Consider the following 57,543-nt stretch of genomic DNA (forward strand, 5'->3'; position numbering starts at 1 on the left):
ATTTCCTTGACACTGACAAAGCCCAATCAACTATGATTGATGAAGCTGATGAGAGGGTCTTTTTAAACACTGTCTACTTGACAGGGATATGTCCAGGAATGACCGAAGCGCTTTTTTTATTGGTCGCGAAGACGAATGGCTTTTTCAGGAAAATCGGTAAATATTCCATCGACGCCGTCCGCAAACATTTTTTTCATTTGCTCCTCTTTATTGATCGTAAACGGTCTGACAGAAAGCTGATGCCGATGGGCCATCTCGACAAAATAGCGATCAACCGTCGGATGATACGGATGAAGTGCCGAAGCGTGCAACGTTTTAGCATATTGCCAAGGTTTATGCAGTTTTTCCATATACAATAACGCCGTTTCGATCGCCGGTGCCAACTGATGACACGTTGCCATACTTTCATGATTAAACGATGAGAAAATAACGCGATCCTCCATACCGAAAAAACGAACAAGTTCAATGGTTTTTTCTTCTAATCCTTCATAAAAAATTAAGCTGTTTTTTAGTTCAATGTTAAACAACAGCGATGTTTCTTTTCCCCACTCCAGCACTTCTTCTAGCGTTGGAATCGGACAAGAGCCGTATTGTTTAAATTTATAGTTGGCATTTAAACGACGGAGTTGCCGATACGTAAAATCTTTTACCCATCCTTTCCCATCTGTCGTTCGATCAACCGTTTCATCGTGAATGACGACAACCGTGCCATCTTTCGTCAATTGCACATCTAGCTCAATGCCATCCGCGCCAACATGCGTAGCTTCCTTAAACGAAATCATTGTATTTTCAGGATACGTTCCTGCCGAACCACGATGGGCAAAAATTTTTGTCATCGTTTTCTCTCCCTTAAAAATTTTGTATACTATTATCATCGAAAGGAGATGATCGCTTGCGCCCGTTACAAATCTCACTCGAAACGGCCCAAAAATTATCAAAAGCATTAAATGTACCTATTGAACAAATTATGCATATGCCGCAACATATATTAATACAAAAATTGTTAGAGCTTGAACAAAACGAAAAAGAAAAACGGTAGTCCGCAAAAAGCGTGACTACCGTTCTTTTTCAACTCGCCTTATGTTCCAATCTCAACTTATCCGCCACTATCGCGATGAATTCTCTGTTATTTGCTTTTTACCATCTAAAAAAGCCCCTGGAGTAAGGGGCTTTCTATACATGAGCAGAATCTGGTGCTTTTACGTGAAGCGGTGGAGGAATTAACCAGCCTTTTTCTTTGTTTATTCGTAATAATCGTACACCATACTGTGCTTTTGTAACATGGAATTGACCAAACATCATACCAATGTCTTCTCTAATGGACTGCCCCATAATTTGACTACATGCAACTAGTCCAGCAGCAATATCTTTAGAAACAGAAGCAGCAATTTCAGGATCACTAAATCTAGCCCCAACAGGAATACTTTCTAATGCGGCTGTTGGTCTGTCAGGTGGGGTAGGTGGTAATCCAACTCCATTAACTTTTAACAATTTTTCAACTTGTTCAATTTCTTGCTTCATGGCTTGAATAATGTCTTCAAGGAACTTTTTTAGATCCTCATCACCAGTGTGATTGATTAATGTTTGGTACCCAGCTAAATAACCTTTTGTACCTGCAAGATAACTCCAAACACCAAACACTTCACCATAATGCATTGGTTCATTTTGCGGATTATCGCTTAAGATTCCCATAATTGTCCTCCCTAATTGAAAAATATTCATTGCGGAACCCCTTTTCTTAGTGGTTTTAACCACATTTTTATAATCTCTAAAAAAAACGTCGCTATTCGTTAACTAATAAAATAGATATTAAAGGTATATATTCCAGTTATAAACCAAGTGGTTTTACATCCTTAACGAATAGAATCTAATAAAACTGGAGACATTACTTAATTGATGAAAGGAGGGAAACCATGAAGAAAAAATTATCCTTTATACTGTGTACTTTGGCTTTAACTGTAATGTCTCTAGGCATGTCTGTCCATGCTGAAGATAATAGACCAATGACTCGAAATGTCACTACAGCAACAGACACCAATGATAACGATACCAATTGGGAATGGATCGGTTTATTAGGGTTAGCAGGTCTGTTTGGTCTTAGAGGAAGAAGAGAAAGAGAAGCTCGTTAATACAAAGTTGGAACAGTAATTTAAGCTAAATAGCCGTTACCTTAAGTTAAAAATCTAAATAAAAAGCAAGCGTTAAAACCATATAACTAAGGCTCTATTCATTAATTTCTTCCTTGACCCTTGAAACTTTATGTTTTAAGGGTTTTTCATATAGAGATACGGACAACATGTTAATTAACATAAGGTTGGTGAAATTCCTTTTTTAAAATTATTCACTTTCTGAACACACTTCTATAGGAGTAACATGGCAAAGTAAAATACTCTCCAAAAACTACAAAGTATTTTTCGCAGATCTATATAGATTCAAGTTGAGTCTCCGACATATCTCATCATGAATAGAAGACCGCTTTTCTGCCATAGGCGGCAAGATTTTTCTTGCCGCCCCGGCATGCTAGAAGCATGCCGATTCCGAACGTAAAACGCATGACAGACAAATTCATTTATCTGATGGCGTTTTCGTTCGGAGAAGTGGCAGAAAAGCTTGTTTATGTCGGAAAATTAAGCTTATCATATATAGTTTTGGATATGTTGACGGTATAGCCGAATAGAGAAGAAATAGATTCGATGTTTCCGCTCTTATCTCTTATATATAAAACGGATATTAAAACATAAAATTAATTTAGGCTGTGAATAAGCTTCATATCAGAACCTTACAACATACTAATAAATTGGGTATTTATTTAAGATAAGGGGGCGATCTTTGAATGTATAATCAGCCACTGTACGTTCCATATATGAATTATAATCAGCAACCATATTATCATTTACAAAATTCTGGTTACGAAATAAGAGATGTTGATGATGAAGTGTATCGACCTGATGATGCTGAGGATGCTCCAACAGCACCACCGCCAGCACAAACACCAACATTACCAGCAACGTTTTCTGCTACTGCACAACCTGATCAAATGAGGACGTGGATGTGCAATTGTTTAGGTAAATGGGGATTTTTAGGGTTAAGACTGCCAGGACCTCTCGGAAGAAATTTTTGGTTTTATCCAACTGAAGTTAGAAAAAATGGCGTATCCGGATATACATGGCAAGCAGGGCGTCGCCGAAAAGTAAGCTACAGATATTCGCAAATAAGAAACTTTATGTGTTTCGCCTAAAGTATTAAAAGAAGAAGAGCATCTGCACATAACCCTGTCAAGCAGACAATGAAAAAAGAGTAAATGATGCTGCGGTCTTTTCTCGATATTCAATTGGGGAAAGGCCGTTCAATTTTTTTGAAAACGACTGTGGTTGTTATATTCTTGAATAGCCTGATAAGCCTGTTCGGTCGCTTTTGGGCGCACTATCGCTTAATTTCATGATTTAACCCTCATCTCAATAAAAAGAAACACCCAATAAATCCAAATGATTTATTGGGTGAGATGGAAAAAGTTTATTGGTTTAAAACCCGATTTATTGGCTTTTTATAAATGAATGTAAAATAATTCCTTACCTTTCAACCCCTTAATATTAGCGCTTTCAACTCGCCTTATGCTCCAGTCTTAATTTATCCGCCACCATAGCGATGAACTCAGAGTTCGTTGGTTTAGCTTTGGACATGCTGACGGTGTAACCGAATAAGGAAGAAATGGATTCGATGTTTCCGCGGCTCCACGCCACTTCGATCGCATGACGAATCGCTCGCTCGACACGGCTAGCGGTTGTGTTATATTTTTTCGCGATATCCGGGTAAAGCACTTTTGTAATCGAGCCAAGCAGCTCAATATCGTTATAAACCATCGAAATTGCTTCGCGTAAATACAAATATCCTTTAATATGGGCAGGGACGCCAATTTCGTGAATGATATTGGTAATGCTTGCATCTAAATTTTTTGGCTTGCTTTCGCGCATCGACGAAATGAGGGACTTTTTCACCATTGTTGTCTTCTTTCCAGAGACTTGTCGAATGTGATTGACTAAATTTTCGATATCAAACGGCTTTAAAATGAAGTAAGAAGCTCCTAACTCAACAGCCTTTTTTGTCACGTCTTCTTGTCCAAATGCCGTAAGCATGATAACGTTCGGCTGCTTTTCCTTCATCCCTCTTAATTTTTCCAACACAGCCAATCCGTCTAAATGAGGCATAATGATATCAAGAACGAGAATATCTGGATTATTTTCCCGAAGCATTTGTAAACAGTCTTGACCATTATAAGCGACACCGATTACTTCCATATCATCCTGGCTCGAAATATATTCTTCAAGCAATTGCACTAATTCTCGATTATCATCAACAATGCAAACTTTAATTGTGCTCACTAAACTCTTCCTCCCTAACACGATAATCTCTGTTTATTGTTTATTCGAAATGAATAATTCGACATAACCGTGTAAAATCCTCTAACTTTTCAAAAAATAGTAAAATAATTTGTATTTTTCATAAAATTATACAACAGAATGGTTTCTTTCGTTATTATTTTATACCACATTTTTACGCAATTCCATGCAAAATTATGACTATCATTGTTGAGATAAGTGAAAAATTGAAAAAGCGAGCTGAAAATTAGCTCGCTTTTTGCTCTTTTCTTTCATAAATGTTGATTCCTGCTTCATTTAACATCCATTCGATATGAACACCATAACCAGACGTTGGGTCATTGACAAATACATGGGTCACCGCACCGACTAATTTTCCGTCTTGAATGATTGGGCTCCCGCTCATCCCTTGAACAATTCCACCTGTCTTTTCTAACAAGCGCGGATCCGTAATTTTAATAATCATTCCTTTCGTTGCCGGAAACTTTTGAGGCACTGTGCTCACAATTTCGATATCGAATGCTTCCACCTGATCCTTATCGACTACAGTTAAAATTTTCGCTGGCCCTTTTTTTACTTGATTGGAGAGCGCAATTGGGAGGGGCTCATCAAAAATACCGTTTCGAATCGGCTTGGATAGCTTGCCAAAAATGCCGAATGGACTGTTGGTTGTAATATTTCCGATAATCTCCCTATCGCTTGAAAATTTCGCTAATTTTTCTCCCGGGCTTCCATTTCTTCCTTTATCAATGGACGTGACCGTTGATTTTACAATGGTTCCGTTTTGAACGATGATTGGCTTTTTCGTATCCATATCGGAAATCACATGACCAAGCGCCCCATACTTTTTCGATTTAGGATGGAAAAAGGTCATCGTTCCAATTCCTGCCGCAGAGTCGCGAATGTATAGCCCGATGCGGTAAGCATGATCGTGCTTATCTTTTAATGGGAATAGCTTCGTTTCAAACTGATGGCGATCGCGATGAACAGTTAATTTCAATGGTTTTCCCGTCTTTCCTGCTTCTTCAATAAACGGGGAAACATCGCTCATTTTTTCAATTTTCTTTCCGTTAATGCTCGTAATCGTATCTCCTACTTGAATGCCTGCCATTTCTCCCGGTGACTGTTTTCCATTCTCCGTTTCAACGAGATGGTGTCCGACAACAAGAACACCGAGCGTATTGAGTTTGACACCGATCGATTGACCGCCGGGAACTACTTTAAAATCAGGCAATACTTTCACGTTCACTTGTTTTACTGGAAAACCAGCCATTTGCAAAACAAGATCGCTTTCTCCGATCGTTTTCCCGTCAATGGAAAGCGTGTTTTCTTTTTTCGCTACATCAATGCTGTTTTCATTTGTTGCTGCAGCCTGCACCGGTAACGAAGCAGGGAAACGAAACGTTTCGCCTTGAAATAAAACAATTTGTTTCGGAATGTTTACATATTCTTTAAACGGCTTTGCCATACTGAGCACGACAAAAGAAACAAGGAGAAATGCACCAATAATTTTTCTCATTTTTTCCAAATCCAAACTTTTTCACTCTCCTCGCTCCTACGTACACACCTTAAAAGTCTCGCTACAGTTTTAATTTTGCCTTAAATGCTGCGAATATAATCGCTGAAAAAATAAAAAAGGTATCCATACTTGGATCAAATCCATAAAAAAATGAGGATCTTTCATGACGATCCTCCTTTGATTTTGGCTGCTAACTGCAATAATTCACGCGCGTGTTCTTTTGTCAGCTCGGTAATTTCCACTCCCGAAATCATTCGACTAATTTCTTTAATTTTCTCCTCTTCTGACAACGTTTGAACAGTTGTTTTCGTTCGACCATCAATCGTTTCTTTCGCGATAAATAAGTGCGTATCGGCCATCGCTGCCACCTGCGGCAAGTGTGAAATACATAAAACTTGTGAATGTTGGGCGATACGGTAAATTTTTTCAGCAATCGCTTGAGCGACACGTCCGCTCACGCCTGTATCGACTTCGTCAAAAATGATGGATGTCACACCTTGATGCTTGGCAAAAATGCTTTTGAGCGCGAGCATCATGCGCGAAAGTTCTCCACCGGATGCCACTTTTGCTAACGGTTTCAATGGCTCGCCTGGGTTTGTCGAAATGTAAAATTCCACTTCATCTATGCCATTGGAATGAATTTTTACAGGCACCCCGTCCAACAGCGGATCATCAAAAGAACCTTCTCTTTTTGTAAACATGACATCAAATTTCGTTTTATCCATGTATAGTTCTTTCAGTTCTTGATGAATGCTATCAATAAGCTTCTTCGCATATTTTGCACGCAAATCGCTCAAATTTTTCGCTTCAAGCAACAAATCCGCCGTGATGGAGTTAAGCTCGTTTTGTAATTTATGGATATGATCGTCCCGGTGTTGAATCGTTTCAATTTCTTCTTCAATTTTTGCGGCATATTCCAAAATATCAGCAACCGTTTTTCCGTATTTTCGTTTCAAATGGTTGATCTCATTTAGGCGGCTTTCAATCCAATCGAGACGTTCCGGATCATATTCCAGCTTGTCCAACTGTTCGCGCAGCTGATAAGCGACTTCTTCCAATAAATAATAGCTGTTTGAAATCGTTTCATGCGCTTCTTTTAACGATGAATCAATGTCGGCCACACCGTCTAGGTGACTCATCGCCAATCCGATCCAGTCTAATCCGCGCTGTTCGCCGTACAGCGCATCATAACTGCTTTGAAGCGCTTGATAAATCTTTTGGAAATTCACGATTTTTCTTCGCTCTTCCATCAATTCTTCATCTTCGTTCGGTTCCAGTTGCGCCTTTTGGATTTCATCGAGTTGAAACGTTAACAAATCCAATCGATGCGCCATTTGCTGCTCGTTTTCGTTTAATTTTTGCAACTGGCGTTTAAGCTGCTCATACTTCGCATAAACCGCTGTATATTCCGCAAGAGCAGCCGCTATTTCTTCACCGCCGTATTGATCCAATAGCATCAAATGCTTGCTTTCATCCAACAGCTCTTGATGTTCATGCTGACCGTGAATATCGACTAACGTCGCCCCGATCTCGCGCAATGTTGAGATCGTGACCAATTTTCCATTCACTCGACACACACTTTTCCCGTTTACAGTAATTTCACGACGAAGAACGATCATCCCATCGCTAATGTCAATTCCCAATTCCGCGCATTTGGCATAGCACGGATGATCTTCATCTTCAAGAAGAAAAAGCCCTTCAATTTCGGCTTTCGTTTCCCCATAACGAACAAATTCCGCTGAACCGCGCCCGCCGATGAGCAAATGGATGGCGTCAATAATAATCGATTTTCCTGCACCGGTTTCTCCCGTTAAAACGGTTAATCCTTTTTCAAATGAAAGCGATAACGACTCAATGATCGCAAAGTTTTTAATCGATAACTCCGCTAGCAACGTTCGATCACACCTTTATCTTTCGAATTTTAAAGCATCTCTAACAGCCGTTTCGAAATAATTTCTGTATCTTCCGGTGTGCGACATATGATCAGACACGTATCATCTCCGCAAATCGTTCCAATGATTTCTTCCCAATCTAAATTATCAAGCAAAACACCAATCGCATGGGCGTTTCCAGGCAATGTTTTCATAACAAGCAAATGCCCGGCTCCATCAAGTTTTACAAACGCATCCATTAATGCTCTTTTTAGCTTTTGCAACGGATTGAAGCGTTGATCTGCTGGAAGGCTGTATTTATAGCGACCGTCCATCATTGGCACTTTTACTAAATGAAGTTCTTTAATGTCACGCGAAACAGTTGCTTGCGTTACATTAAACCCTTCTTTGCGCAGCATATCAACCAATTCATCTTGCGTCTCAATATCGTGATTTGAAATAATTTCTCGAATTTTAATATGACGTTGTCCTTTATTCAAATTAAACACCTCTCATATCATGAGATTAAGCAAAAAGTTGCATATTTATACTTCTATGTTAACGAACGGTCTATTCACAAACAAGAGGGAATAACGTTTTGTTATTCCCCTTCTGCTTGCCTATTTCCTTTTAACTGCGCATGTGCTTCATCAACGACCAACTGCGGCGAAACCGTTAGACGGTTTTCTCCGGTTGTTTTTCCGCTCCAATGCAGATGGAGTAAAAATTCAATATTTCCATCTCCCCCCGTAATCGGAGAGTACGTTAAATCAACGACATCATATCCTTCTTGAAGCGAAAAAGAAATGATCGAATCAAGCACTTGATGATGAACGCGACGGTCGCGAACAATCCCTTTTTTCCCAACGAATTCCTTTCCTGCTTCAAACTGTGGCTTGACTAAAGCAACGACATCGCTATGTGGCACCAAAATGGTTTTTAGTACAGGCAAAATTAGTTTTAGTGAAATAAACGACACATCGATCGTAGCAAATTCAGGCAAACCTTGTTGAAAATCGCTCGGGGTGACATAGCGAAAATTGGTTCGCTCCATCACAACAACGCGTTCATCTTGACGAAGTTTCCATGCTAATTGGTTATAACCAACATCAAGCGCATAAGAAAGCTTTACACCGTTTTGCAACGCACAGTCGGTAAATCCTCCCGTGGATGCACCGATATCGACCATAATTTTATCCTTTATGTTCAGTTGAAACGTCCGCAACGCTTTTTCAAGCTTTAAACCACCTCTGCTGACGTATGGAAGAACTTCCCCTTTAATCGTCAACGGAATATCCACGGGAACTTTTTCACCAGGCTTGTCTAATCGCATTTCATTTGAATACACAAGCCCTGCCATAATCGTTCGTTTTGCTTTCTCGCGCGATTCAACTAAACCACGCTCTACGAGTAATACATCTAATCGTTCTTTTTTCCCTTTCATACCTCATGCCCTTTTTTGTTTTCTTGGAATTAATGTAGAAATTCGTTCAACGACATTCGCCGTCGTCAATCCAATCTCTTGAAGCAATTGGTTGACGCTGCCGTGTTCAATAAAGCGGTCCGGAATGCCCATGCGCTCAATAACGGCACCATAATATCCATGATCATGAGCAAATTCGAGGACAGCGCTGCCAAAACCGCCTTGCAGAACCGCCTCCTCAATCGTCAAAATCGGCATATTCGCTTGCAGCAGCTCATGCAACATCGCCTCATCCATCGGCTTAATAAAGCGCGCATTCACCACTTTGACCGAAATGTGTTCCTTCGCGAGTTGGTCTGCTGCTTCAAGCGCCATTGGAATCGTCGTCCCGAACGTTAAAATAGCGACATCTTTTCCTTCGCGCAAAACTTCCCATGTGCCAATTGGAATTTGTTTTAACTCGTCATCAAGCGGAACACCTAACCCGTTTCCGCGCGGGAAGCGTAAAGCAATCGGACCGTCATCATATTTTAACGCCGTATAAACCATATGTTGTCCTTCATTTTCATCTTTTGGCATCATTAAGACGATGTTTGGAATATGTCGCAAAAAGGCGATGTCAAACACGCCTTGATGCGTTTCTCCATCCGCACCAACTAATCCGGCACGATCAATGCCAAGAAAGACGTTTAAATTTTGGCGACAAATATCATGAACGATTTGGTCATATGCTCGCTGCAAAAACGTTGAGTAAATCGCTAAAAACGGCTTCATTCCTTGCGTCGCTAAACCAGCAGCCATCGTTGCAGCGTGTTGTTCAGCGATGCCGACATCGTACATACGATCAGGAAATTCGCTTGCGAATCCTTCCAACTTCGAACCGACTGGCATCGCTGGCGTAATCGCAACAATCCGCTCATCTTCGCGCGCCAGTTTTCGCACCGTTTCGCTCACCAATTTACTCCAAGACGGTCCCGCTTGTTTCGTTTGAATGAAATCGCCTGTTTCAATTTTATACGGTCCCGTTCCATGCCACGTCCCTACTTTATCGTTTTCCGCTGGATGATATCCTTTTCCTTTTTTCGTAATGACATGAACGAGAACAGGCCCCTTCGTTTTCTTCGCATACTGTAAATTCTCAAATAAATCATCAAAATTATGACCATCAACCGGCCCAAAATACGTAAATCCTAACTCTTCAAAAAAGACGCCTGACACGAGCAAATATTTAATGCTATCCTTTAGCCGTTCTGCCGTTGCTGCCAGCTTTCCGCCGACCGCCGGGATTTTTTTCAGCAACATCTCTAATTCATCTTTGACCCAGCGATATTTTCCTGCCGTGCGCAAGCGTCCAAGAATGTTATGAAGCGCACCGACGTTCGGAGCAATCGACATCTCATTATCGTTTAAAATAACAATGATATCCTTTTTCTCATGTCCGATATGGTTGAGCGCTTCCAGCGCCATGCCGCCAGTGAGCGCACCATCGCCAATGATCGGCACGATGTACTCATCCGTCCCTTTTAAATCGCGAGCAATCGCCATTCCCATCGCCGCTGAAAGCGATGTTGAACTATGCCCCGTTTCCCATACATCATGCTCGCTTTCGCTGCGTTTCGGAAACCCGCATAACCCTTTATACTGCCGCAACGTATCAAACTGACAGGCACGCCCTGTCAAAATTTTATGCACATACGACTGATGTCCGACATCCCATATGAGTTTATCTTTCGGGCTATCGAACATTTTATGAAGAGCAATCGTTAATTCAACCACGCCTAAATTGGGACCAATATGTCCGCCTGTTTTCGATAATTTTTCGATGAGAAATTGACGAATGTCTTTGCTTAATTGCACAAGCTGTTCGTTGGACATATTTTTTAAAAACTGCGGATTTTGGATTGCTGTTAGATCCAACGGGATCACTCACTTTCGTATAGACTATCACACTGCTATAGTACAGTTTTACGTCATATTCATATTATACATGGAAAATAACGAAAACAGAAATGTTTGTATGCAAAAAAGAGCCGCTTACACAAATGTGTGAACGGCCGAAAAATTCCTTCCCCACTATATCACATTCTTTTCGTTTCCTCAACGCTCTTAATGATCACGCGTTTCAACTAACTCGCAAATGTATTCAAGAAGGTGAGCGTTCAATTTTGTTTGCTGAAGAAGCGTTTTCGCTTGTTCAATATGATGACGAAGCTTTTCTTTTGCTCCCGCCATTGTCAATAGCGATGGGTACGTCACTTTTTTGTTTTCCACATCGCTGCCGACTTTTTTGCCAATCTTTCTTTCGTCTCCTTCAATATCTAAAATATCATCGCGAATTTGAAACGCTAAACCGAGATGAAGCGCAAATTCAGCAAGCTTCTTTAACTGTTGCTCGTTTGCATTCGCTAAAATAGCGCCTGCCAACACACTGTATTGCAACAGTTTTCCTGTTTTGTTTCGATGAATATATTCGAGTTCCTCTAACGTTAATTGTTTTCCTTCTCCTTGCATATCCGCCACTTGTCCAGCCACCATTCCTTCTGGACCTGCCGCTTTGGCGAGTTCGGCAATTAATCGCACTTTCACCTCATCGCTAATCGATGGGGGCTCGGCAATGACTCGAAAGCTATGCGTTAAAAGAGCATCTCCAGCTAAAATGGCAATCGCTTCGCCAAACACTTTATGATTGGTCGGTTTTCCACGGCGCAAATCATCGTTGTCCATGCTTGGCAAGTCGTCATGAATGAGCGAATACGTATGCAGCATTTCGAGCGCACAAGCGACAGGCAAGCCGATCTCCACATCTTTTTCAAACGCATGCAATGTCGCTAAAACAAGAAGCGGACGAATGCGCTTCCCTCCTGCTTGAAGCGAATATAACATCGCCTCTTTCATAATGCTTGGAGCTTGCAGATTTGAAATATACGCCGGTAACTGTTCTTCGACTCGCTGCTTATAGCTTTGCAATAATTGTTCGATTTCCGCCCGTTTCAATGCGTCATTCATCCTCCTGGATCGTGAACGGTTCCAACTGCCCATCTTCACGTAAAATCAAATCCATCTGCTTTTCAACTTGTTGCAATTTATCGTGACAAAGCTTTGACAATTTCATGCCTTCTTGAAAAAAATGAATCGCTTCTTCTAATGGCACATCTCCTTCTTCAAGCTTTTGCACAATTTCCTCTAGCTTTGCCATTGCCTCTTCAAACGTCATGTTTCTCCCTCCTCCAATTGCGAAACGACACAATCTGCCTGTCCGTCTTGAAAGCGAATGCGCACAACATCGCCAGGCTGCAATTGATGCACGCTTTTGACGATCGCTTTCTGCTGATCATAAACAAGGCTATATCCTCGTTCCATAATTTTTAGCGGACTGAGCGCTTCCAACTTCGACAAAGATGACGTGAACGCCCATTGCTTTTGTTTTACAATTGTGTTCATGTTGCGGATGAGCATCTTTTCTAACGTCTGTCTTTGCTCATTCGCTTTTTGCAAGCGAGCCTCTGGATGGTGTTTCATCAGCAAAAGATGCAATTGATTCAAACGATGTTCATTTTTTTCAACGGTTTGCTTCATTTGGCGCCGCAACCGTTCAAGCAGCAAATCAAGCTGCTGTTCCTTTTGTTCGTATAATCGTTGTGGATAGCGAAACGCATACGATGCTTGTAACGTTTGCAGCTTCTTTGTACTCTGCATCATTCGCTCTTTCATCGCGCGAATGAGACGCGCTTTTCGATCGGTGACGCGCTCGAGCAAATCCGCAACATGCGGCACAGCTAACTCAGCAGCCCCCGTCGGCGTCGGTGCGCGCAAATCGGCGACAAAATCCGCAATCGTATAATCCGTTTCGTGACCGACAGCCGAAATAATCGGAACACGCGAAGCAAAAATCGCCCGCGCGACGCTTTCTTCGTTAAATGCCCACAATTCCTCAATCGATCCTCCGCCGCGGCCGACAATTAAAACGTCTAAATAGCCAAGTTCATTGGCCTTTTCAATCGATTTGACGATGGATGGAGCCGCCTGCGCTCCTTGTACAAGCGTCGGAAATAAAATGACTTTCGCCAGCGGATAGCGCCGATGAATCGTCGTTAAAATATCGCGAATAGCCGCGCCCGTTGGCGATGTAACAACACCGATGTAGCGCGGAAATTTCGGAATGGGCTTTTTATGTTCCGGCGCAAATAACCCTTCTTGTTCTAATCGTTTTTTCAATTGTTCATATGCTAAATAAAGCGCTCCGATTCCATCGGGCTGCATTTCTTTTACATACACTTGATAATTTCCGCTCGGTTCATATACCGAAATTTCACCGCGAACAAGCACTTTCATCCCGTTCTCCGGCTTAAACGTTAAATAACGGTTATACCCAGCAAACATAACCGCTTGAATGCGCGCTTGTTCGTCCTTGAGCGTAAAATACATATGACCGCGCGAATGATTCGTAAAATTCGATATTTCCCCTTTAATCCATAAATCTTGCAAGTGGGGATCGACTTCAAATTTCCGTTTAATATACTTTGTCAGCGCAGCGACCGTTACATATTTAATCTCTGACACAGAAAAAACCTCGCTTACTTTCCTTTTTGTTCACGTGCTGCTTGAATGGTGTTATGTAAAAGCATCGTAATCGTCATCGGGCCGACGCCTTTTGGCACTGGCGTCAAATAGCTTGCCACTTCTTTCACTTCTTCAAAATGGACATCTCCGCACAACTTTCCGTTTTCCAAACGGTTCACACCGACATCAATGACGATTGCCCCTTTTTTTACATCTTCTGCCCGAATTAAATTCGGCTTGCCGACGGCTACAATTAAAATATCCGCTTGGCGAGTGATTTCACGCAAATTTTTTGTCCGAGAGTGGCAATACGTCACCGTTGCGTGTTCCCGCAAAAACAATTGCCCGACAGGCTTGCCGACAATGTTGCTGCGGCCAACGACAACGACGTGCTTTCCTGCTATTTCTACATTTAAGGACTGAATCATGAATAAAATGCCGTATGGCGTGCATGGCAAAAACGTTTTTTGCCCTGTCATCATACGCCCGATATTAAGCGGATGAAACCCGTCGACATCCTTCTGCGGGGCAATCGTTTCAATCACTTTTAATTCATCAATTTGTTTCGGCAAAGGGAGTTGAACTAAGATGCCGTGAATTGAATCATCCGCATTCAGCGCTTGAATTTGTTCCAACAAAAACGACTCCGTAATATCGCTAGGAAATGTGAGCAGCTTTGAGCGAATGCCGATTTCTTCGCAAGCTTTTTGTTTGGCTTTTACATACGATTGAGATGCGGGATGGTCTCCAACCAGAACGACAGCCAGCGTTGGTTGAATCCCTTCGCTTTTTAACTGTTCTACTTCCTTTGCTAATTGTGCTCTCTTTTCCTTCGCCAACTCTAATCCGTTAATAATGTATGCAGACATGTTTCCATCTCCCCCTTAGCGCCCTTTACGACAATGCTTCTTTTATTTTTGCCAGCACGCCGTTAACAAAGCGACCTGATTTCTCATCGCCAAACACTTTCGCTAACTCAACGGCTTCGTCCATGCTGACGCTGAATGGAATATCGTCTAAATATTTCATTTCAAAGACAGCGATTCGCAAAATGGAACGATCGACATTCGCTACTCTCTCAAGCGTCCACTTTTCAAGATGTGTTCGCAACAGCTCGTCAATTTCATCTTGATGCTCGATGACTCCAAAGACAAGCGTTTCAAGAAACGGATCTATTTCTTCTCCTTCTACGACATTTGCAATTGCTTCTTTCGGCTCAATGCCGCCGACATCGACTTGAAACAATGCTTGTAACGCTTTTTCTCTTGCTGTATGTCGCTTCATGAACCAAAACCCTTTCTAAAAATATTGTCGAAAGACCATAACATGATGATACCATATTTCTTGACAAGAAAACACTATACGAAAAGAAAAAGGGCTGCCCCATCAAAGAGATAGCCCTTTTTTGTTTATTCTGCTTCTTGCTCTGTTTTTGGTGCATCAAACTGAACGCCAACGACGTGAACGTTCACTTCAGACGCTTCAAGCCCCGTCATGTTTAATAGCGCTTGGCGAATGTTTTCTTGAATTTTTTGCGAAACATTTGGAATGGACACACCAAAGTTCATGACACAATAAACATCGATAATAATTCCTTGATCCGTTAAATCAACTTTGACACCTTTGCCGTGATTTTTCTTACCAAGGCGCTCGACAACGCCGGCCGCAAAATTGCCGCGCATTTGTGCCACACCTTCAATTTCGGATGCAGCAATTCCGGCAATAACTTCAATGACTTCTGGCGCAATTTCTACTTTTCCTAGGCTGTTATGTCCTTGATTCATCTCTAATACATGTTCAGACATAACCGATCCCTCCTAAATTAAGAATTCATTACATCGTATGTTTCTAAAAACTTTGTATTAAAATTTCCTTCGACAAATTTCTCGTGCTCCAACAATTTGAGATGAAACGGAATCGTCGTATGAATGCCTTCAATCACAAATTCACTCAGCGCCCGCTTCATTCGCGCAATAGCTTCTTCGCGCGTCGGAGCATGCACAATTAATTTCGCAATCATCGAATCGTAATACGGCGGAATGGAATACCCCGGATAAACAGCGGAGTCGACGCGAACACCAAATCCGCCTGGAGGTAAATACATATTAATTTTTCCAGGAGACGGCATAAAATTTTTCTCCGGATTTTCGGCATTAATTCGGCACTCAATCGCCCAACCGTTAAACGTAACGTCCTCTTGTGTCAACGACAATTTTTCACCTGAGGCAATGCGAATTTGTTCTTTAATCAAATCAACGCCCGTAACCATTTCAGTAACAGGATGCTCTACTTGAATGCGCGTATTCATTTCCATAAAATAAAATTGTCGCGCGTTATAGTCGTAAATGAATTCAACGGTACCTGCACCTGTATAATCGACCGCTTTCGCTGCCTTGACAGCGGCTTCACCAATTTTTTTCCGCATTTCTTCATCTAATGCTGGGGAAGGCGTTTCTTCCAACAACTTCTGCAAACGGCGCTGAATGGTGCAATCGCGCTCGCCAAGATGAATGACATTGCCGTAGGAGTCCGCTAAAATTTGAATTTCAACATGGCGGAAATCTTCAATGTATTTTTCAATATAAACGCCCGGATTTCCAAAAGCCGTGGCCGCTTCTTGCTGCGTAATGTTAATCCCTTTGATGAGCTCTTGTTCGTTGCGTGCCACGCGAATTCCTTTTCCGCCTCCTCCGGCCGTCGCCTTAATAATAACAGGATATCCTATTTCGTTCGCTAGCGCAATGGCCTCGTCGATGCTTTCAATAATTCCTTGCGATCCGGGAACGATCGGCACGCCTGCTTCGCGCATCGTTTCGCGCGCGATGTCTTTCGTTCCCATTTTCGTAATCGCTTCTGGACTCGGACCGACAAACGTGATATTGCACTCGCGACAAAGCTCGGCAAAATCCGCATTTTCTGCTAAAAATCCGTAGCCAGGATGAATGGCATCGCATTGTGTCAACGTAGCGACACTCATAATATTCGTGAAATTTAAGTAGCTATCTTTCGAAGCGGTCGGTCCGATACAGTACGCTTCATCAGCCAACTGTACATGAAGCGCATCACGGTCAGCTTCTGAAAAAACCGCAACCGTCTCAATCCCAAGTTCCTTACAAGCGCGAATAATCCGAACCGCAATCTCCCCTCGGTTGGCAATTAACAATTTTTTTATCATCGCGTTCTCTCCTTTATTCTGTTTTTACAAGGAATAAAGGTTGTCCATATTCAACAAGCTGACCGTTTTTCACCAGCACTTCGACAATTTCGCCTTCGACTTCCGCTTCAATTTCATTAAATAGCTTCATCGCCTCCACGATACAAACAACCGTATCTTTCTTCACTTTATCTCCTACTTTTACATACGGCTCCGCATCTGGAGACGGTGCAGCATAAAATGTTCCCACCATCGGCGAAGTAATTTTATGTAGATTGTCAGCCTGAACAGGAGTCGGTTCTTGTTTTGGTTCTTCCTTCTTCTCAACAACGGCTGCTTGCGGTTCCGCTTGAACAACAGGAGTTGTTTGTTGCGGTGCTGCTTCTTTCGCGATCGTTTGTGGAGCCGCAGGCTCAATCGCAACATGTGCCCCTGCTTTTTTCATTTTGATTTTGGAACCATCATGTTCGTACACAAACTCGACAATATTTGATTCATTTACTAACCGAATTAGTTCGCGAATTTCTTGAATTTTCAACATTACTTACACCCCTCGCCCCATCTTTGTAGAAAAATATAACACAATACCATGATACGACACACCTTTTCCATTATTCAATAAAATCATAAGAAAATGTTAGAAAATTTATATCTGGTAATAGAAACAATTAATATTATATAGTATTAAAAATGTTGTTTTCAAGTAATGAAAAAAGCTGAACTCATCAATCGTTCAGCTTTTTTCGTTTCCCGCTTATTTTTCGAGGCGAAATTGAACAGCCACATCTTGAATGTCACCAATTTCGCTTTGTACAAGTTTAATAATTTCGTTTGCCGCTTTTTTCGAATGCTCTTTCGCTTTGACCGTAACATGCACTTGTTTTCCGTCAACGCGAACAAGCGCATCGTCATATCCTTTCGCTTTAATCAACGTCTCTAACACAGCCTCTTTTTCCGCCGTGTTGGCTAGTTGTTGAATTTTATCGATCGCTTTGCTTTTCTCTTCCGCGGATACATTATTGGAAGTGACGATCGCATTTAACTCTTGGCGAAGCTTACTCCGTTCATCCTCAATTTCAAGACGAAGAGCTGTAAACAAATCGTCGCTTGAAATGCTGGAGATGACTGTTCCGTCTTCCCCTTCTTCGACCGTTACTTCAGCCTGATCCGTCGCCTCTTTTTGTTCGGAAACGTTTGTTTCGGTTGCGCTTTCTTTTTGATTCGTTTCTTCTTTCTGTTCAATAAACGCAACATCTTCTTTCGGTTGTGGGCTTGTTACATAATAGACCGATAAAACAGCAACTAAACTAAACATCGTTAATAACCAAACGGTTTGTTTTTTTAACATCGTTTCTCCCCCTATGCTTATTTTTTTGGCAATACAGCGACACGATGACTCGGCACATCAAGCGTACGGGTCACCGCTTCGACAATCCATTTTTTAATTTGTATCTTCTCTGCTCCTTTGGCGACCACAAGAACTCCTCGAATTTCCGGTTTTTTTGTTTGCAACACAATCGGTGTTTCTTCATCACCTTTACGAACAATCACAACTTTTTCATCTGTGGAGGAATCTTCAATATTGCGCTTTCCGCCTTCTTTGTCTTCCTCTGTCGTTTTTTGCTTTTCAATCGTTTGATTTTTTTCAAGTATCTTTGTTTCAGTTGCATCGACATTGACAACCACTTTCACTTCGCCGACCCCCACAATCGCTTCAAGCGCCTCTTTCAATTGCGCTTCATAACGTTCTTCGTAGTCGGCAATCTTTTTCATCTTCGTTTCTTCATCCGTTTGTCTAAAAACAGGTTGTGCCGTTTCATCTGTTGTTTCGCTGTTTTCCGAAGATGGCGAATGAAAAATGTTTCCAAAAATCATAAATGCCACACCAACCAATAAGACAAGCGCAATCAATCCGTTTTTTTCAAGCCAACTTTTTAACATCCCCCTTCCTACTCCCTCCTTTCGAGCTGAACGGCGATTTTTTTCTCGTCTACTTCCCACTTGGATGCTAAAAATGTGGCAAGATCTGTTGTTTCTTCATTGATTTGATCGCTCGAAATATGAACATCAATCGGTTTAATCGTTGAGATGGCTCGTTCGTCTTGTTCGTTCGTCAAAACGACGTTAATTTTCTCAATATCTTGCGGAATTTGAATCTCGTTTTTTTTTGCTATGACGAATGAAAGATCAGCAATCGTTAAACCATATGTGCGCATCAACTCCTCAGCCACAACCGTTTTCATCTGGACAGCCATTTGTTCTAAAATATATGCATGTTGTGAGGCTTGTATTTCTGTTTTCTTTTTTTCTATTTCATTTTCTATCGACTCGTTTTGGACCATTTCTGTTTTTTGGAAAGAAGCAATCATCTTTTCAACATCTCCGGTGAACAGGCGAAAAATCGGAGAAAAAATGACAACTATTAACAATAAACCTACAACCATTTTGACGTATTTTTGGAATGAACCGTTTGGAAGGATGAGCTCAATGACGACTGCAAGCAAAATGAACGTAATAATATGGGAGATCCACTCCGTTAAAAATCCCAATTTCTTTCCTCCTTCAACGAACCATCATCGTTAAATTCCCAGCGGCGATGATGACCGTCATGCTCAAAAAAAACATGAGCGAAACAATGGCCAATGCAACAAATACATAGATGATGCTTTTGCTCATGACACTTAAACATGAAATGACCAATCCACCGCCTAGCGGCTGCAATACCGCGGCAACCAACTGATAAATAAGGGCAATCGCCAAAATCTTGAGGGCTGGAAATGCGGCAATCAGCAATAAAAGCGCCACGCCAAATAAACCGACCGTATTTTTTAACAATAAAGAAGCGGTAATGACCGTATCTGTTGCATCGGTAAACATGCGGCCGACGACAGGAATAAAATTTCCTGTCACAAATTTTGCCGTTCGGATGGCAATGCCATCGGCAACCGCCGCGGAAGCTCCCTTTACAGAAAGAACGCCAAGAAAAATGGTAAGCATGATTCCAAGCGAACCGATGCTTATGTTTCGGAGCAACTGCGCCAACTTAGTTGCTTTATAATGTTCGCTTAAAAAGCTAACAATGCTTAAAAGCGTCGCTAAAAACAAAAGAGGTAAAGAAAAACGTTCGATGACCGTCCCTGTCGTATTCATAAGAAAAAGAACGATCGGATGAAAAAAAGCCGCCGACACAACTCCTCCTGACGACGCCATTAAAGCCAATAGCAATGGCAATAACGCCATCATCAACCCCGTCATCGTTTGAATCGCTTCTTTTGCATAGATCATCGCTAAATGAAAGCTGTTGAGCGCAATGATCATGAGCACCATATATACAACCGCGTACGCAATTTTGCTGACGGCTTGCTGCTCAAATGCATTTTGCAACGACTGCAAAAACATGCTAAACATCGTAAGCAATGCAAGAGTGGCTAACAATTTTCCGTTTGTCACAAGCTCGTATAGTAAAAATTTCAATAGGGAGCTGATCCACTCTTTCAGCGATAATTCTTTTTCGCCATTGACAAATTGCCAAAATGATCCCTTTTGGCTTTCCGGCAGAAAACCGCCGTATTTCTCGACAACCTCATCCCAATATTGTTTAATCGATTCAACTCCTGCCTGCTCTGCTTGTTGTTTCATCATCTCTTGCGGCACTAGAGAAGCTTGTACAACGTTTGGCAAGAAAAAAAGAAAAAAGATGAAAACGAATCGAGCGCTCCTCATCCGATCACCCCTTCATCGGAAGCAAACCGAGAATCGTTTCAATTAACGCGGTCAAAATTGGAATCGCCATCGCTAAAATTAAAATTTTTCCGCCCAGTTCAATTTTGGAAGCGATCGCGCCTTGTCCCGCATCTTTTGATATTTGCGCTCCAAATTCGGCGATATAAGCGATGCCAATAATTTTTAAAATCGTTTCTAAATAGATCGTCTGCACATGTGCTTGAACAGCCATTTTTTGCAACATGTTCATAATGGCGCTAATCTTGTCAATCAAAAATAAAAAGATCGTCGTCCCGACAAAAACAGTCAGCAAAAGAGAAATATTTGATTTATGTTCTTTTAAAATGATGGTTAAAAAAGTTGCGATTAAACCGAGCCCGACAATTTGTAAAATATCAATCGCTGATCACTCCTAACTTTGAAACAAAAAAACAGCTTTAATTTTTTTAAACAAATCGTGCACAACGGAAGCCACCATAAACAAAATGTAAATAAAGCCTAGAAGCGTCACCCATTGAGCATATTCCTTTTTCCCCATTTGATCGAGAACGGTATGCAAAAAAGCTACGACAATGCCAACCCCAGCAATGCGAAAAATTAAATCAACATCTACCCCCATCAAAGTTCCCCCTCACCTACATCAATAAAAGAATGATGAGAAGCCCCGTCAAAAAGCCCAAACTTTTCACCATTTTTTCATAACGCCGCTGATTTTCAAGCGCTTCGCTTTCTTCCCGTTCTAAGTGCGCGAGAGTAAGCCGAATTTGCTTTTGTTGCGTTTGTTGATCGTATTGTCCAAGCGTTTCGCCAAATTGCTTCATGATCTCAAACTCTCCCGTTTTCAGGGCCGTCATTTTCCATATTTCCGTTAAGCTCTCTTCCCATGCTTGCTTTGCGCTGATCGTTCCCGTTTGCAATTTTTTCGCAAACGTTTCAAACAGCCATGAAAGCGGGCAAGAAAGCTGGCGAGACAAATGAAGAGAAGCATCGGACAACGGTGTATGCCCATACATAATTTCCGCTTCTAACGACTGCAACGCGATTTTTAATTGACGCAGCTGCCGCGGTCGCTGACTTAAAAAACGAGCCGCTTCAAAACCTGACCACGTTGTCGCTAATAAAATAAAGAGCGCTCCGATCCATTTCATTTACATCACGCTCGCTTTGGCGTACAAATTTTTACCTTGTCCATCGCGAACAGCGCGAATCGTTCCGGGCCGCCCAATATTGGTTAACTCCACAAATCGTTGAAAAACAGCTTGTTCGATAATCGGACGCAAAGATGGACGGCTGATGACATCTTCAAAACTTCTTCCGTGAGCCGTCATCAATAAACCGACTCCAGCATGAACCGCTTCCAAAATCGCTTCGCAATCCGCCTCATTGCCAATTTCATCAACGATGAGCACATCGGGGCTCATCGAGCGGATCATCATCATCATTCCTTCCGCTTTCGGACAAGCATCAAGCACATCGACGCGATGTCCTAAATCAAATTGCGGAATCCCTTTTACACATCCCGCAATTTCTGAACGTTCATCCACAATGCCGACCTTTTGTGAAGGAATGTTTTTTTCTTCCACCCCGATGCTAATCGTTCGCGCAAGATCGCGAAGCAACGTCGTTTTTCCCGTCTGCGGAGGACCGATGATGATCGCATTCAGCCAATGTCCGCGATAAAGATATGGAAGAAGCGGCCGAGCGATTCCGATTTTTTGTCGAGCGATCCGAATATTAAAAGAAGTCACATGCCGAATCGCTTTCACATGCCCACGCTCGGTGATCACTTTCCCTGCCAATCCAACGCGATGTCCTCCTTGAATGGTGATATACCCTCTTTTTAGTTCTTCTTCGATCGTGTAAAGCGAGTATTGACTCAATTTATTTAATAATTCAATCCCTTCTTCCAGGGTGACAACATAGGAAAAAACATGCGAGATGCCGCTTGCAATGACTTCTAAAGGCCGCCCAATGCGAATGCGAATTTCTTCAACATGTTGCTGCAAAGAAGACGGCAACGATTGGACAGCCTTCGCAATCGATTCAGGCAACATCGAAAAGATGGCTTGCATTTTTCACTCCCTCCGTTTCATTTCACCGCGTAAATTCCGATTAAAATGCAGCCGACACCAACGCCGATCCAAACAAGTTTAAACAGCGACAATTGTTGAGCCATTGAAATTAAGCCGAGCATCATAATCGCTAAAAAAATCGTCGGGCCAATCATCGCCAAAACAGCGTTTACGGCAATTGCCTTTTTAACATCATTGAACCAAAGCATCGCCAATGCGGCGCACAGTTCAATCCCCGAGGATAAAATGCGCAAAGTTGCCATTGTCAAAACGGTTGAATCAACTTTCATCGTTTCCTCCTTGTATAAGACAGTGCTAGTACAACCTATGCAACAAGACAAAAATTCAGAAGCGAAAATTTTTATAAGAAAAACTGCCGCTAAAGAAATATCCGACTAGAGTTGAAGTTTTCGACGCGAAGAAATGCTCGTCATTTCAATGGAAAAAGCAGAACATAGGAGGGTTAGAAAAAAGCGGAACACTTCAAGAGAACAGTGCATAATGTTTGATGCTTTCTTATCTTTCCAAAAAAAAATCGAGCAAACTGATCGCGAAATGCGATGGATTTGCTCGATGTTCTTGATCATTAAGCACGAGAAACGTATGTGCCGTCTGTTGTGTTGATAATTAACGTATCGCCTTCGTTCACGAAGAACGGAACTTGAACGACTAGACCCGTTTCTAACTTCGCTGGTTTTGAACCGCCAGAAGCTGTGTCTCCCTTAATGCCTGGCTCTGTTTCAATTACTTTTAATTCGACTGTATTCGGAAGCTCTACTCCGATTGTTTCACCTTGGTACATCATAATTAAAACTTCCATGTTTTCTTTCAGAAACTTGAGTTCATGCTCAATTTGTGCTGAAGAAAGCTCGATTTGCTCATAAGATTCCATATCCATGAAAACATGCTGATCGCCGTTTGCATACAAGTATTGCATTTTACGATGTTCAATTTGCGCTTTGTTTACTTTTTCACCAGCTCGGAATGTTTTTTCTTGAATGGCGCCTGTGCGAAGGTTGCGAAGCTTAGAACGAACAAACGCCGCTCCTTTTCCTGGTTTCACATGTTGGAATTCGATGACGCGCCAAACATCGCCATCTACTTCAATTGTCAATCCTGTGCGAAAATCGTTTACTGAAATCATATTCCTTATTTTCCTCCTACTGCATAGTTTATAAAATAATTAATTCTTTCGGTGAATGTGTGAGCCGCTCATTACCATCCTTTGTAATGACGATGTCGTCTTCAATGCGAACACCGCCAAGTCCTGCTATGTAAATGCCTGGTTCGACCGTTACAACCATTCCTGGCTGTAAAACCATCTCGGATTTCATGGAGAGCGCCGGCCCTTCATGAACTTCCATTCCGAGCCCATGACCAGTCGAATGACCGAAATACTCGCCATATCCGCAAGCAGAAATGTAGTCGCGCGTTAACGCATCGGCTTCGCGGCCCGTCATTCCAGCACGAATTCCTTCAACCCCGCGCAATTGTGCTTGCAAGACAACATCGTAAATTCGTTTCAACTCATCGCTTACTTCGCCAACGGCGATCGTCCGCGTAATGTCTGAGCAATATCCTTTATAATAAGCACCAAAATCAAGCGTAACGAACTCGCCTTTTTCAATTACTTTATCCGTTGCTACTCCATGCGGTAACGCTGAACGAACGCCAGAAGCGACAATGATATCAAACGACGATGACGTCGCTCCTTGCTTGCGCATAAAAAATTCAAGCTCGTTGGCTACATCAATTTCGCGTATACCTGGGCGAATGAAATCAAGAATATGGCGAAACGCGGCATCGGCAATCTCGGCTGCTTCCTTTAATATCTTAATCTCTGCTTCCGACTTAATCAAGCGTAACTTTTCAACCACACCGGAAACGGGAACAAGCTGAGCTGAAACCGCCTTTTCATATGCTCGAAACGTTGCATACGACACATGTTCTTGTTCAACACCTAATTTTTGGATGCCCATTTTCGCGGCTTGCTTCGCTACTTCTTCAATAAGCGCGTTTGCATGTTGAACAATTTCATAGCCTTCGACTTGCTTTGTCGCTTGTTCCACATAGCGGAAATCCGTAATAAATACCGCATGTTTAAGTCCGATTAAAGCAACTCCAGCCGTCCCTGTAAACCCCGTCATATAGCGACGGTTATATTCATTCGTAATCAGCATTCCATCGATTCCCAGCTCGGAAAATTGCGCACGCAGTTTCTCTAATTTTTCCACTATTCCTCTCTCCCTTCGATCATTTCAAGCAACGCAAGAATGGCTAAACGATAACCCATCACACCTAATCCGACGATTTGACCAACGGTAACAGGAGCAATGACCGATTGATGGCGAAACGGCTCACGTGCATGAATATTCGAAATATGGACTTCAATGACAGGGGTGCGAACGCTCGCAATGGCATCGCGTAGTGCATAACTATAGTGAGTGAAGGCGCCAGGGTTAAAAATAATTCCTTTATAATGCGCCTCAGCGCGATGAATTTGATCGATGAGCGCTCCCTCATAATTGCTTTGATAACAAGTTAATTCGACACCATGTTCGCTCGCAAATTCGCTTAATTGTTTTTCCAAATCGGCTAACGTTTCGCTGCCATAAATATGCGGCTCCCGTTTACCAAGGCGATTCAAATTTGGACCGTTTAAAAGGAGGAAACGAATCATTCCCCCACACCCCTTTTATGAAAAAGTGTATAGGGTTATTTTATCATAAAACCGGTCTTTATTCAGCCTGTTTTTGCCGCCTCATTTCAGTAACTTCAAATGAAATGGAATAACCGATAAATACGCCATATAAAATGTAGAAACATATCGTTGTAATAATGGTATTGCGCTCTAACTCTTTTACCGCTTTTAATTGCGGAAAAATCGGATTGAGGGCATAAAAAACAACCAGCCATAATATGACGCCAAAAATAATCCCTGGCCATATGCCTTGACGTTTTTTTAACAATGCATAGTAAAGAAGCGCAACAAGAATGGACAATAGCCCAATCACCAAAAAGGAAATAATATTGCCGATTGCCCCATCTTTCCACTCACCAATCGCCCAAGGCTGCAAAACTAAACTCGGACTCAATTCTGTAAAATGAAAAAAATAGGCACAATACGCAAGCATACTCCAAAAAATTCCGCCCACTACTCCGATGATCAACACTTTTGCGATGACTGGCATCGGTTGTTCTTTTTGGTTTTGTTCCAGCTGTTGGTTTTGCTCAATTCGCACATCTTGTTTTTGCGTCTCTTGTTGTGCCATACAATTCACCTCCATTTTTATCATGTCCAAAATTTCGCATCTCATGTCTAACCATGCTGATCTCTGGAAAAGATAGTAACGAATGAAATAAAAAACATCGACCTAGAGGTTTCAGCGTTTTTTTTGTAGAATATAAGAAAAGGAAAAAAGTAGGTTGGTGTATTCAATGGAAAAACGAAATATATATGGCGGGCAAGCTGTCATCGAAGGAGTTATGTTTGCAGGACAAAAACATTATGTCACGGCCATTCGGCGCAAAGATCATTCGATTGAATATTTTAGCGTACCGCGCAAAACAAACGAAACGCTCTCTCTTTTAAAAAAGATTCCTTTCGTTCGCGGAATCGTTGCCATTTTAGAAGCGAGCGCAAACGGTTCAAAACATTTGCAGTTTTCAAGCGAACGATATGATGTCGATCCGAGCGAAGACGAAGCAGTTGCGCAAGAACAACCGTCCAAGCTGACGATGGTGCTCGGGGTAGCAACCGTCGGGATCTTATCGTTTCTGTTCGGAAAGTTTATTTTCACGCTTGTACCCGTATTTTTAGCTGAGCTGGCAAGACCTCTCTTTCCTTCTGATTTTGCCCAGGTGCTCGTGGAAGGATTTTTTAAGCTATTGTTATTGCTTGCTTACATTTACTTCATCTCGCTAACTCCGCTAGTGAAACGACTGTTTCAATATCATGGCGCGGAGCATAAAGTAATTAACGCATTTGAAAACGGATTGCCGTTAACAGTTGAAAACGTTCAACGTCAATCGCGACTACATTATCGTTGCGGGAGCAGCTTCATATTATTTACGGTCATCATCGGTGTATTTGTATATATGCTGGTTCCGACCGAACCGCTTTGGTTGCGTATCGTCAACCGATTAGCGTTAATTCCGATCGTACTAGGCATTTCGTTTGAAGTATTGCAATGGACAAATAAATTGCGCAATGTTCCCGTTTTACGTTTTCTCGGCTATCCCGGTCTATGGCTGCAGCTATTAACGACAAAAGAACCAACGAATGATCAAGTTGAAGTCGCCATTGCCTCATTTCAACGCTTGCTTGAATTAGAGACCGAAGCGAACGAGCAGCAAGAGGAAGTGGTATAACGTTAAGGAGGTGGACCCATTGCGTCGGCGTGCTTTCCCCGTCATCCCGATGATCATTGTTGCGTTAGGCATATTCGGATTTTTCTATCGCTTTTGGAATAGCCCGATTAGCGTAATCAAACAGTTTATGTGGATCGCCTTGTTGATATCCGTCTTTTACCTAATCTACAAAGTGCTCCAAAAGCAGCGCACAAATAAAGAAGTGACTTCCTATATGAAAGCGGTCAAACAATCGAAAAAGCTCCACCATCATAAAACAAAGCCGACGAAAAAAACAACTCGCCCGACTGCGCTCAAAAAGAAACATTCAACTCATTTGACCGTCATCGAAGGAAAAAAAGGAAAAAAGAAGAATCGAGCCTTTTTCTAGCTCGATTCTTTTTTAATATGTCCACCGAGAAGTCTCTCACCTCTAAACAAAGAGTAGGTGGGAGAGGTTCAATATGTCCATGTTTTTAAAAATTGTTCCGTTTTTTCTCGACCGTATGCAATCATTTTCTTTTTTTCCGCTTCTTTCAATGAAAATTCAGTTGATAATACGTTTTTAATGGGAATAAACACAATATTTTTGGCATGCCGCTTGGAAATATAGCGCGCATCATGTGCTTCTTTCATCGTTTGAAACAGCGCCTCGTACAATTCAATCGCATTGGAAATGTTTTTTTTCGGCTTTTGTTCTTGCTTTGCGCTTAGCTTCACCCCGAGAACCGGGCGCTTTTTCACTCCCTCATCATCGAATAAAAAAATCGGAAAATTGCTGAGCACCCCACCGTCGACAACGACCTGCTTTCCTTCTTTTGTTTTTAACATAACGGGCTCAAAAAAATAAGGAATGCTTACGCTCATTCGGACGGCCTTCGCCACCGAAAAACGCAGCGGATCAATGCCGTATTTCGGGAGATCATCCGGCAAAATGAGAATCGTCCCATTCGTTAAATCGGAGGCAACAATGCGCAGGCGTTCGTGCGGCAAATCCGCAAACGTTCGAATCCCTTTTTGATTCAAACGATCCGCAATCCATTTTTCAAGCGTTTCTCCTTTGTACAACCCCATTCGCCAATATAGTAAAATCCATTTCATCCATGAATAAGGAAGAATGTTTTTTCGCCCGTCAAGCAAATCGGTTAAATCGGTTTCGTCCATTATTTCGATCATTTCCTTGCTCGTAAATCCTGCGGCAATAAAGGCGGCAATGAGCGCGCCCGCACTCGTACCTGCCAGCCGCTTAAAGCGAAACCCTCTCGCCTCCAACGCCTCATAGGCGCCAATCAGCGCAAATCCTTTCACGCCACCGCCAGAAAACACGCCATCGATATCCACGCTCCTCCCCCCTCGTAATATAATATGTATTAGGTAAGAGGAGCGATTAAGATAAAAATAAAAAAGAACAAGCGTTACGCCTGTTCTTGTTCGTTTTGTTTTTGGATTTTTCGAAGCGCTTCGATGCGTGAACGATCTTCTTCGAAATATTGCACTAAATCGCCGATGCGGTCGATGGCATTCCAACTCAAATGATGTTCAATCCCTTCGACATCGCGATAAATATTTTCTTCATCGACACCGATTAAACGCATGAATTGCTCAAGCAATTCATGGCGATAAACGAGCCGTTTTCCAATTTTCTTTCCTTTTGGTGTCAATACAAGCCCGCGATATTTTTCATATACTAAATACTCGTCTTTATCCAATTTTTGAACCATTTTCGTCACAGAGGAGGGATGAACAGACAACGCCTCGGCAATATCCGAAACTCGGGCATACCCTTTTTCTTCAATGAGAATGTAAATTTGTTCAATATAATCTTCCATGCTTGGTGTTGGCATATAGTTCCCTCCCATACGTACAAAACATCGCAATCATTATGATTATAACATGTTTACCAAGCATGACAACCATTTACGTAAAATATTCAATCATTGCTTCAGGAAAAAATTGCTCAATATAATGGCGCAGCGTCATTTCTAATTGTGTTGCCTCTTCATCACGGTACACATATTTTCCGATTCCGTATCTTCCCCATTTATATTTTCGCTTCGTTTCATCTAAATCCAATTTTGTTTTCGGATATCGCTTTTGGATGACAGCCTTAGCCGGTTTAGTGAAACGATGTTGAATCAGTTCAAACGTCAAATTGGATAAATCGACTCCTTCAAGCTGTTTAGACAGCCGTTCAAACAATTCAAAATATCCTTCTTCCCAGCCATCGTGCATATAAATCGGGGCGATAATAAAGCCGAGCGGATAGCCGGCATGCGCGACTTTTCGCGCCGCTTCCAAGCGCGCATCGAACGAAGATGTCCCAGGTTCAAAATGTTGAATCACATAGCGAGAATTGACGCTAAAACGAAAGCGCGTCTTTCCGTTATGTTTCGCATCAAGCAAATGGTCCACATGCTCATACTTGGTCACGAAGCGAAGCCGTCCGTACTCCGTCTCTCCAATAAATTCAATCGCTTTTTTTAATGAATGCGTTAAATGATCAATCCCAACAACATCGGACGTACATGCCGCCTCAAAGCGAGTCGTTTCAGGTGCACGTTCGTTTATATATTTTTCGGCTTGGGCAAAAATATCATCTAAATTGACGTACACGCGAATGTATGGCTTGCTTCCCAAGGTTGTTTGCAAATAGCAGTAATGGCAATGCCCCATACAGCCTGTCGCAAGCGGGATGGCATATTCCGCTGACGGTTTTGATGGATCAAACTTGAGCGTTCGTCTTACTCCGACAACAAGCGTTGCTTTTGCATTCCGATATTGTTGCAGTTCATTCTCTCCCGGAATGCCGCGCACTTGGTTATGTGACGTTGTTTGGCGAATTTCAATGTTCATTTTTTCAAATTTTTCTTGCAGTTCCCGGCCAAGCGGATAACGGAGCGCTTCAGGTTCGAAATAGACAAGCTGCGGAATAAACGGCTTCATCGTACCCACCTCATTTTCATTCATCGCTACGTTTAGTATGAATAAAAGCGAAAAAAGGAATGAAAACAATTGTTTCCATTTCTATTTCACCCATTTATGTCTTATGATAGAATTTAAAAAAAGAGGAGGTGAAAAAATGAGCCAAGAGTTAAAAGAGCTGTTGCGCTCCGTATTAAAAGAAGAGTTGCAACCGATTCATGAGCGACTTGGAAGGCTTGAAGAAGGTCAACTTCGTTTAGAAGAGAGACAACAACGACTAGAAGAAAGACAGCAGCGACTAGAAGAAAGACAGCAGCGACTAGAGGAAAACCAACTTCGTTTAGAAGAAAAACTGGACAACTTTATGATTGAAACGAGAAGCCACTTTAAGAAGATGGAAGATGAGTTAGAACAGCATCGCCATATGTTTGAACTCGTTTCAAACAAGTGGAAAAACATTGAAATCGATATTGATTATTTGAGCGCTAAAACGGGAAAGCATGATACAGAAATCAATAAGCTGAAGAAAAAACTTGAGTTTGTTCAACTCTGAGAGTCAGGCGTTGTTGTAACGGAATCCCCTAACTTTCCGCAACAAAAAATCTCCTTTCGATCCCATCCATCACGATATCCGTTGCATAAGCGTCTTTCTTCATCCTCTTTTTCCAAACAAAAAGGAATGGAGCCATCTCCATTCCTTTTTCGTTTTTATAATCCGCATTTCAACTGCGCACCGCAGCTTGTGCATGTGTTGCATCCGCCGATTTCTTCAACGGTTCCCTCGCGGCAAACCGGACAAATGTTGCCGACTTCTGAACCGATCGTCACATCCGTAGCACGCAAGTCTTGAATCGTATCAACGAGAACGACCGGGCGTTTTTCGTTTGTTTCTTCAGGAAGAAGCTCAAGCTGCTCTTCTACGGTGTTTTCTTCCGCTTTTAGCGTCAATACTTGCGCATCCCGGCTTCCATCGACATAAACCGTTCCGCCTTTTGCGCCGCCTTTCCATAGACGCTCGTACACTTTTTGGACTTGCTCAACCGTATAACCTTTCGGAGCGTTAACGGTTTTCGAAAGGCTTGAGTCTACCCAACGTTGAATGATGCATTGCACATCCGCATGCGCTTCCGGCGATAAATCCATCGCTGTAACAAACCAAGGCGGCAAGTTGTTTGGATCCGCTTCTGGATGTTTGTCCAAATATTCTTGGACAATGTCCGCCTTCACTTCAATAAATTTGCCGAGTCGACCGCTTCGGTAGTAAGAGAAGGAGAAGTATGGTTCAAGTCCTGTAGACACGCCGACCATTGTCCCAGTGGAACCTGTCGGAGCCACGGTCAGCAAGTGTGAGTTGCGAATGCCATATTTTAAAATATCTTGGCGAATATCTTCAGGCATTCTTTTCATATAGCCTGTGTTAATGAACGCTTCACGTAATTTTCGTGTTTCTTCTTCCGTTTGGCCGATGAGGAATGGGAAGCTGCCTTTTTCCTTCGCCAGTTCAATCGATGCGCGATAGGCAGTGGTCGCAATCGTTTTAAACAATTCGTCGACAAGTTTATTTCCTTCTTCCGAACCGTACACTTTTTCGCAATAAATCAACAAGTCCGCCAATCCCATGACGCCTAAGCCGATTCGGCGTTCGCCAAGCGCTTGTTTTCTATTTTCTTCAAGGAAATAAGGTGTCGCATCAATCACATTATCTTGCATTCTTACACCAATTTCGACTGTCCGCTTTAATTTTTCATAGTCGACAACTTTCTTTTCTTTGTCAACCATATTCGCTAAGTTGATCGCTGCCAAGTTGCATACAGAATATGGTGGAAGTGGTTGTTCACCGCACGGATTGGTTGCGACAACCTTTTGTCCGTACGCTCGTGCGTTCGTCATTTCGTTGGCGTTGTCGATAAAGAAGATCCCCGGTTCAGCCGAATACGTTGCGCAAATGTTGATAAGTTTCCAAAGCTCCCTTGCGCGGATTTTGCGGTAAACGCGAACGCGATAACCCATCTTTTCCCATTCGCGCACATCGCCAACTTCATGCCATTTTTCGTTGTAAATGCGCATTTCTTCTTCTGAATACGTTTCTACATCCGGGAAGCGCAGTTCATATTCTTTATCCTCTTCGACCGCCTGCATAAACTCTTTCGTCAAGCAAACGGAAATGTTCGCGCCTGTTAAAAAGTCCGGATTGTGCACGCTGTATGTGCCGCCTGTGCGCAATTTTTCTTCGGCTTCTTTAATAATTTTCTCGGTGAAGCCGCCGTAGCCCGGCACGTTTTTATAATTTACAATCGCTTGGTACATCTCTCGTTCTTGTTCGGTTAGCGGCGTAAATTTCAGCTTATCTTGAGCAGCTTTTTTAATCGCTTCATCTTCCATGTTTTCAATCAAATAACGTAAAATACGCGGATTTTGCATTTTTGAAATGATAAACTCAATAATGTCCGGATGCCAGTCCGCCAGCATGATCATTTGAGCGCCACGCTATTTGTTACTCACTCGTCATTCGAGTGGGCTAGGTCATTTCTGCCTAGCTCTCATGCTTTCGCATGAGATCGGACTATATCATCAAAGAGTGAAACACTCTTTGTCTCGCGCTCTATAACGACGTTACCGTTCGTTATAGTCTACTCCTTCCTTAGCCATAAGCCTTAGGAAGTTTCGATAGTCTCTGAACCTTCATCTCCGTTTCCAGAGATGCTTGGCTGCTGGTCGCCCATTGTTGCATCCAACTTGTTTTTAAACCGTCACGCTTGCCGTCACCGGCTACGTTGTGGTCAAGTTGGCTTTAGGGGGTTCCAGCAATTCGCGAGATTTTACTCCCGCCGATGGCGCTACGTTAACGGGAGCCACCTTGTTCAACAAGATGGGTTAATTTAGCAATGTCATCAAGCCATGAGACGGACCCGGACGATTTGCCGTTCACTCCGCGCGCTAACGTGTTGCGTGGACGCAGCGTTGAACCGTTTGTGCCGACGCCGCCGCCGCGGCTCATAATTTCCATGACTTGTTTCCGATGCTCAGAAATTCCTTCGCGCGAATCTTTTACAAACGGCATCACATAGCAGTTAAAATACGTCACTTCCGTACCTGAACCGGCACCGTATAAAACGCGTCCCGCTGGAACGAAATTCAAACTGACCAGTTCTTGATAAAACTTTTCAAACCATTCTTTTCGCTTTTCTTCTGTTTTTTCAACTGCCGCTAATCCGGTTGCGTTTCGCTTCGCAATTTGTTCATAAAAAATTTCCAATGGTTTTTCAATGACGTCAAGCGAGCGGACAACAAGGCCTGTTTCCGCCTCTTCACCTTCAAGCACATTTCGGTACTCTTCTTCAACAAGCACCTTTGCTTTTTTTTGCTCCCAATCAAGCTCGACAATAAATCCTAGACCGCGAGCTGGAAACTTCGGATCTTCCTTCACCGTTAAGACAACAAAATCACCGACGCTTAACGTTAATTTTTCCGTATCTTTAAACGCATAGCGGTCAAGCATCACTAAACGAGAAACGCCTTTAAATGTGATATGCATATCCGCTGTAATCGGGTGTACTTGCGGAAAAAGGCGAATATCCTCGTTTAATTTTTCAATGTTTACTTTCATTTTTTCAGAAAACGCAACCGTCATTCTTCAACCTCTCCTCTTAACCTTAAAATATTACTCCATTAAATTACCATATTACGACAACAAAAAGCAACAAAAAATCAATATATAGTATGATTTTTTTAAAAAACCATACTATATATTGATATTTAGGTCAACTAGTAACGAATTTGTCAAATTTAAAAAAGGACAGAAACAGACGAAAATGGAAGAGAAATGAAACAAATGGTCCGATTTCACCTTCAAATGGAGAAATTTCGGGTTTGCCATTTATCGTTTAAAGTTCCATTCATCGGTTTCATATTTTTCTTTTGCCAACCGATGGACGTAATCCAGTTCTTCTTTCGTTAACTCATAAGGTTCAAGCACAATATTTAATCCTTTTTCAAATCCTTTAAAAAACGCTTCTTTCGCTTCTTCAATCGTAATCTTTCTCTCCGTTAATTCGTTAATCGCGACCGCTTTTTGCTTAAAGTTTTGGCGCAATCGCTCTTTCACGCGCTCGCTCGGATATTTAAACAAGCTAAATAATAGCTCCTCATCTAAATCAAGCAAAATCGAACCATGCTGCAAAATGACGCCTTTTTGCCGCGTCTGCGCGCTTCCGGCTACTTTTCTTCCCTCGACGACAAGCTCATACCAAGACGGCGCATCAAAACAAACAGCTGAACGCGGATTTTTTAAATCCGCTTTTTCTTCTTCCGTCTTCGGAACGGCAAAATAGGCATCTAACCCTAACAGACGAAATCCTTCCAAAATTCCTTGAGAAATGACGCGATACGCTTCCGTTACGGTTTGCGGCATGTCTGGATGAGATTCGGACACGATGACACTATACGTCAATTCTTGATCGTGCAGCACCCCACGCCCTCCTGTCGGTCTGCGCACAAAGCCTAAGCCGTGCTTTTTCACCGCATCCATATCAATTTCTTTTTCTACTTTTTGGAAATAACCGATTGAGAGCGTTGGCGGATTCCAGCCGTAAAACCGAATCGTCGGCGGAATTTTTCCTTCGCTATGCCATTCCAGTAATGCTTCATCTAACGCCATATTAAACGCTGGTGAACATTTACCTGAGTCAATAAAACGCCACACTTCTTTTCCCATCTTCTCAACCCTTCTTTACATCAATCATTTACTTTTATAGTTTAGCAAACAAACCAAGTCAATGGAAAATGCTTTGCTTATTGGTATAAACCTTTATATAATAGACTTTGGCAACCATGCAAAGAAGGAGGGAAAAGGGTTTTGACGACATTGCTGATCATTCTTGGAGCGATCATTGTTTACTCCGTTATTACGTATTTGTACCAACGAAAAATTGTCAAAGCATTGACAGAAGAAGAGTTTCGTGCTGGTTACCGAAAAGCACAGCTTATAGATGTTCGTGAACCAGATGAATTTGCATCAGGCCATATTCTCGGAGCGCGCAACATTCCGCTTTCACAATTGCGCATGCGCATGAAAGAGTTGCGAAAAGATCAGCCGATCTACTTATATTGCCAAAACGGACTGCGCAGTGGTCGCGCTGCACAAATCCTTTACCGAAAAGGCTATCGTGACCTTTACCATTTAAAAGGCGGCTTTAAACATTGGACAGGAAAAATAAAGAAAAAATAAAAGATTCACCGCAATGGGTGAATCTTTATTTTTGATAGCGCAAAATCGGTTTGCGCGCTGCGGTTGTTTCGTCTAACCGCTTGACAACGGTTGTGTGCGGAGCTTCTTGAACGATCTCCGGATTTTCTTCCGCTTCTTTCGCAATTTGAATCATCGCCTCAATAAAGGCATCTAACGTTTCTTTTGACTCCGTCTCTGTCGGCTCAATCATCATGCACTCTTCGACAATGAGCGGGAAGTAAATGGTTGGCGGATGATAGCCGAAATCTAAAAGACGCTTCGCGATATCAAGGGTACGCACCCCTAATTTCTTTTGCCGTTTTCCGGATAAGACAAATTCATGCTTGCAATGACGATCGTATGGCAAATCATAATACTCGGCTAAGCGGCGCATCATGTAGTTTGCGTTTAATACCGCATATTCGCTGACCGCTTTTAAGCCGTCCGGTCCCATTGAACGAATATACGTATACGCTCGAACATTAATGCCAAAGTTGCCGTAGAACGGTTTGACGCGCCCGATCGCTTGCGGTCTGTCGTAGTCAAGATAATAACCATTTTCTCCTTTGGAAACGACCGGTTTCGGTAAGAATGGAATCAATTCCGCCTTCACGCCGACCGGACCTGAACCAGGACCGCCGCCGCCATGAGGACCGGTAAACGTTTTATGAAGGTTTAAGTGCACGACGTCAAAGCCCATGTCTCCCGGTCTAGCTTTGCTTAACACCGCATTTAAGTTCGCACCGTCGTAATACAATTTTCCACCTGCATCGTGGACAATTTTGGCCATTTCCAAAATATTTTCTTCAAAAAGGCCAAGCGTATTCGGGTTGGTGAGCATCAATGCCGCTGTATCCGGGCCGACGACACGGCGTAAATCGTCTAAATCCACAAGTCCTTCTTCTGTCGATTTCACCGTAATTGTCTCAAACCCTGCGACCGTAGCCGAAGCAGGATTCGTACCGTGAGCCGTATCAGGAACGATCACTTTTGTGCGATTATAATCGCCATTCGCTTCATGATAGGCGCGAATCATCATCAGCCCTGTCCATTCCCCATGCGCTCCGGCCGCAGGTTGTAACGTCACCGCATCCATACCGGTGATTTCTTTTAAGTGCTCTTGAAGGTCATACATCAATTCAAGCGCGCCTTGTACGGTTTCTTCTGGCTGAAGCGGATGAATATGCGCAAACCCAGACAGGCGGGCAACGTTTTCATTGATTTTCGGATTGTATTTCATCGTACAAGACCCAAGCGGATAAAAGCCGGAGTCCACGCCGTGATTGCGCTTCGATAACGCTGTGTAATGGCGCATAATATCGAGTTCAGACACTTCCGGGAGTTCCGGTTCTTCCGTGCGAATGTAATCAGCTGGAATGACTTCTTCAACGTTAAGCGCAGGAACATCCAACTCCGGCAAGCTGTAACCGATACGACCTGGTTTGCTGATTTCAAAAATAAGCGGCTGATCTTTATGCATGGCAATCCCCCAATTCCTTCACAAACGTGTCGATCTCTTCTTTTGTTCGCAACTCTGTGACGGCGACAAGCATATGATTTTCTAACTCCGGATAATCGCGGCCGACATCATAGCCGCCGATGATGCCTTTTTCAAGCAATCGCTTGTTTACTTCTTTTACCGATTTGTTTAACTTCACGACAAATTCGTTAAAAAACGGACCGGTAAACGGCACATCAAACCCATGCTCCACAAACGCGTTTTTGGCATAATGCGCTTTTTGGATGTTCATGATTGCCATTTCTTTGACACCTCTCTTGCCGAGCGCGGTCATCGCCACAGATGCGGCTAATGCGTTTAACGCTTGGTTTGAACAAATATTGGATGTCGCTTTATCGCGGCGAATATGTTGCTCGCGCGCTTGAAGCGTCAACACAAAACCACGGCGTCCTTCTTCATCTGTTGTTTGTCCGACAAGGCGGCCTGGAATTTTGCGCATAAGCGCCGATTTTACCGCAAAATAACCGCAATGCGGTCCGCCAAATTGAGCAGGAATGCCAAACGGTTGGACATCTCCCACAACAATATCTGCCCCAAACGTTCCTGGAGGCGTCAAAATTCCGAGCGCAAGCGGGTTGCTGGCAACAACGAACATGCTTTTCCCTGTATGCGCGATTGGCTCTATTTCTTTTAGCGGCTCAATTTGACCGAAAAAGTTTGGATATTGGACAATGACGCAAGCAACTTGTTCATCCATTTCTGCTTGCAACGCTTCCAGATCGGTCACACCGTTTTTAAATGGAATTTCAACCACTTCAAGCCCCGGACCTTTGGCATATGTTTTTAATACATCTCGATATTCCGGATGAACCGCTTTTGATACAAGCACTTTTTTGTTTTTCGTATGCCCTGCGCTTAACAGCGCTGCCTCCGCAAGCGCGGTTCCCCCGTCATACATGGAAGAGTTGGCGACATCCATTCCCGTTAATTCACAAATCATCGTTTGGAATTCAAAAATCGCTTGCAATTCGCCTTGGGAGATTTCCGGCTGATATGGCGTATAGGCCGTATAAAATTCAGAACGTGAAATGACGTGATCCACAATAGCCGGGATATAATGATCATAAACGCCTGCACCGAGAAACGACGGATGCTTTTTCATATGCATATTTTTTTCCGCCAGCGCGGTTAATTCTTTCATTAATTCCGATTCAGATTTCGCTTTTTTAATGTTATAGTCACGATTGAAACGAACGCTTTCCGGAATGTCGGAAAACAGTTCATCAATCGATTGAACGCCAATCGTTTTCAGCATCTCTTGTTTATCTTCTTCCGTCATCGGCAAATAACGATGAAGCATGGTCATTCTCTCCTTTTCCTTTATTTTGCACGCTTATAAAACGGCGTTGCGACCACTTTCGCTTTTAAACGTTTCCCGCGGATGTCCACTTTCACCTCTGTGTCAAGCGCTGAAAATTCCGATTTGATGAGTGCCAAGCCGATATTTTTCTTTAACGTTGGCGACTGCGTTCCTGTTGTGACGAACCCGATTTCCTCTTCTTCGGAGAATATAGGATAACCGTGACGCGGAATGCCTTTGTCGATCATTTCAATGCCAACCAGCTTCCGCAGCGTTCCTTCTTCCTTCTGTTTTTTCAATACGTCTTTTCCGATAAAATCAATTTCTTTATTGGTTTTTACGGCAAAGCCGAGCCCTGCTTCGATTGGAGTAATATCCTTTGACAACTCTTGACCGTAGAGCGGCAGCGTCGCTTCAAAACGGAGCGTATCGCGCGCGCCAAGACCGCACGGAAGTACACCGTCTTCTTTGCCTGCCTCTAAAATCGCGTTCCAAAGGATAATGGCATCTTCAGCGCGGCAATAAATTTCAAATCCGTCTTCTCCTGTGTAACCGGTGCGTGAAACAAGCGCGTTGATTCCTTGAAGATTCACGTTATCTTTAAATTCAAAAAATTTCATTTGCGATAAATCAATATCCGTAAGCGTTTGCAACACTTTTTCGGCAAGCGGACCTTGCAAAGCCAATTGGGCGATTTTTTCGGAAATGTTCGTAAGTTCAACATCGCCGAACGCATGTTTGTTTAACCATTCAACATCTTTTTCGGTGTTAGCTGCATTCACAACGAGAAGATAATGATCTTCATCTTTTTTATAAATAAGCAAATCATCGACGGTTCCGCCGTTTTCATAGCACATGAGCGTATATTGAGCGCGGCCGTTTGTTAGTTTGGCGACATCATTCGTCATCACTTTCTGCAAGAATGCAAGGCTGTCTTTTCCCTTCACTTCAATTTCTCCCATATGGGAAACATCAAACAAGCCTGCTCGCGCGCGAACGGCTTCGTGCTCTTCTTTAATGCTCGAAAATTGTACGGGCAGTTCCCAACCGCCAAAATCAATCGTTTTGGCTCCATATTGTTCATAAATAGGAAACAGCGGTGTTCGTTTCATCAACTTCTCCCTCCCTCACTTCATAAAAAAGGACAGACGACCCCCATATAAAAAACGGGAGTCTCTGTCCTTTCACCTGAAAGTTTCCCTATGTTGCCATAGGTTTTCCTCGTGGGTGGTTCACGTTCGTGAACGCTCTCCAGAGCCGCGTCAAACAAGAGTTCTTTTGCCTGAGAGATTCGCCCAACGGCTTGCTCCTTCGGCGCTACAAAATTGTAGTCTCTCCCCTTGTTCTCATCCGCCTGTATAGAACTTTTCAAATCATGGCAAACTACATACGAAAGAGTGTAGCAATTTTACAAACTTTCTTACGTTTTATTATCATATAACTTTCGTTTCATCGCAACAGGTTTTTAAAAAACCTATATTACGTATATTTTTTTATTTGTATTAAAAAACGTTCGGAAAATGAGGGGTTTTGATGGATATTACAATTGAATGGGATCGCGATTGGAAAGAACAATTTCTTGAACGATTAGAACGAGATGGGCCTTGGGCGAGTTGGGAGTTATATGATCTTGCATTCGAAACAGCTCAACATTTAACCATTCCGCAATTTGATGGATTGCAAGCGCCAAAACACTTGCCGAACTTAACGATCTTGCCCCATCAATACGAAGTAGCAAAACAAGTCGTTGAAGAGATGAACGGAAAAGCTATTTTAGCCGATGAGGTAGGACTTGGAAAAACGATTGAAGCAGGCCTTATTTTAAAAGAATATATGATTCGGGGATTAGTAAAAAAAGTGCTCATTCTCGTTCCTGCTTCACTTGTTTCCCAATGGGTGAAAGAGTTAAATGAAAAATTTTTCATTCCTGCCGTTCCGCAAAAAAAGAGTTATGTATGGGAACAATGTGACATCGTCGTTTCTTCGATCGATACGGCGAAAAAAAGCCCGCATCGCGAAATCATTTATGCGCAAAATTACGATATGGTCATCATCGACGAAGCGCACAAACTAAAAAACAATAAAACCAAAAACTATGAATTTGTCCAACATTTAAAGAAGAAATTTTGCTTATTATTAACCGCTACGCCCATTCAAAATCGAATTGAAGAAATTTTTCATCTTGTCTCTTTATTAAAGCCCGGGCATTTAGGAAACGTCAATCACTTTCAAGAAAAATACGGAAAAATGCGCTCATTAAACGAAGATGAACACTTAAAAACGCTCATTCGCAAAGTGATGATTCGCAATCGCCGAAACGATACAGGAATTGAATGGAAAAAAAGAAAGGTCGAAACCATTTTCATCGACTTTTCACCGGAAGAGAGAGCGTTATATGAAGCCATTCAGCAGCTAAAACGCGAACCGCTCCTTTCTGGCGACCATTCATTATCGTTAATTACCCTGCTTCGTGAAGCGTGCAGCAGCCGTGAAGCCGTGTTTTTCACATTGAAAGCCATGCTGGATCGCTCACCATCATCCTCTTCACAAATCGAATCATTGATCGAAAAAATTCAGGCGGCAACAAGAAATGCAAAAGCGGAAAAAGCGCTTGAATTAATCCAGCAAATCAACGATAAAGTGATTATTTTTACCGAATATCGCGCGACGCAGTTATATTTACAATGGTTTTTGCAACAGCACGGCATCTCGTCCGTTCCGTTTCGCGGCGGCTTTAAACGAAGTAAAAAAGATTGGATGAAAGAACTATTCGAGCAGCGCATACAAGTGCTCATTGCGACGGAAGCAGGAGGAGAAGGGATTAATTTACAATTTTGCAATCACTTGATTAACTATGACCTGCCTTGGAACCCGATGCGATTAGAACAGCGCATCGGCCGCATTCACCGTCTCGGACAAACGAAAGATGTCCATATTTATAATTTTGCGGTCCGCAATACCGTTGAAGAGCATATTTTTACATTGCTTTACGAAAAAATTCGTTTATTCGAACGCGTCATTGGGGAGTTAGATGATATTTTAATCAAATTCCAATCCAAGCCATTTGCTGAACACCTTGAGCACATCATTTTCCATTCGCAAAATGAAGGGGAAATGAGAATAAAAATGGAAAATCTCACCGAAATTTTGAGCCAAACGAGAGGTGAAACGCGTGCAGCAACATAATATTCAACATTTTTTAGAGCGTTTCTTTGCGGCGAATCATTGTCCGATTTTGGAAAAAGATAAAGGATATGTAAAAGTTCAGCTAACCGCTGAAATGGATAAACAGTTAACGAATCGTCCGTTTTACTGGCACTATATTGAAAGAATCGGAGCGGTCGGCGAACCGATGGCATTAACGTTTATTACAGACCCTGCTCTGTCGGTCGATGGGGAAAAAATTCACTTTGGCTCCCCGCGGCTTCATCAAATTTTTGCAACAACAAAAAAATTAGGGCGATTCATCCGTTTATACGAACAAGTCACGGAAAAGTCCATTCCTCTTCATCCTTGGCTGAATGTAAATATGCATATTTCTTACCAATGCGACCGCAAACAAGATCGCCTGCTTTCACTCGGAATTCATCTCATCAGCGGGACGATTGTCGAATCCTTTTATGACATCGTCAAAGAAAAACGATGGGACACAAAAATTCCTGACTACTGCTTTACGATTTCACCGCTCATTAAACCAGCAAACGGCTTTGCTCGTCTCGAAAAATATGTGGAAGAACAAATCGCCAAAGACGATCATTCATGGGCGAATGAGGCGAAAAAAAGATGGGAAGAAGATTTACTGCTTTTAGATCACTTTTATGAAACGGAAGAAGAAAAGCCCGAAGGTTACTACAATGAAAAAGAAGCGTTACGGCAGCGGTATGAACCGAAAACGATCGTTTCGATCATCAATGGCGGTCTCTTTTATTTGCAACCAAAATAAGGCTGTTCCCAACGAACAGCCTTATTTTCGTTTAAATAACATTGAAATCGCCAACGGCAACATTCCAAACCACCTATTTAAAAAAGGAGGTTTTTCTTGCTTTTTTTGCTCTCGAAGTTTCCTTCTCTCCTCTTTCGGTTGGTCCATATAGCGCACAAATTGCTCGGTCATATACTTCACATAATCATTCGTCGACAATGCTTTCACCACCCTTGTTTTTATTATGGCCACCTCTTCTGATCTTTAAGCACGGTCACAATCTCGGCAACCGTCTCATCAATGGATTTGCCTGTTGTATCGATCGTGACGGTTGCTTCTTTATAAAACGGCAAACGCTCTTGAAACAAACGCTCGATTTGCATTCGTTTATTTTCTGAAAGAAGCGGCCGCGACGAATCGTGCTCTAAACGTCGAAATAATTCCTCGACATCACAGTGTAAATAAACAACCGTTCCATTGGTTTTCATCCATTCCCGATTTTCCGCTTGAATGACCATTCCTCCCCCTGTCGTGATGATCACATTTTCCGTCGGCAACACTTTTAAAACTTCCCTTTCATACTTTCGAAACGTTTCTTCACCTTCTTCAGCAAAAATATCCGCAATCGATTTCCCTGTTTGCTTTTCGATGTATTCATCTGTATCAATGACAGGAAGCTGCAATACGTTCCCCAATTTCTTTCCAATCGTTGTTTTTCCCGCTCCCATAAATCCTGTTAAATAAATGGCCTTCACTTCTTCTCCCTCGCTTCGCTCATTTTTTAATACCGTTCTTTCCACTCGATGATTTCTCCTTCTGATAAGGAAAATAAAAACTCCGCATCGTATTTAAAGGATTGGGTCGTCAAACAAGAAACCGTTACTTTCCACGTCTTTTCATCGAGGCGCACCGCTTCATATGAAGCTTGTCCATTTGGCTCGATGATCGTTTCATTGAATGATAAAACTTCCTTCTCCACATTGACAAGCTTTTCTTTGATCTGTTCGACGACGTTGTTCATCAGAATGTCCCCTTCGTACCATTGCTCTTCTTCTTCGGCAAATTTGACTTCGGTCATATATAGTTCAATAAAATGAATGAACATTGTCAAACATAAAAATGTGCACATGACCGTGAGAGGCAACACAAACCCTTTTTCTCGACTCATGACGCCTTCACCTTCATTGGAAAAAACGAGGCGATAAACGTTTCATACTCATCGCCTCGATCCGTCATAACGCGAATGCGCAACCCTTGACTTTCACTTGAATAAAACACGGAAGAAATATGTTGAAGCATAATTTCATGCCCTTGATCATTCACCCGGCGGCGAATAAATGACCCGTATTTTTCATATGTCACTTTTTCTCCGTTTTGTTTGTAGAAATAAATGGTTGAATTCACAATTTTGATTTCTTTTGTTTCCCGCAATTCCACTTTCGCTTGCTGATTAAATACAAGCCACTCAAAACGATTGAACTTTCCCCCGCTATTTACATATGCCGCACTCATTCGAAAAAAGAGCGAAACAAACGAAACAACGACCAAAAAGGCGGAAAGAACGATTAACATTTCCAATAAGGTGAAACCATCTTCACGTTTAATCATTGGAATTTATATCCACACCTTTCTTTTTGGCGTTCCAAAAGATCTGTCCACCTGACACACAATTCATTTCCTGTGAAAGAAACCAAAAACGTCCTGCCTTGACGAATCACTTCTTTTGAATAAATGAAATCCGTCCTTATCATTTGCTCATAAAAAACTTGCCGAGCAATGCTTTCTTGTTTTTTATTTTCTCTTTCTAAAGCAACGATCGTCCAATGCGGTAATAAAAGGGAAATAAGTATAAACCAAATGCTCAGTGAAACAAGCAATTCAACCATTGTGAAGCCATCACACTTTTTGGGCATAAAACCGTCCCTTTCCTAATAAAAACACAATTTTATATATTTTTTTCCCATAGGTCACCAAGATCGTTCCCGCCTTGTTGACATTTCCATTCGCAAAAAAAGATAACGGCGATTGTAACGTCGTCGGTTGCAATTGAAAGGGGGAGGGAAAGAAACGATATACTAGTTCCTTTCCAGCTGTTCCACCTTCCGTAATCCGGTAGCGACATTCTCCATAATCAAAAACGACGGACACCGTTTTTTTACGCGTCATCGCATATTGTTGCGCATACAACATGTCATTTGTAAATTGTTCGAGAAAATAGCGAAGCTGTCGTTCAGCAACAACACCTTGAACAGATGGGATTGCAACAGCGCTTATAACCGCCACAACAGTGAGAACGATTAACATTTCAATCAGCGTAAAACCATGATTATTCACCTTCCAGCACTTCCCCTTCGCCTGTAATCGCAATTGTTTTTCCATTTGGACAACGATTATTTTCAATATATTTTCCATCGATTAACTCTTGAACGGTCGGAATTTTTTCATGTTCCATTTCATACGCCTTGACTTGTGACTGAACCATTTTGACAAAAGCCGAACATCCTTTTTTATTAATCATGCTATTATGCTTCGTTACATTTGGAATAGTAATGAGAAGCAAAATGGAAATCACCATGAGAACGATTAGCATTTCAATGAGTGTGAACCCTTTTTCATTCCTTTTCACCGTTTTCACCTCTATGTTATAAATGATTCATTAATTGAAACATTGGCCATAAAATAGCCATATACATGAGTACAACAAACAAACCAATGATGATCAAAAGTGTTGGTTGAACAATGTGGATTATTTTCATAAGCCTATTTTCAATTTTTTGCAATGAAAACTGGCTATAATGAAACAATTCCTGAACTAACTCTCCGTTCGATTGTCCATGGCGAATGACGTGCGCTAATTCTTCTTCGTAATAATTGCGTGACTGAATGATTTGATCAAGCTTTTCCCCTTCACATAGTCGATCTTTAATTGTTTTCGCTTCCGCTTGCAATAACGGCAAATGCGACTGTCGCTCAAACACTTGTAGCGCTTCGTAAATCGATAATCCTCCCTTTAGTAAATGGCTCAATTGTAAAGAAAATAATTGTGAATGAAGTGAAATCACCAATTGACGAACAATTGGAATATTCATTAGTATCTTTATTTGTGTGTGAAGAGGTAACTTTCGAACATAAACGAAATAGACAAGAAAAAGCAACATAAAAAACAAAAAAAGAAAGAAAAAGAAATTAGGAATTGAGGATGCAATCGCTAACACGACGATGGAAAAAGAGGAAGATCGAACTTGAAAAGACGATGAAAGATGAGAAAACTGTGGAAGCAACACTTGTTGAAAAGCGAGAAACATAATGATCGAAAAAGACAAAAGAAAAAACGGATAACGCATCATTTTTCTTAATTGTTCCATATAACGAACCTTCATCTGAGCCATATTTCCAGCTTCCATTAACGCATAAGCTATTTGCCCATGCTGTTCCGCAAAAAATAAATAGCCTATCAACTCACGATGAAAGTCAATTTTTGCAAGCGCTTCATGTAGCGAAGATCCCGCTCGTAAATGCGCTAAACAAATCTGTAAGTCCTCTTGGCGCGATGGCGATTGCTGAATTTGTAAAAACTCAATAGCTTGGGAGAGCGAGTACCCTTTTTCGAGAAGCTTTCCGAGTTGAATAAAAAATAAACTTTGTAACGATAAATTCCACTTACGACGTTTCCTCATCCATCGCCCAACTTTCTAACAATCGCTCGTGCAAAAATCCGAAAGCAATTCCTTTTTTAATCACATCTTTCAACATTCGGTATGAGTACAGTCCATTTCCCCCTTTTGCCGATCGAATAGCCTGAGTCAATGCTTTTCCATGCAACAATTCATAAATGCTCGCCCGACGTACATGGCGATACTTCCGACAAAACGGTGAACATTCTCCTTCACAAAACGGACATTTTATTTCAACGAGCCTTTGTGCTGTTACAGCCACTAGTGTTTGCGCAATTTCTTGCAAAGATACATCAAACTCAAGCAACCGATAAATCGCCCCAACCGCATTTTTCGCATGCATCGTCGTTAACACAAGATGGCCTGTTAAAGCAGCACGAACCGCAATTCTAGCCGTTTCTCCATCACGAATTTCACCAACCATGATGATATCCGGGTCATGGCGAAGAATGGCTTTTAATCCTGTCGCATACGTGATTCCCGCTTTTTCATTCACTTGAACCTGCAATACGTTGTCAGTTCGCTTTTCAATCGGATCTTCAATCGTAATAATGTTGCGCTGAAAATGATGTTGACAAACATTTAACAACGTGTATAACGTTGTTGTTTTTCCCGATCCAGTCGGTCCAGTAAAAATGATTAAACCGTGGGAATAATTGAGAAGAGAAAGCAGCTTTTTCGTAATGCTCGGAAATAGTGATAGCTTTTCAAGCGGAAGAAATGAATCTTGAGGCAAAATGCGAATGACGAGGCTTTCATCGTAAGCAGTGGGCAATGTTGATAGGCGTAAATGGACGTTCATCAATCCGATTGTCATTTCCATCGCGCCGCTTTGCGGCCGCCGGCGTTCACCGATATCCATATCGGCAAGAAATTTAAAATGGGCTAATAATCGCTCGCACGTTTCTTTTGATAATATTTCTTTCAACATGAGAACGCCATCCAAACGAAATTGGACAATCGCATCCGTTTTGCGTGGAACGATATGAACATCGGAAACGTGCAAAGAACAAGCCTCTTCCAACAATCGGTCCGCTAACTGTTCAATTGTACTCAATAATAAACCTCCTTTTCATTTGATACATTTTTTGTTCAACATCTTTCTACAAATTCCTTCTCTTTTCTAAAAATTTTTCAAAAAATAATCCCTCTGTATTTGGGAAAATTAAAAGGAAGATGTAGAAACATGCCGAATTTTTTTATCAAATGTTTTCGACTGCCAAAATTAGATGAAACAACAAAACTTCTTTTAAAAATTTGTGAACATTTCTTAAATATAAGTCGTAAGTCCTATAAATATCATTTCAATGTAAAAATAACTGTATTATAATGTTAATGAACAGAACAATCTAGGAGTGAGACTGAAATGGAACAGGTTTTAAAAATTACAAACGTCCTCGCCGATCCAACTCGATACGAAATTTATCAGTACATTACAAGAAAACATAAAGATGTCACTGTTCAAGAAATTGCAGACGCTTTCAATATTCATCCAAACGTTGCACGCCTTCATTTAACAAAGCTTGAAGATGTAAACATGCTCGTTTCCGAAACAAAAAAGACGGGAAAAGGCGGTCGACCAAGCCGCTTATATCGCCTTTCGGACGATGTCATTCAGCTTCACTTCCCGTTTCGCGATTATCAACTTCTCTCCAAAATTGCGATTCAAACGATGATGAAGCTTGGTGAAGTTGGCAAACAAGCGCTATATGAAACAGGAAAAGCATTCGGACAAGAACTCGTTCAAAACCATGTACAAAACATGCACTCACTTGAACAAATGTCGATCGAAGAAAAAATGGAAATTTTGCAAAAGGCGGCTGAAGCAGCTGGTTTCTACCCGGAGTTCCATTACAACGCTGAACAAGGAAAAATTTATTTTGAAATTTTCAACTGCCCGTTTAAGGAAATTGCGTTTACGTATCCTGATAGCGTTTGCTATATGCACAACGCCTTTTTAAGAGGTATGTTGGAAGTGTTGTTCCCAGATGCGGAACTAGTTACAGAAGAGATTATGCCATCTGGTTGCAATTCCTGTACGTACCAAGCGATCCTTCGGAAATAGAAGGTATATTTACACAAACATTTCAAGTACATTATAATAATACAGAAAGGGATTCGGTCAAAAAGGAGGGATACATATGGATCGCATGTTCCGCGTCTTATCATTTTGGACAGGAATTTTCGCTGTCATGTTCTATCTTGGACACATGCATGTTACTTCATTAATTTTCCTTGCCCAAACAGGATTCTTTCTTTTATTAAGCTACTTAAAATTGACAGAAAGAATGTACATCTATATTTTCGGGGCGTATTTAACGATCTTCTTTGCGGGATTTACGTATTGGACAACATTCATGATGGTCCCTGGCGTGGGAGAATAAAAAAAGCGATGGTTTCTCATCGCTTTTTTTATTTAGATATCTCTCTTGATTTGTGGAGGCGGAGTGCTTGAAAATAAGAGATATTATTTATGGTGATTTTACGATAAACGGGGTTCTGGAAGAGCTAATCATGAGTAAACCAGTCCAAAGGTTAAAAGGAATATATCAAGGCGGTGCAAGTTATTTAGTCAATGAGAAGTGGAATGTGACACGCTATGAACACTCCATTGGCGTCATGCTTTTAATTCGGAAACTTGGCGGCTCATTAGAAGAGCAAATTGCAGGTTTACTTCATGATATATCGCACACAGCATTTTCACATGTGATTGATTTTGTCTTTGAAAATAAAGAAGAAGATTACCATGAAAAAATATATAATCGTGTCATTGTTGATTCTGAAATTCCTCATATTCTTGAAAAACATGGATACAATTATAAAGATATCTTATTAGACAATTCTAAATGGACGTTGCTTGAACAGCCTGCACCCGAATTATGTGCTGATAGAGTAGATTATACTTTACGTGATATGTACCAATATGGGCATATTTCATTGAAAGAGGTAAAAAATTTTTTGGAAAATTTAATAGTGATTAATGGTAGAATGTACCCGAAAGATATTGAAACGGCTGAATGGTTTGTAGAAACATATTACAAAGAAGTTATTGATTTTTTTATGGACCCTCTAAATGTCTATGGTTATGATCTTTTAGCTAAAACAATAAAATTAGCATTAGATAAAAATATCATCCATCTCAATGATTTACTCGGTACAGACGAAAATATAATAAATATCTTACATTCATCTGATGACCAAGAGATACAAAGTCTGTTAAAGAAAATTCATCGCAATGTACGTGTGAAAGAGGATAGAAACGATTATGATTTACATCGTAAAAATAAAGTGCGTCTAATCGACCCTTCCGTTCCTCATGAAAATAAGTTAGTAAGAGCCTCAACTTTATCAGCAAAGGTTAAAAGCATGTGTGAACAAGCTTATAAAAAAGCTGTAAACGGAATGTATGTAAAAGTAATTTCTAACTAGATAAACAATTCCTAAAACAAATTAACAACATATGAAGGACTTCCAAACATGGAAGTCCCAAATTTTTTATAAAAATCAACACTTTTATTTAAAAATATCGCCCGAGTCGATTTGAACGTTTTTTTGCTGAAGCATCACTTGAAACGAAGCCCCGATTCCGCCATCCATAATGAGCGAACGAATGGCCCGATTATGCCGGCTTTGTTCCGAAAATGGATTCGGATCATGATGTTCAATGAAATAATGTAAAATGCCCGCTTTAAGCAAAAATTGATCTTGCCGCCATAAATCAACATACGTCCAACCGACTTTTTCTCCATAATAGCGCAGCGCATCCCATTGAATGTGAGTCGTCAAATCCATCTCTCCCGGACGGAAAAGCAGATCATCGATGAGACGATGCTTATAATAACCTCGCAAACTACCGCGTTTTCGAGCTGGCTCCTTCCACTCTTCATCTGTATAGCCATAATCAACCGTAAAAATGACCGCCTTCTCTAAATGTTGATCCAAATCAAAAATAAACTGCTTCATCGCTAACGGCACTTCAAATCGCTGGCCATTATTTAAGGAAATGTTTCGCTCGCGCAAATAGCCGATGATTTCCTTGTTTTCAAGCGGAATCTTTTGCTCGGTCAATCCGTTTTGCTCGAAAGTAATGAAGCATTCATATAACTGTTCATTTTCTTTTTCAATGACATGAACCGGAAAGGCGTCAAATAATTCATTGCTGAAAACAATTCCCGAAAAACGAGAAGGCAATTGATCGATTCGCTCCAATAATTGCACATTTTCAGCAAACATTTGCAGCATTTCTTGCTGTTTTTGGCGATGATACGGACTCACTTCGATTAAAAAATACGTGCCGCTTGCAAATGTTTCCGGCGACAGACGTTTCCATTCTTCTAAAACAGCGCGCGCAAAGCGCCCTGTCCCCCCGCCTATTTCGCATATAAACGGCGGAATTTTTTCTGCTTCGATCAGTTGAACAAATATTTTCGCAAACAATTGCGCAACAACATTTGAAACGTTGCTTGTCGTAATAAAGTCGCCAGCGCGTCCGATTTTTTCTTCGTTTCTCATATAATATCCGTACTGTTCATCATATAAAGCAAGCTGCATATATTGTGCGTAAGAAATGCGCTTATACAAAGACGATTCAATTTTTTTTCGAATGTATTCCACCATTTTTGTTTTTACACCCTTTTTTCACTATTGACATAGTGTTAAATTTGTTATATTGTTAAGCTAGTAGCTTAACAATATCCCCTCCCATTATAGGAATAGAACATCCCCCAAACCCCCTTCTCGTAGGAGAGAAGGGCTTTTTTTATTTTTAAAAGCCATTCAAAAACGGATTGGTTTCCATTTCATTCATTAACGTTGTCTCTGGACCGTGTCCCGGTAAAACGACGGTTTCTTCCGGTAGCTGCAGCAAGCGCTCATGAATGCTTTGCAGTAATTGATCGTGATTTCCTCCTGGCAAATCCGTACGTCCGATGCTACCTGCAAACAATACATCTCCTGAAAAAACCGCACCTAGTTCTTCGCAATAATACGATACACTTCCCGGAGAGTGTCCCGGCGTTTCAAGCACGCGAAGTGAAAATTCTCCAATCGTCAACGTTTGTTCACCATCAAGTAAATAATCAGCCGGTTTCACTTTTATTTCTTGTCCCATAAAAAGGAGAGAACCGTTTAACCATGCGTCGTTAAGCCAATCTTTCTCATTTTTATGTACATAGACAGGCACATTCCATCGTTTACGCACATCGTCGACTGCTCCGATATGGTCAAAATGGGCGTGCGTTAAAAGCACCGCAAGCGGCTTCCATCCTTGGCTGGAAATATAGCTTACCAACTTCTCTCCTTCGCTTCCCGGATCAAAAATCAAACACGTATCATTCGGATGAACAAGCACATAGGCATTCGTTTGCAGCGAACCTAACGGAATTCGTTCCCATTTCACGTTTATAACTCCTCTCTTTCAACGTATTCTTATCAACATTGTACACGAGCGCTCTTTCGAACAAAAGTTTTTTTCACCTCGACAAATAATAAAAAAAAGTTTACAATGAAAAAGAAATCCTTTCTACATAGCATGGATCCTTTGCAAAGGGGGTAAATCAAATGGGTTTAGTCATCATTTTTTCTTTAATCACTTTGTTAGCGCTTTACGGAGTTATTCGTTCATTTCGTGAAAAAAACTTCCTTGGAGTTTTATTTGGACTTGGAACAGCTGCTGTGTTTGGCTGGTTTACCATCATGACGGTTCTGCATCATGGATATCCAACTGCCCACTAAAAAAGACGCCAAATGTTTGGCGTCTTTTTATTCCATTTGTAACGCTGTTAAAAAAATGCCTAAGCTGTCCTCATAAATGTCAGGAAACTGTTCAAGCGGTAAAGGATTCACCCCTTCTCCCAGCTCAATCGTATATCCTCTTCGTTTCCATTCTTGAATAAACCAATCGCGATAACCAGCATGACTATCAATGTAACGAACGGGTGCATAACCGCTCTGCCTTGCAAACTCGTTTACTTCTTTCTCTGCTTCTTTCGGTTCCAACTGTTCATATCCCCAATAAATTTCTTTTCCTTGCGTATGAAACGCGAGCACTTTGACAAAATCTCTCTCTTTCGTTAATTGCGCCATCGCCACCGTTTCCGGTTCACTCAGCGGTGAAAAACCAGGAAAATCTCGTGGAGCAGGTTCTTTCGGAATTTTTCGCTCCTTTTCCACCTCCCACTTTGCAGGAAATTGATTATTTAAATCGATGCCGCGAATGTTCGCTTTCCATTGGGAAAAATCGTTGCTTCCGCCGTTCATCGACACAACGTCACTTCGATAAGGCTCCATTGGCGGCGGGCCGTTTAACACAAGATCAACTCCGTCTGGATTCACCATTGGAACAATCGATAATGTGACTCTTTCATATATGGATCGCACATTAGCTCCCTTTAACTTTTTCCCATTTGTGAGCGCACAAAGATAATCATTTAAAAACGTCATAATCACGGCGGTTGTAATCCATTCATTCGCATGAAACGAACCATTCATGTGCACATGTTTGCTTCCGCGGCCAATTTGTATCTCCACCAGCGGTTTCCCAAGAACGCTTTTTCCGATTTCATACATGCGCAAAAACGGATACAGCTTTAAAAGTGTCTGCAAATCATTCATTAATGCGGTGAAATCATAATTTTTCTGTCCGTTGATAACCGCTTTTTTCACACGAACAGGAACGACGATTTCTTCTCCGGCTGTCAGCGGTGAACGAATGATCGAAGTCAACGCATCGACTGGCGTATCCAATTCTCGAACGATGGTTTCACGTGTATCTCCTTTTTTTACTTTGTACACATGCGCCTCATAACCAGGGAGATAAATTTCTTCCCCTTCTTGCAACACATCATGCGTCACATGCGGATTTGAATCAACAAGCAGCGCATGCGGCAAATCAAATCGTTCACTATACAACGAAAGCGTGTCTCCTTTGCATGCCAAAATCTGCATCTTCCACCCCCTTTTTACTTTTTATCATTTTATGAAAAACCGTCCTGTCCTCATGCGCTAAAAAATAAAGCTTAATCCGCAACGGGATTAAGCTTTATTTCTGATGTTTTTTTTCTAGTTGCTTATTGTAAAAGCGCAATAGATCACCATAGACAATTTTATCTGAGTACTCTAATTCTTGACGCGCTTTTTCCATATATGGTTCACAGTGAGAAGCGTCCACTTCTAACCCTGTCTTCTTATCATAGCAAGCGTTTTTTGTATAAACATAATCTTTTGTGATGAAGCTGCCGTCGCGCAAGACAGCGAAATCCATTTTATCTTCCGCAAATAAGTCTTCGCCAAAATGGATATCATTTTTCGTATCAATGCCAAGCAAGTGAAGCAATGTCGGTTTGACATCGATTTGACCAGATACTTTTGAAATCACTTTTGGATGTTTATCGGTTACGCCTGGAATATGAATAATCAACGGTACTCGCTGCAATTGTACATGATCAAACGGCGTAATTTCTTCTTTTCCTAAATATTGCGCCATCGCTTTATTATGGTTTTCAGAGATACCATAATGGTCTCCGTACATAATGATGATGGATTTTTCATATAATCCTTCTTTTTTCAATTGTTCAATGAACACTTTTAGCGCCTCATCCATGTAGCGAACAGTTGGGAAATAACGATTCAATGTTCGGCTATTGGATGTATACTCAGGAACCATTCGATCTTCTTCATCTAATTCAAACGGGAAGTGGTTCGTTAACGTGATAAATTTTGCATAGAACGGCTGAGGTAATGTTTTCAAATGTTGAACAGATTGCTCAAAGAACGGAATATCTTTTAGACCCCAACCGACAGAGTTTTCCTCGTTCACTTCAAAGTCTGTTAACGAGAAGTAACGGTCATATCCTAATGATTGATACATTAAATCGCGATTCCAGAAGCTTTTATTATTCGCATGGAACACAGCTGTATAGTAGCCGTATTTTTTCAAAATTTCCGGTGTCGCATTGTATTCGTTTGTTGCATGCGTAAAGAATACCGCACCGCGACCAAGCGGATATAAAGAGTTTTCAATTAAAAACTCGGCATCGGACGTTTTTCCTTGTCCTGTTTGATGATAGAAATTATCAAAATAGTAGCTTTGCTTAATAAAATCATTTAAAAACGGCGTGATTTCTTGTCCGTTAACGGTATTATTAATGACAAAACTTTGGAGCGATTCCATCGAAACGATAATCACGTTTCGACCTTTCGCAATTCCAAATAAATCTTTGTTTGGCTCTTTTTCGTTGGCATTGACATAGTTTTGGATATCAGCAAGTTCGCTGCTATCTGCCAATACGCGCTGGGCCTTCGATCTTGATTGCAAAATAATATCATAAATGTGATAGTTGTACATTCCTAAGTTTTTAATAAGCATTTCGCGGTCGAACGTTCTCGTCAAAAGCTCTGGACGCTCTGTTTCAGCCAATCCCAAATTAAATAACGCAATCGCAACGGTCACAAAAAAGTATGCACGACGCGTTCTTTTTGTTGCAGGAACGTAAGCTGCAATCGGCATTTTTTTATAAATAAACCACGCCAACAATGCGACATCTGCAAAAAAGAACAAGTCAGAAAAACGCATTAACTCAAATACGCTATTGCCTAAATCGCCCATGTTGCTCGTTTGAAACAGCACAGGGATCGTAATAAAGTCATTGAAAAAGCGATAAAACATCACGTTCGCATAAAGGACAAACGAAATGAGAAAACTTGTAATCACAATATAGCGATTTCTTCGTTTCTCTTTCATGAAAAGCGATAATCCAAAAATAAATAATAGGAAGCTCAATGGGTTAATAAACAAAATAAACTCCTGCTTCCATGACTCAATCTTTATATCAAAGCTAGTTTTATAGACAATGTATGTTTTAATCCATAAAAGCAAAACCGTTAATAAAACAAAACGGTAGTTTTTCACTTTCTTTCCCTCCTTATTCCCCTCAACCGATGCTGCTAACTCTTCGCTGTCTAGACGGAGCCTATTTCTTACATTTTTAATGTAACCAACAACAATCTTAATACTTTCTTTACAAAAAAGCAATCTTTTTTCAAAATGTACATCAGAGCTTAATAATGGAATCATTGTTATCTTAAGCGATTGCAGTTATAAAAAAGGGCGCTACCTCAAAAAGGTAACGCCTTTTTCCCTTAGCTCATCAACTTTGTTTTTACTAACCATGCTCCACCGATCACGCCGGCATCGTTTCCAAGCGTAGCAATGGCAATGTCCGCGGCTTCGGCAACACGCGGAAATGCAAAGCGCTTAAAGTAAGTTTGAACATTTTCAACTAATATGCTGCCTGCTTTTGATACACCGCCGCCGATCACAATTTTTTCCGGATTTAAACCGTTCGCTAAATTCGCTAAAGCAAGACCGAGATGGAATGTCACGTAATCAACAATTTCCAATGCCAATGCATCTTGTTCTTTGGCTGCATCAAATACATCTTTCGCTGTTACTTTTCCTTGTTCGTTATAAATGGTTCGAAGCACGCCTTCTACATTTGTTTGCGTTAATTTTTCGGTCGCGATGCGAACAATTCCCGTCGCAGAAGCAACAGTCTCTAAACAGCCTGTTTTTCCGCAGTTGCAGCGCGCTCCTCCTTCCGGAACGGAGGTAATGTGCCCGATTTCCCCGCCGGCACCATTGGCTCCGTGAACGATGTGACCGTTTACAATAATTCCGCCGCCCACCCCTGTACCGAGCGTGACGCAAATCAAGTTTTTCGCTCCGCCGCCAGCACCCTTCCACATTTCGCCGAGTGCCGCGATATTCGCATCATTATCCACAACAACCGGAAGATTTGTTTCCACTTCGAGCCGATCTTTTAAAGGATAGTTTTTCCATCCTAAATTGACCGCTTCATAGATTTCGCCATTTGCCATATTCACAGGTCCAGGGGCGCCGATTCCAATTCCGACAAGCCGGCTTTTGGATTCATCTAGTTCGCGCAATTTTTCATCGATTGCTTTTGCAATATCTGTTGTGATATTTTTTCCTTGTTCCGATCGATCCGTAGGGATTTCCCATTTATGAATAATTTCCCCATATATATTAACAAAAGCTAACTTTACGGTCGTACCGCCTAAATCAACACCAACCAACCACTTTTCCATCATCACTTCATCCTTTTTTACGATAAGTTTTGTTTTCCTTGTTTTTCTCGTTTTTCTCGTTCAAGTTGCGCTTCATGACGTAAAATCAAAAGCGCCATCTGATAATCTTTCACATCGATGAGCTGCGCCTGATAAAGTTCTTTCACTTCCTCTTCCATCAGCTCTAAATCGGCTAATCGATCACCGACATAAATGATCGTTCCATACTTTTTTAACAGCTGTTGTACATCATAAACCGTTTTCATTTTTTCACCTGCGCGCATAACTTTTTTGAAAATGCTCATCTTAAATTTATAAGCAAAATAAGGAAATAGTCAAGAAGTGAACGATGGACTTGCGATATTTTTCACAATTTGCTTAAACATTTATCGATCTGGATCTTGCGGATGCAAAATCGTTGGCCGACGATTTTTAAGCGGAATCGGCGAACGAATCAGAACATCGCGCATCGCTCGATAAGAAAACGGAATGAACGGCCATAAATATGGAATACCAAACGACTGCATGCGGACAAGCATCATCAGCCATAACGTAATGCCTACAACATAGCCAATGGCGCCAAACAAAGCGGTTAACCCTAATAATCCTAACCGAACAAGCCGATTCGCCAATCCCATTTCGTAGCTAGGCGTCGCAAATGTCCCGATCGTCGTCAATGAAAAATAAAGAATCACTTCGTTTGAAAGCAAACCAACCTCGACCGCTATTCCTCCGATCATTAACGCTGCGACTAGCCCTAAAGCGGTTGCGAGCGATGACGGCGTATGAATAGCGGCCATGCGCAACATATCAATTCCAAGTTCAATCAACAAAATCTGAACAAATAACGGAATATCTCCTGGCTTGGCTTTAGCTAAAAATGAAAAGGCATCCGGCAATAGTTGAGGATTGGTCATCCATAAATACCAAAGCGGCAATAAAAAAATCGATGCCCAAACGGCTAAAAAACGAACAAAGCGCAAATAAGCGCCAACAATCGGTTTGTTACGGTATTCTTCGGCATGTTGCAAATGGTGCCAAAACGTTGCAGGCGTGATGAGAACGCTTGGTGAGCCGTCTACCATAATTAACACATGCCCTTCATATAAATGTACTGCAGCTGTATCTGGTCGTTCCGTATAACGAACAACAGGATAAGGGTTCCAATGCCTCCCGGAAATAAATTCTTCAACCGTTTTTTCTCCCATTGGCAGACCATCGGTATCAATTTTTTTAAGTGATTGCTTTACCTCATTTACTAAATTTGGATCAGCGATTTCTTCAATATAGCATACACAGACGTCTGTTTTCGATCGTCGACCAATTTGCATATATTCCATTCGTAGCGAGCGATCTCTTACCCGTCTTCTCGTTAACGCGGTGTTAAAAACGATCGTTTCAACATACCCGTCGCGCGCCCCGCGCACAACCCGCTCCATATCCGGCTCTTGTGGACCACGCACAGGATACGTGCGCGCATCAATTAAAATCGCTTTTGGTACCCCATCGACTAAAAGGGCCGTCGGACCGGCAAGAACTCCATCGACGACCCGCTCCAAATCATCCGTTTGTTCGATTTCAACATAAGGAAGATACGTTTTCAACAACTTCTCTAGCGGATTTTCATCCAATGCTCCTGGCTTAAGATTGGCCAAAAATTTCATTAAAAGATGAAGAATATCATCCTTGACAAATCCATCAATCATAAATAAGGCCATTTCTTTTCCTGCATATTCCACATCCAATTGAATGACATCAAAACTTTTTTCGACTCCTAGTCTTTCTTTTAAATAAGAAACGTTCTCTGAAAGACGAGAGGAAACAGCCCGTTTTTTACCCAATATA

At 41.6% G+C, this 57,543-nt stretch carries 66 protein-coding genes, 2 pseudogenes and 1 riboswitch; of the genes and pseudogenes, 14 read left to right on the forward strand and 54 right to left on the reverse strand.

The genetic code is table 11. From position 1 onward, the window contains the following. Positions 1-116: 116 nt before the first annotated feature. Entirely contained in the window at positions 117-836 is a 720-nt protein-coding gene (locus EDD69_RS08565; RefSeq protein ID WP_132948549.1) for a glycerophosphodiester phosphodiesterase, read from the reverse strand. Between the two features lie 56 nt (positions 837-892). Between EDD69_RS08565 and EDD69_RS08570 the strand changes: the two genes are divergently transcribed. Continuing rightward, positions 893-1,039: a YycC family protein gene (locus tag EDD69_RS08570; RefSeq protein ID WP_132948550.1), complete on the forward strand. Its 147-nt coding sequence runs from the start codon at positions 893-895 to the stop codon at positions 1,037-1,039. 134 nt (positions 1,040-1,173) lie between these two features. Here EDD69_RS08570 and EDD69_RS08575 read toward each other — a convergent pair whose 3' ends face one another. Beyond that, on the reverse strand, positions 1,174-1,722 hold the full coding sequence (locus EDD69_RS08575) for a DUF3231 family protein (protein ID WP_132948551.1): 549 nt from the start codon (positions 1,720-1,722) through the stop codon (positions 1,174-1,176). A gap of 191 nt (positions 1,723-1,913) precedes the next feature. Between EDD69_RS08575 and EDD69_RS08580 the strand changes: the two genes are divergently transcribed. From EDD69_RS08580 to EDD69_RS08585, 3 genes are all read left to right on the forward strand, one after another. Beyond that, positions 1,914-2,129, forward strand: coding sequence for a WGxxGxxG family protein (locus EDD69_RS08580; RefSeq protein ID WP_132948552.1), 216 nt, complete (start codon positions 1,914-1,916; stop codon positions 2,127-2,129). Positions 2,130-2,504: 375 nt separating this feature from the next. Beyond that, positions 2,505-2,669: a hypothetical protein gene (locus EDD69_RS15340; RefSeq protein WP_165871761.1), complete on the forward strand. Its 165-nt coding sequence runs from the start codon at positions 2,505-2,507 to the stop codon at positions 2,667-2,669. Between the two features lie 164 nt (positions 2,670-2,833). Further along, on the forward strand, positions 2,834-3,238 hold the full coding sequence (locus EDD69_RS08585) for a hypothetical protein (protein ID WP_132948553.1): 405 nt from the start codon (positions 2,834-2,836) through the stop codon (positions 3,236-3,238). A 361-nt stretch (positions 3,239-3,599) separates the two neighbouring features. Here the strand turns inward: EDD69_RS08585 and spo0A are convergent, their stop codons facing one another. The 27 genes from spo0A to EDD69_RS08720 all read right to left on the reverse strand — a co-directional run bounded on the left by spo0A (position 3,600) and on the right by EDD69_RS08720 (position 25,970). Beyond that, positions 3,600-4,379, reverse strand: coding sequence for a sporulation transcription factor Spo0A (spo0A, locus tag EDD69_RS08590; protein WP_132948554.1), 780 nt, complete (start codon positions 4,377-4,379; stop codon positions 3,600-3,602). 244 nt (positions 4,380-4,623) lie between these two features. Continuing rightward, complete coding sequence (gene spoIVB, locus EDD69_RS08595; protein ID WP_132948555.1) at positions 4,624-5,910, reverse strand: SpoIVB peptidase; 1,287 nt, start codon at positions 5,908-5,910, stop codon at positions 4,624-4,626. 146 nt (positions 5,911-6,056) lie between these two features. Next, complete coding sequence (recN, locus tag EDD69_RS08600; RefSeq protein ID WP_132948556.1) at positions 6,057-7,787, reverse strand: DNA repair protein RecN; 1,731 nt, start codon at positions 7,785-7,787, stop codon at positions 6,057-6,059. A gap of 29 nt (positions 7,788-7,816) precedes the next feature. Then, positions 7,817-8,266 (reverse strand): transcriptional regulator AhrC/ArgR, encoded by a 450-nt coding sequence (gene ahrC, locus EDD69_RS08605; RefSeq protein WP_132948557.1) that lies wholly within the window; start codon positions 8,264-8,266, stop codon positions 7,817-7,819. A 101-nt stretch (positions 8,267-8,367) separates the two neighbouring features. Then, positions 8,368-9,210 carry a TlyA family RNA methyltransferase gene (locus EDD69_RS08610; RefSeq protein WP_132948558.1) on the reverse strand — a complete coding sequence of 281 codons (843 nt, stop codon included), beginning with the start codon at positions 9,208-9,210 and terminating at the stop codon, positions 8,368-8,370. 3 nt (positions 9,211-9,213) lie between these two features. Beyond that, entirely contained in the window at positions 9,214-11,106 is a 1,893-nt protein-coding gene (dxs, locus tag EDD69_RS08615; RefSeq protein ID WP_132948559.1) for a 1-deoxy-D-xylulose-5-phosphate synthase, read from the reverse strand. Between the two features lie 189 nt (positions 11,107-11,295). Continuing rightward, positions 11,296-12,183 (reverse strand): polyprenyl synthetase family protein, encoded by an 888-nt coding sequence (locus EDD69_RS08620; RefSeq protein ID WP_132948697.1) that lies wholly within the window; start codon positions 12,181-12,183, stop codon positions 11,296-11,298. Positions 12,184-12,187: 4 nt separating this feature from the next. Continuing rightward, complete coding sequence (locus tag EDD69_RS08625) at positions 12,188-12,403, reverse strand: exodeoxyribonuclease VII small subunit (RefSeq protein WP_132948560.1); 216 nt, start codon at positions 12,401-12,403, stop codon at positions 12,188-12,190. After that, positions 12,400-13,749: an exodeoxyribonuclease VII large subunit gene (xseA, locus tag EDD69_RS08630; RefSeq protein ID WP_132948561.1), complete on the reverse strand. Its 1,350-nt coding sequence runs from the start codon at positions 13,747-13,749 to the stop codon at positions 12,400-12,402. Before xseA ends, EDD69_RS08625 begins: the two co-directional genes overlap by 4 nt. Before the next feature lie 14 nt (positions 13,750-13,763). Continuing rightward, the gene (gene folD / locus EDD69_RS08635; protein ID WP_132948562.1) at positions 13,764-14,618 is read right to left on the reverse strand and encodes a bifunctional methylenetetrahydrofolate dehydrogenase/methenyltetrahydrofolate cyclohydrolase FolD; all 855 of its coding nucleotides are present in this window, start codon (positions 14,616-14,618) and stop codon (positions 13,764-13,766) included. Between the two features lie 25 nt (positions 14,619-14,643). Next, positions 14,644-15,033, reverse strand: a complete 390-nt coding sequence (gene nusB, locus EDD69_RS08640) for a transcription antitermination factor NusB (RefSeq protein ID WP_132948563.1) — start codon at positions 15,031-15,033, stop codon at positions 14,644-14,646. Positions 15,034-15,158: 125 nt separating this feature from the next. Continuing rightward, positions 15,159-15,554 carry an Asp23/Gls24 family envelope stress response protein gene (locus EDD69_RS08645; protein ID WP_132948564.1) on the reverse strand — a complete coding sequence of 132 codons (396 nt, stop codon included), beginning with the start codon at positions 15,552-15,554 and terminating at the stop codon, positions 15,159-15,161. A 17-nt stretch (positions 15,555-15,571) separates the two neighbouring features. Continuing rightward, on the reverse strand, positions 15,572-16,924 hold the full coding sequence (gene accC / locus EDD69_RS08650) for an acetyl-CoA carboxylase biotin carboxylase subunit (RefSeq protein ID WP_132948565.1): 1,353 nt from the start codon (positions 16,922-16,924) through the stop codon (positions 15,572-15,574). 13 nt (positions 16,925-16,937) lie between these two features. Next, positions 16,938-17,444: an acetyl-CoA carboxylase biotin carboxyl carrier protein gene (gene accB, locus EDD69_RS08655; RefSeq protein ID WP_132948566.1), complete on the reverse strand. Its 507-nt coding sequence runs from the start codon at positions 17,442-17,444 to the stop codon at positions 16,938-16,940. Positions 17,445-17,657: 213 nt separating this feature from the next. Continuing rightward, positions 17,658-18,251 carry a SpoIIIAH-like family protein gene (locus EDD69_RS08660; RefSeq protein WP_132948567.1) on the reverse strand — a complete coding sequence of 198 codons (594 nt, stop codon included), beginning with the start codon at positions 18,249-18,251 and terminating at the stop codon, positions 17,658-17,660. 17 nt (positions 18,252-18,268) lie between these two features. After that, positions 18,269-18,844, reverse strand: a complete 576-nt coding sequence (gene spoIIIAG / locus EDD69_RS08665; RefSeq protein ID WP_132948568.1) for a stage III sporulation protein AG — start codon at positions 18,842-18,844, stop codon at positions 18,269-18,271. 8 nt (positions 18,845-18,852) lie between these two features. Beyond that, entirely contained in the window at positions 18,853-19,452 is a 600-nt protein-coding gene (spoIIIAF, locus tag EDD69_RS08670; protein WP_132948569.1) for a stage III sporulation protein AF, read from the reverse strand. 13 nt (positions 19,453-19,465) lie between these two features. Continuing rightward, positions 19,466-20,626 carry a stage III sporulation protein AE gene (gene spoIIIAE, locus EDD69_RS08675; RefSeq protein WP_132948570.1) on the reverse strand — a complete coding sequence of 387 codons (1,161 nt, stop codon included), beginning with the start codon at positions 20,624-20,626 and terminating at the stop codon, positions 19,466-19,468. A gap of 4 nt (positions 20,627-20,630) precedes the next feature. After that, positions 20,631-21,020 (reverse strand): stage III sporulation protein AD, encoded by a 390-nt coding sequence (gene spoIIIAD, locus EDD69_RS08680; RefSeq protein WP_132948571.1) that lies wholly within the window; start codon positions 21,018-21,020, stop codon positions 20,631-20,633. Positions 21,021-21,038: 18 nt separating this feature from the next. Continuing rightward, positions 21,039-21,245, reverse strand: a complete 207-nt coding sequence (gene spoIIIAC / locus EDD69_RS08685) for a stage III sporulation protein AC (RefSeq protein ID WP_132948572.1) — start codon at positions 21,243-21,245, stop codon at positions 21,039-21,041. Between the two features lie 16 nt (positions 21,246-21,261). After that, on the reverse strand, positions 21,262-21,774 hold the full coding sequence (gene spoIIIAB / locus EDD69_RS08690) for a stage III sporulation protein SpoIIIAB (RefSeq protein ID WP_132948573.1): 513 nt from the start codon (positions 21,772-21,774) through the stop codon (positions 21,262-21,264). Beyond that, entirely contained in the window at positions 21,775-22,698 is a 924-nt protein-coding gene (spoIIIAA, locus tag EDD69_RS08695) for a stage III sporulation protein AA (RefSeq protein ID WP_132948574.1), read from the reverse strand. It abuts the gene before it with no gap. Between the two features lie 17 nt (positions 22,699-22,715). After that, positions 22,716-22,988: a YqhV family protein gene (locus EDD69_RS08700; protein WP_132948575.1), complete on the reverse strand. Its 273-nt coding sequence runs from the start codon at positions 22,986-22,988 to the stop codon at positions 22,716-22,718. A gap of 296 nt (positions 22,989-23,284) precedes the next feature. Then, entirely contained in the window at positions 23,285-23,842 is a 558-nt protein-coding gene (gene efp / locus EDD69_RS08705) for an elongation factor P (RefSeq protein ID WP_132948576.1), read from the reverse strand. A 28-nt stretch (positions 23,843-23,870) separates the two neighbouring features. Further along, on the reverse strand, positions 23,871-24,932 hold the full coding sequence (locus EDD69_RS08710) for a M24 family metallopeptidase (RefSeq protein ID WP_132948577.1): 1,062 nt from the start codon (positions 24,930-24,932) through the stop codon (positions 23,871-23,873). Further along, positions 24,932-25,378 carry a type II 3-dehydroquinate dehydratase gene (gene aroQ / locus EDD69_RS08715; RefSeq protein ID WP_132948578.1) on the reverse strand — a complete coding sequence of 149 codons (447 nt, stop codon included), beginning with the start codon at positions 25,376-25,378 and terminating at the stop codon, positions 24,932-24,934. Before aroQ ends, EDD69_RS08710 begins: the two co-directional genes overlap by 1 nt. 58 nt (positions 25,379-25,436) lie before the next feature. Continuing rightward, positions 25,437-25,970 (reverse strand): YqhR family membrane protein, encoded by a 534-nt coding sequence (locus EDD69_RS08720; RefSeq protein WP_243643081.1) that lies wholly within the window; start codon positions 25,968-25,970, stop codon positions 25,437-25,439. 166 nt (positions 25,971-26,136) lie between these two features. Between EDD69_RS08720 and EDD69_RS08725 the strand changes: the two genes are divergently transcribed. Together EDD69_RS08725 and EDD69_RS08730 are read left to right on the forward strand one after the other, a co-directional pair. Then, complete coding sequence (locus tag EDD69_RS08725; protein WP_132948580.1) at positions 26,137-27,069, forward strand: DUF1385 domain-containing protein; 933 nt, start codon at positions 26,137-26,139, stop codon at positions 27,067-27,069. A gap of 10 nt (positions 27,070-27,079) precedes the next feature. Continuing rightward, positions 27,080-27,439 (forward strand): SA1362 family protein, encoded by a 360-nt coding sequence (locus EDD69_RS08730; protein ID WP_243643082.1) that lies wholly within the window; start codon positions 27,080-27,082, stop codon positions 27,437-27,439. Positions 27,440-27,507: 68 nt separating this feature from the next. On the opposite strand, the gene EDD69_RS08735 is transcribed toward EDD69_RS08730, so the two are convergent. The 3 genes from EDD69_RS08735 to splB form a co-directional block, all read right to left on the reverse strand. Continuing rightward, positions 27,508-28,389 (reverse strand): patatin-like phospholipase family protein, encoded by an 882-nt coding sequence (locus EDD69_RS08735; RefSeq protein ID WP_132948582.1) that lies wholly within the window; start codon positions 28,387-28,389, stop codon positions 27,508-27,510. 74 nt (positions 28,390-28,463) lie between these two features. Beyond that, a complete protein-coding gene (mntR, locus tag EDD69_RS08740) occupies positions 28,464-28,892 on the reverse strand; it encodes a transcriptional regulator MntR (protein WP_132948583.1) in 429 nt (142 codons plus the stop codon). A 73-nt stretch (positions 28,893-28,965) separates the two neighbouring features. Next, on the reverse strand, positions 28,966-29,991 hold the full coding sequence (gene splB, locus EDD69_RS08745; RefSeq protein ID WP_132948584.1) for a spore photoproduct lyase: 1,026 nt from the start codon (positions 29,989-29,991) through the stop codon (positions 28,966-28,968). Between the two features lie 136 nt (positions 29,992-30,127). Between splB and EDD69_RS08750 the strand changes: the two genes are divergently transcribed. Then, the gene (locus EDD69_RS08750) at positions 30,128-30,523 is read left to right on the forward strand and encodes a hypothetical protein (protein WP_132948585.1); all 396 of its coding nucleotides are present in this window, start codon (positions 30,128-30,130) and stop codon (positions 30,521-30,523) included. 155 nt (positions 30,524-30,678) lie between these two features. Here the strand turns inward: EDD69_RS08750 and EDD69_RS08755 are convergent. From EDD69_RS08755 to EDD69_RS08765, 3 genes and pseudogenes are all read right to left on the reverse strand, one after another. Further along, positions 30,679-32,457 (reverse strand): annotated as a pseudogene (locus EDD69_RS08755) (vitamin B12-dependent ribonucleotide reductase); the annotation flags it as partial. Between the two features lie 358 nt (positions 32,458-32,815). Beyond that, positions 32,816-33,601, reverse strand: a pseudogene (locus tag EDD69_RS08760) (ribonucleotide reductase N-terminal alpha domain-containing protein); the annotation flags it as partial. Positions 33,602-33,847: 246 nt separating this feature from the next. Beyond that, complete coding sequence (locus EDD69_RS08765; RefSeq protein ID WP_132948588.1) at positions 33,848-34,684, reverse strand: lipoate--protein ligase family protein; 837 nt, start codon at positions 34,682-34,684, stop codon at positions 33,848-33,850. Between the two features lie 141 nt (positions 34,685-34,825). Here EDD69_RS08765 and EDD69_RS08770 point away from each other — a divergent pair, with 141 nt between their 5' ends. Continuing rightward, positions 34,826-35,197, forward strand: a complete 372-nt coding sequence (locus EDD69_RS08770) for a rhodanese-like domain-containing protein (protein ID WP_132948589.1) — start codon at positions 34,826-34,828, stop codon at positions 35,195-35,197. Between the two features lie 25 nt (positions 35,198-35,222). On the opposite strand, the gene gcvPB is transcribed toward EDD69_RS08770, so the two are convergent. The 3 genes from gcvPB to gcvT are packed head-to-tail and all read right to left on the reverse strand — an operon-like array spanning position 35,223 to position 39,131. Beyond that, a complete protein-coding gene (gene gcvPB / locus EDD69_RS08775; RefSeq protein WP_132948590.1) occupies positions 35,223-36,677 on the reverse strand; it encodes an aminomethyl-transferring glycine dehydrogenase subunit GcvPB in 1,455 nt (484 codons plus the stop codon). Further along, complete coding sequence (gene gcvPA, locus EDD69_RS08780) at positions 36,670-38,016, reverse strand: aminomethyl-transferring glycine dehydrogenase subunit GcvPA (protein WP_132948591.1); 1,347 nt, start codon at positions 38,014-38,016, stop codon at positions 36,670-36,672. Before gcvPA ends, gcvPB begins: the two co-directional genes overlap by 8 nt. 20 nt (positions 38,017-38,036) lie before the next feature. Beyond that, positions 38,037-39,131 (reverse strand): glycine cleavage system aminomethyltransferase GcvT, encoded by a 1,095-nt coding sequence (gene gcvT / locus EDD69_RS08785; protein WP_132948592.1) that lies wholly within the window; start codon positions 39,129-39,131, stop codon positions 38,037-38,039. A gap of 145 nt (positions 39,132-39,276) precedes the next feature. Further along, positions 39,277-39,366: riboswitch (glycine riboswitch) on the reverse strand. Between the two features lie 183 nt (positions 39,367-39,549). Here gcvT and EDD69_RS08790 point away from each other — a divergent pair. Together EDD69_RS08790 and EDD69_RS08795 are read left to right on the forward strand one after the other, a co-directional pair. After that, positions 39,550-41,202, forward strand: coding sequence for a DEAD/DEAH box helicase (locus tag EDD69_RS08790; protein ID WP_132948593.1), 1,653 nt, complete (start codon positions 39,550-39,552; stop codon positions 41,200-41,202). Next, positions 41,189-41,959, forward strand: a complete 771-nt coding sequence (locus tag EDD69_RS08795; RefSeq protein ID WP_132948594.1) for a YqhG family protein — start codon at positions 41,189-41,191, stop codon at positions 41,957-41,959. Before EDD69_RS08790 ends, EDD69_RS08795 begins: the two co-directional genes overlap by 14 nt. Before the next feature lie 21 nt (positions 41,960-41,980). On the opposite strand, the gene EDD69_RS08800 is transcribed toward EDD69_RS08795, so the two are convergent. The 9 genes from EDD69_RS08800 to comGA are packed head-to-tail and all read right to left on the reverse strand — an operon-like array spanning position 41,981 to position 46,669. Beyond that, complete coding sequence (locus EDD69_RS08800) at positions 41,981-42,157, reverse strand: YqzE family protein (RefSeq protein WP_132948595.1); 177 nt, start codon at positions 42,155-42,157, stop codon at positions 41,981-41,983. A 23-nt stretch (positions 42,158-42,180) separates the two neighbouring features. After that, a complete protein-coding gene (locus EDD69_RS08805; protein ID WP_132948698.1) occupies positions 42,181-42,693 on the reverse strand; it encodes a shikimate kinase in 513 nt (170 codons plus the stop codon). 26 nt (positions 42,694-42,719) lie between these two features. Then, on the reverse strand, positions 42,720-43,106 hold the full coding sequence (gene comGG / locus EDD69_RS08810) for a competence type IV pilus minor pilin ComGG (RefSeq protein WP_132948596.1): 387 nt from the start codon (positions 43,104-43,106) through the stop codon (positions 42,720-42,722). Continuing rightward, positions 43,103-43,546, reverse strand: a complete 444-nt coding sequence (gene comGF, locus EDD69_RS08815) for a competence type IV pilus minor pilin ComGF (RefSeq protein WP_132948597.1) — start codon at positions 43,544-43,546, stop codon at positions 43,103-43,105. Before comGF ends, comGG begins: the two co-directional genes overlap by 4 nt. Then, the gene (gene comGE, locus EDD69_RS08820) at positions 43,543-43,851 is read right to left on the reverse strand and encodes a competence type IV pilus minor pilin ComGE (protein WP_132948598.1); all 309 of its coding nucleotides are present in this window, start codon (positions 43,849-43,851) and stop codon (positions 43,543-43,545) included. Before comGE ends, comGF begins: the two co-directional genes overlap by 4 nt. Beyond that, positions 43,835-44,272: a competence type IV pilus minor pilin ComGD gene (comGD, locus tag EDD69_RS08825; protein WP_132948599.1), complete on the reverse strand. Its 438-nt coding sequence runs from the start codon at positions 44,270-44,272 to the stop codon at positions 43,835-43,837. The genes comGE and comGD overlap by 17 nt, the downstream gene beginning before the upstream one ends. Beyond that, positions 44,265-44,564 (reverse strand): competence type IV pilus major pilin ComGC, encoded by a 300-nt coding sequence (comGC, locus tag EDD69_RS08830; RefSeq protein ID WP_279388141.1) that lies wholly within the window; start codon positions 44,562-44,564, stop codon positions 44,265-44,267. The genes comGD and comGC overlap by 8 nt, the downstream gene beginning before the upstream one ends. 16 nt (positions 44,565-44,580) lie before the next feature. Beyond that, the gene (comGB, locus tag EDD69_RS08835) at positions 44,581-45,615 is read right to left on the reverse strand and encodes a competence type IV pilus assembly protein ComGB (protein WP_132948600.1); all 1,035 of its coding nucleotides are present in this window, start codon (positions 45,613-45,615) and stop codon (positions 44,581-44,583) included. Further along, complete coding sequence (gene comGA / locus EDD69_RS08840) at positions 45,599-46,669, reverse strand: competence type IV pilus ATPase ComGA (protein ID WP_132948601.1); 1,071 nt, start codon at positions 46,667-46,669, stop codon at positions 45,599-45,601. The genes comGB and comGA overlap by 17 nt, the downstream gene beginning before the upstream one ends. A 309-nt stretch (positions 46,670-46,978) precedes the next feature. On the opposite strand from comGA, the gene EDD69_RS08845 reads away from it, so the two are divergent. From EDD69_RS08845 to EDD69_RS08855, 3 genes are all read left to right on the forward strand, one after another. Further along, complete coding sequence (locus EDD69_RS08845) at positions 46,979-47,677, forward strand: helix-turn-helix transcriptional regulator (protein ID WP_132948602.1); 699 nt, start codon at positions 46,979-46,981, stop codon at positions 47,675-47,677. 76 nt (positions 47,678-47,753) lie between these two features. After that, on the forward strand, positions 47,754-47,996 hold the full coding sequence (locus tag EDD69_RS08850) for a DUF2626 domain-containing protein (protein WP_132948603.1): 243 nt from the start codon (positions 47,754-47,756) through the stop codon (positions 47,994-47,996). 67 nt (positions 47,997-48,063) lie between these two features. Continuing rightward, positions 48,064-49,041 carry an HD domain-containing protein gene (locus tag EDD69_RS08855; RefSeq protein WP_132948604.1) on the forward strand — a complete coding sequence of 326 codons (978 nt, stop codon included), beginning with the start codon at positions 48,064-48,066 and terminating at the stop codon, positions 49,039-49,041. An 84-nt stretch (positions 49,042-49,125) separates the two neighbouring features. Here the strand turns inward: EDD69_RS08855 and EDD69_RS08860 are convergent, their stop codons facing one another. Both EDD69_RS08860 and EDD69_RS08865 read right to left on the reverse strand, forming a co-directional pair. Then, the gene (locus EDD69_RS08860) at positions 49,126-50,229 is read right to left on the reverse strand and encodes a class I SAM-dependent methyltransferase (RefSeq protein WP_132948605.1); all 1,104 of its coding nucleotides are present in this window, start codon (positions 50,227-50,229) and stop codon (positions 49,126-49,128) included. A gap of 148 nt (positions 50,230-50,377) precedes the next feature. Continuing rightward, positions 50,378-51,010 carry an MBL fold metallo-hydrolase gene (locus tag EDD69_RS08865; protein WP_132948606.1) on the reverse strand — a complete coding sequence of 211 codons (633 nt, stop codon included), beginning with the start codon at positions 51,008-51,010 and terminating at the stop codon, positions 50,378-50,380. Positions 51,011-51,171: 161 nt separating this feature from the next. Here EDD69_RS08865 and EDD69_RS08870 point away from each other — a divergent pair, with 161 nt between their 5' ends. Further along, positions 51,172-51,345, forward strand: a complete 174-nt coding sequence (locus EDD69_RS08870) for a DUF2759 domain-containing protein (RefSeq protein ID WP_132948607.1) — start codon at positions 51,172-51,174, stop codon at positions 51,343-51,345. A 27-nt stretch (positions 51,346-51,372) separates the two neighbouring features. Here the strand turns inward: EDD69_RS08870 and EDD69_RS08875 are convergent, their stop codons facing one another. From EDD69_RS08875 to EDD69_RS08895, 5 genes are all read right to left on the reverse strand, one after another. Then, positions 51,373-52,557 (reverse strand): M14 family metallopeptidase, encoded by a 1,185-nt coding sequence (locus EDD69_RS08875; protein WP_132948608.1) that lies wholly within the window; start codon positions 52,555-52,557, stop codon positions 51,373-51,375. 94 nt (positions 52,558-52,651) lie between these two features. Then, complete coding sequence (locus EDD69_RS08880; RefSeq protein ID WP_132948609.1) at positions 52,652-54,520, reverse strand: LTA synthase family protein; 1,869 nt, start codon at positions 54,518-54,520, stop codon at positions 52,652-52,654. 230 nt (positions 54,521-54,750) lie between these two features. Further along, a complete protein-coding gene (locus EDD69_RS08885) occupies positions 54,751-55,722 on the reverse strand; it encodes an ROK family glucokinase (protein WP_132948610.1) in 972 nt (323 codons plus the stop codon). A 14-nt stretch (positions 55,723-55,736) separates the two neighbouring features. Beyond that, on the reverse strand, positions 55,737-55,964 hold the full coding sequence (locus EDD69_RS08890; RefSeq protein ID WP_132948611.1) for a YqgQ family protein: 228 nt from the start codon (positions 55,962-55,964) through the stop codon (positions 55,737-55,739). A gap of 120 nt (positions 55,965-56,084) precedes the next feature. Next, a complete protein-coding gene (locus EDD69_RS08895; protein ID WP_424565347.1) occupies positions 56,085-57,539 on the reverse strand; it encodes a spore germination protein in 1,455 nt (484 codons plus the stop codon). Between the last annotated feature and the right edge of the window lie 4 nt (positions 57,540-57,543).

The sequence above is a fragment of the Thermolongibacillus altinsuensis genome, from assembly GCF_004341205.1.
Classification (GTDB): Bacteria; Bacillota; Bacilli; order Bacillales; family Anoxybacillaceae; genus Thermolongibacillus; species Thermolongibacillus altinsuensis.

Bases quoted from the DNA above. Each gene is read 5' to 3' on its own strand.
- EDD69_RS08565 (WP_132948549.1), bottom strand. From the start codon at position 836: ATGACAAAAATTTTTGCCCATCGTGGTTCGGCAGGAACGTATCCTGAA.
- EDD69_RS08575 (WP_132948551.1), bottom strand. From the start codon at position 1,722: ATGAATATTTTTCAATTAGGGAGGACAATTATGGGAATCTTAAGCGAT.
- EDD69_RS08580 (WP_132948552.1), top strand. From the start codon at position 1,914: ATGAAGAAAAAATTATCCTTTATACTGTGTACTTTGGCTTTAACTGTA.
- EDD69_RS08585 (WP_132948553.1), top strand. From the start codon at position 2,834: ATGTATAATCAGCCACTGTACGTTCCATATATGAATTATAATCAGCAA.
- EDD69_RS08610 (WP_132948558.1), bottom strand. From the start codon at position 9,210: ATGAAAGGGAAAAAAGAACGATTAGATGTATTACTCGTAGAGCGTGGT.
- EDD69_RS08625 (WP_132948560.1), bottom strand. From the start codon at position 12,403: ATGACGTTTGAAGAGGCAATGGCAAAGCTAGAGGAAATTGTGCAAAAG.
- folD (WP_132948562.1), bottom strand. From the start codon at position 14,618: ATGTCTGCATACATTATTAACGGATTAGAGTTGGCGAAGGAAAAGAGA.
- nusB (WP_132948563.1), bottom strand. From the start codon at position 15,033: ATGAAGCGACATACAGCAAGAGAAAAAGCGTTACAAGCATTGTTTCAA.
- EDD69_RS08645 (WP_132948564.1), bottom strand. From the start codon at position 15,554: ATGTCTGAACATGTATTAGAGATGAATCAAGGACATAACAGCCTAGGA.
- accC (WP_132948565.1), bottom strand. From the start codon at position 16,924: ATGATAAAAAAATTGTTAATTGCCAACCGAGGGGAGATTGCGGTTCGG.
- accB (WP_132948566.1), bottom strand. From the start codon at position 17,444: ATGTTGAAAATTCAAGAAATTCGCGAACTAATTCGGTTAGTAAATGAA.
- EDD69_RS08660 (WP_132948567.1), bottom strand. From the start codon at position 18,251: ATGTTAAAAAAACAAACCGTTTGGTTATTAACGATGTTTAGTTTAGTT.
- spoIIIAG (WP_132948568.1), bottom strand. From the start codon at position 18,844: ATGTTAAAAAGTTGGCTTGAAAAAAACGGATTGATTGCGCTTGTCTTA.
- spoIIIAE (WP_132948570.1), bottom strand. From the start codon at position 20,626: ATGAGGAGCGCTCGATTCGTTTTCATCTTTTTTCTTTTTTTCTTGCCA.
- spoIIIAC (WP_132948572.1), bottom strand. From the start codon at position 21,245: ATGGGGGTAGATGTTGATTTAATTTTTCGCATTGCTGGGGTTGGCATT.
- spoIIIAB (WP_132948573.1), bottom strand. From the start codon at position 21,774: ATGAAATGGATCGGAGCGCTCTTTATTTTATTAGCGACAACGTGGTCA.
- spoIIIAA (WP_132948574.1), bottom strand. From the start codon at position 22,698: ATGCAAGCCATCTTTTCGATGTTGCCTGAATCGATTGCGAAGGCTGTC.
- EDD69_RS08700 (WP_132948575.1), bottom strand. From the start codon at position 22,988: ATGAAAGTTGATTCAACCGTTTTGACAATGGCAACTTTGCGCATTTTA.
- efp (WP_132948576.1), bottom strand. From the start codon at position 23,842: ATGATTTCAGTAAACGATTTTCGCACAGGATTGACAATTGAAGTAGAT.
- aroQ (WP_132948578.1), bottom strand. From the start codon at position 25,378: ATGATTCGTTTCCTCCTTTTAAACGGTCCAAATTTGAATCGCCTTGGT.
- EDD69_RS08720 (WP_243643081.1), bottom strand. From the start codon at position 25,970: ATGGCACAACAAGAGACGCAAAAACAAGATGTGCGAATTGAGCAAAAC.
- EDD69_RS08725 (WP_132948580.1), top strand. From the start codon at position 26,137: ATGGAAAAACGAAATATATATGGCGGGCAAGCTGTCATCGAAGGAGTT.
- mntR (WP_132948583.1), bottom strand. From the start codon at position 28,892: ATGCCAACACCAAGCATGGAAGATTATATTGAACAAATTTACATTCTC.
- splB (WP_132948584.1), bottom strand. From the start codon at position 29,991: ATGAAGCCGTTTATTCCGCAGCTTGTCTATTTCGAACCTGAAGCGCTC.
- EDD69_RS08750 (WP_132948585.1), top strand. From the start codon at position 30,128: ATGAGCCAAGAGTTAAAAGAGCTGTTGCGCTCCGTATTAAAAGAAGAG.
- EDD69_RS08765 (WP_132948588.1), bottom strand. From the start codon at position 34,684: ATGGGAAAAGAAGTGTGGCGTTTTATTGACTCAGGTAAATGTTCACCA.
- gcvPB (WP_132948590.1), bottom strand. From the start codon at position 36,677: ATGCATAAAGATCAGCCGCTTATTTTTGAAATCAGCAAACCAGGTCGT.
- gcvPA (WP_132948591.1), bottom strand. From the start codon at position 38,016: ATGCTTCATCGTTATTTGCCGATGACGGAAGAAGATAAACAAGAGATG.
- EDD69_RS08790 (WP_132948593.1), top strand. From the start codon at position 39,550: ATGGATATTACAATTGAATGGGATCGCGATTGGAAAGAACAATTTCTT.
- comGG (WP_132948596.1), bottom strand. From the start codon at position 43,106: ATGAGTCGAGAAAAAGGGTTTGTGTTGCCTCTCACGGTCATGTGCACA.
- comGF (WP_132948597.1), bottom strand. From the start codon at position 43,546: ATGATTAAACGTGAAGATGGTTTCACCTTATTGGAAATGTTAATCGTT.
- comGE (WP_132948598.1), bottom strand. From the start codon at position 43,851: ATGCCCAAAAAGTGTGATGGCTTCACAATGGTTGAATTGCTTGTTTCA.
- comGB (WP_132948600.1), bottom strand. From the start codon at position 45,615: ATGAGGAAACGTCGTAAGTGGAATTTATCGTTACAAAGTTTATTTTTT.
- EDD69_RS08845 (WP_132948602.1), top strand. From the start codon at position 46,979: ATGGAACAGGTTTTAAAAATTACAAACGTCCTCGCCGATCCAACTCGA.
- EDD69_RS08850 (WP_132948603.1), top strand. From the start codon at position 47,754: ATGGATCGCATGTTCCGCGTCTTATCATTTTGGACAGGAATTTTCGCT.
- EDD69_RS08860 (WP_132948605.1), bottom strand. From the start codon at position 50,229: ATGGTGGAATACATTCGAAAAAAAATTGAATCGTCTTTGTATAAGCGC.
- EDD69_RS08870 (WP_132948607.1), top strand. From the start codon at position 51,172: ATGGGTTTAGTCATCATTTTTTCTTTAATCACTTTGTTAGCGCTTTAC.
- EDD69_RS08875 (WP_132948608.1), bottom strand. From the start codon at position 52,557: ATGCAGATTTTGGCATGCAAAGGAGACACGCTTTCGTTGTATAGTGAA.
- EDD69_RS08885 (WP_132948610.1), bottom strand. From the start codon at position 55,722: ATGATGGAAAAGTGGTTGGTTGGTGTTGATTTAGGCGGTACGACCGTA.
- EDD69_RS08890 (WP_132948611.1), bottom strand. From the start codon at position 55,964: ATGAAAACGGTTTATGATGTACAACAGCTGTTAAAAAAGTATGGAACG.